This is a genomic window from Micromonospora sp. WMMD1155 (assembly GCF_029581275.1).
In the GTDB taxonomy this organism is placed as follows: Bacteria; Actinomycetota; Actinomycetes; order Mycobacteriales; family Micromonosporaceae; genus Micromonospora.
The window spans coordinates 7,247,385-7,305,055 of record NZ_CP120742.1 but is presented as its reverse complement, the minus strand read 5'-3'; the positions used below and the strand labels follow the sequence as shown (position 1 = coordinate 7,305,055).

Annotated in this window: 35 protein-coding genes, 1 pseudogene and 1 riboswitch (2 of these 37 cut by a window edge); of the genes and pseudogenes, 21 read left to right on the top strand and 15 right to left on the bottom strand. The window is 68.8% G+C overall.

The annotated features are described in order from the left end of the window. A protein-coding gene (locus tag O7617_RS33220; RefSeq protein WP_282260607.1) for a hypothetical protein crosses the window boundary here: on the bottom strand, positions 1-127 show its start. The gene continues 536 nt to the left of window position 1, outside the view; the window shows 127 of its 663 coding nt (coding positions 1-127); it begins with the start codon at positions 125-127; its stop codon lies off the left edge, out of view. Positions 128-604: 477 nt separating this feature from the next. Here O7617_RS33220 and O7617_RS33215 point away from each other — a divergent pair, with 477 nt between their 5' ends. After that, positions 605-1,402 (top strand): hypothetical protein, encoded by a 798-nt coding sequence (locus O7617_RS33215; RefSeq protein ID WP_282260606.1) that lies wholly within the window; start codon positions 605-607, stop codon positions 1,400-1,402. A gap of 296 nt (positions 1,403-1,698) precedes the next feature. Here the strand turns inward: O7617_RS33215 and O7617_RS33210 are convergent. Both O7617_RS33210 and O7617_RS33205 read right to left on the bottom strand, forming a co-directional pair. Beyond that, positions 1,699-2,412 (bottom strand): annotated as a pseudogene (locus O7617_RS33210) (acetamidase/formamidase family protein); the annotation flags it as partial. Then, entirely contained in the window at positions 2,409-3,815 is a 1,407-nt protein-coding gene (locus tag O7617_RS33205) for an APC family permease (protein WP_282260605.1), read from the bottom strand. The gene O7617_RS33205 and the pseudogene O7617_RS33210, both read right to left, overlap by 4 nt. Before the next feature lie 309 nt (positions 3,816-4,124). Between O7617_RS33205 and O7617_RS33200 the strand changes: the two genes are divergently transcribed. Both O7617_RS33200 and O7617_RS33195 read left to right on the top strand, forming a co-directional pair. Further along, positions 4,125-5,609 carry a prolyl oligopeptidase family serine peptidase gene (locus O7617_RS33200; protein WP_282260602.1) on the top strand — a complete coding sequence of 495 codons (1,485 nt, stop codon included), beginning with the start codon at positions 4,125-4,127 and terminating at the stop codon, positions 5,607-5,609. After that, the gene (locus tag O7617_RS33195) at positions 5,551-5,949 is read left to right on the top strand and encodes a prolyl oligopeptidase family serine peptidase (RefSeq protein WP_282260600.1); all 399 of its coding nucleotides are present in this window, start codon (positions 5,551-5,553) and stop codon (positions 5,947-5,949) included. Before O7617_RS33200 ends, O7617_RS33195 begins: the two co-directional genes overlap by 59 nt. Here the strand turns inward: O7617_RS33195 and O7617_RS33190 are convergent. Then, the gene (locus tag O7617_RS33190) at positions 5,883-7,313 is read right to left on the bottom strand and encodes a helix-turn-helix transcriptional regulator (RefSeq protein WP_282260598.1); all 1,431 of its coding nucleotides are present in this window, start codon (positions 7,311-7,313) and stop codon (positions 5,883-5,885) included. The two genes, O7617_RS33195 and O7617_RS33190, sit on opposite strands and share 67 nt — an antisense overlap. A 367-nt stretch (positions 7,314-7,680) precedes the next feature. Here O7617_RS33190 and O7617_RS33185 point away from each other — a divergent pair, with 367 nt between their 5' ends. The 6 genes from O7617_RS33185 to O7617_RS33160 all read left to right on the top strand — a co-directional run bounded on the left by O7617_RS33185 (position 7,681) and on the right by O7617_RS33160 (position 16,100). Then, on the top strand, positions 7,681-9,363 hold the full coding sequence (locus O7617_RS33185) for a glycoside hydrolase family 3 N-terminal domain-containing protein (protein ID WP_348774162.1): 1,683 nt from the start codon (positions 7,681-7,683) through the stop codon (positions 9,361-9,363). Further along, on the top strand, positions 9,357-10,406 hold the full coding sequence (locus O7617_RS33180) for an Ldh family oxidoreductase (protein WP_282260594.1): 1,050 nt from the start codon (positions 9,357-9,359) through the stop codon (positions 10,404-10,406). The genes O7617_RS33185 and O7617_RS33180 overlap by 7 nt, the downstream gene beginning before the upstream one ends. A gap of 170 nt (positions 10,407-10,576) precedes the next feature. Next, positions 10,577-11,983 carry a hypothetical protein gene (locus tag O7617_RS33175; RefSeq protein ID WP_282260592.1) on the top strand — a complete coding sequence of 469 codons (1,407 nt, stop codon included), beginning with the start codon at positions 10,577-10,579 and terminating at the stop codon, positions 11,981-11,983. Next, the gene (locus O7617_RS33170) at positions 11,980-14,109 is read left to right on the top strand and encodes a hypothetical protein (RefSeq protein WP_282260591.1); all 2,130 of its coding nucleotides are present in this window, start codon (positions 11,980-11,982) and stop codon (positions 14,107-14,109) included. The genes O7617_RS33175 and O7617_RS33170 overlap by 4 nt, the downstream gene beginning before the upstream one ends. A gap of 167 nt (positions 14,110-14,276) precedes the next feature. Next, entirely contained in the window at positions 14,277-15,131 is an 855-nt protein-coding gene (locus tag O7617_RS33165; protein WP_282260589.1) for a sugar phosphate nucleotidyltransferase, read from the top strand. A gap of 222 nt (positions 15,132-15,353) precedes the next feature. Further along, positions 15,354-16,100, top strand: a complete 747-nt coding sequence (locus O7617_RS33160; RefSeq protein ID WP_282260588.1) for a GIY-YIG nuclease family protein — start codon at positions 15,354-15,356, stop codon at positions 16,098-16,100. Between the two features lies 1 nt (position 16,101). Here the strand turns inward: O7617_RS33160 and O7617_RS33155 are convergent, their stop codons facing one another. The 7 genes from O7617_RS33155 to O7617_RS33125 form a co-directional block, all read right to left on the bottom strand. Then, positions 16,102-17,037 (bottom strand): hypothetical protein, encoded by a 936-nt coding sequence (locus tag O7617_RS33155; protein WP_282260587.1) that lies wholly within the window; start codon positions 17,035-17,037, stop codon positions 16,102-16,104. 175 nt (positions 17,038-17,212) lie between these two features. After that, complete coding sequence (locus tag O7617_RS33150) at positions 17,213-17,839, bottom strand: hypothetical protein (protein WP_282260586.1); 627 nt, start codon at positions 17,837-17,839, stop codon at positions 17,213-17,215. Between the two features lie 4 nt (positions 17,840-17,843). Then, positions 17,844-17,964, bottom strand: a riboswitch (SAM riboswitch). A 75-nt stretch (positions 17,965-18,039) separates the two neighbouring features. Next, positions 18,040-19,611 (bottom strand): serine/threonine-protein kinase, encoded by a 1,572-nt coding sequence (locus tag O7617_RS33145; RefSeq protein ID WP_282260585.1) that lies wholly within the window; start codon positions 19,609-19,611, stop codon positions 18,040-18,042. Positions 19,612-19,727: 116 nt separating this feature from the next. Next, a complete protein-coding gene (locus O7617_RS33140) occupies positions 19,728-22,907 on the bottom strand; it encodes a type I restriction endonuclease (RefSeq protein ID WP_282260584.1) in 3,180 nt (1,059 codons plus the stop codon). Positions 22,908-22,913: 6 nt separating this feature from the next. Then, positions 22,914-23,801: a restriction endonuclease subunit S gene (locus O7617_RS33135; protein WP_282260583.1), complete on the bottom strand. Its 888-nt coding sequence runs from the start codon at positions 23,799-23,801 to the stop codon at positions 22,914-22,916. A gap of 362 nt (positions 23,802-24,163) precedes the next feature. Then, entirely contained in the window at positions 24,164-26,212 is a 2,049-nt protein-coding gene (locus O7617_RS33130) for a class I SAM-dependent DNA methyltransferase (RefSeq protein ID WP_282260582.1), read from the bottom strand. A 54-nt stretch (positions 26,213-26,266) separates the two neighbouring features. Next, positions 26,267-28,396, bottom strand: coding sequence for an N-6 DNA methylase (locus O7617_RS33125; protein WP_282260580.1), 2,130 nt, complete (start codon positions 28,394-28,396; stop codon positions 26,267-26,269). A gap of 297 nt (positions 28,397-28,693) precedes the next feature. Here O7617_RS33125 and O7617_RS33120 point away from each other — a divergent pair, with 297 nt between their 5' ends. The 11 genes from O7617_RS33120 (at position 28,694) to O7617_RS33070 (ending at position 50,707) form a co-directional block, all read left to right on the top strand. Next, the gene (locus tag O7617_RS33120) at positions 28,694-31,159 is read left to right on the top strand and encodes an AAA family ATPase (RefSeq protein ID WP_282260579.1); all 2,466 of its coding nucleotides are present in this window, start codon (positions 28,694-28,696) and stop codon (positions 31,157-31,159) included. A gap of 29 nt (positions 31,160-31,188) precedes the next feature. Next, on the top strand, positions 31,189-31,560 hold the full coding sequence (locus O7617_RS33115) for a hypothetical protein (protein ID WP_282260578.1): 372 nt from the start codon (positions 31,189-31,191) through the stop codon (positions 31,558-31,560). 257 nt (positions 31,561-31,817) lie between these two features. Further along, positions 31,818-35,129 carry a hypothetical protein gene (locus tag O7617_RS33110; protein WP_282260577.1) on the top strand — a complete coding sequence of 1,104 codons (3,312 nt, stop codon included), beginning with the start codon at positions 31,818-31,820 and terminating at the stop codon, positions 35,127-35,129. Beyond that, positions 35,126-40,054 carry a DEAD/DEAH box helicase gene (locus O7617_RS33105; RefSeq protein ID WP_282260576.1) on the top strand — a complete coding sequence of 1,643 codons (4,929 nt, stop codon included), beginning with the start codon at positions 35,126-35,128 and terminating at the stop codon, positions 40,052-40,054. Before O7617_RS33110 ends, O7617_RS33105 begins: the two co-directional genes overlap by 4 nt. Before the next feature lie 243 nt (positions 40,055-40,297). Then, the gene (locus O7617_RS33100) at positions 40,298-40,717 is read left to right on the top strand and encodes a hypothetical protein (RefSeq protein ID WP_282260575.1); all 420 of its coding nucleotides are present in this window, start codon (positions 40,298-40,300) and stop codon (positions 40,715-40,717) included. A 36-nt stretch (positions 40,718-40,753) separates the two neighbouring features. Then, positions 40,754-41,812, top strand: a complete 1,059-nt coding sequence (locus O7617_RS33095) for a sigma-70 family RNA polymerase sigma factor (RefSeq protein ID WP_282260574.1) — start codon at positions 40,754-40,756, stop codon at positions 41,810-41,812. A 25-nt stretch (positions 41,813-41,837) separates the two neighbouring features. Next, positions 41,838-43,724, top strand: a complete 1,887-nt coding sequence (locus O7617_RS33090) for a hypothetical protein (RefSeq protein ID WP_282260573.1) — start codon at positions 41,838-41,840, stop codon at positions 43,722-43,724. Further along, the gene (locus tag O7617_RS33085) at positions 43,721-44,536 is read left to right on the top strand and encodes a hypothetical protein (protein ID WP_282260572.1); all 816 of its coding nucleotides are present in this window, start codon (positions 43,721-43,723) and stop codon (positions 44,534-44,536) included. The genes O7617_RS33090 and O7617_RS33085 overlap by 4 nt, the downstream gene beginning before the upstream one ends. Then, positions 44,529-48,986: a hypothetical protein gene (locus O7617_RS33080; protein WP_282260570.1), complete on the top strand. Its 4,458-nt coding sequence runs from the start codon at positions 44,529-44,531 to the stop codon at positions 48,984-48,986. The genes O7617_RS33085 and O7617_RS33080 overlap by 8 nt, the downstream gene beginning before the upstream one ends. After that, positions 48,970-50,100 carry a Wadjet anti-phage system protein JetD domain-containing protein gene (locus tag O7617_RS33075; protein WP_282260568.1) on the top strand — a complete coding sequence of 377 codons (1,131 nt, stop codon included), beginning with the start codon at positions 48,970-48,972 and terminating at the stop codon, positions 50,098-50,100. Before O7617_RS33080 ends, O7617_RS33075 begins: the two co-directional genes overlap by 17 nt. Positions 50,101-50,311: 211 nt before the next feature. Further along, positions 50,312-50,707: a CHAT domain-containing protein gene (locus tag O7617_RS33070; protein WP_282260566.1), complete on the top strand. Its 396-nt coding sequence runs from the start codon at positions 50,312-50,314 to the stop codon at positions 50,705-50,707. Between the two features lie 17 nt (positions 50,708-50,724). On the opposite strand, the gene O7617_RS33065 is transcribed toward O7617_RS33070, so the two are convergent. Next, entirely contained in the window at positions 50,725-51,861 is a 1,137-nt protein-coding gene (locus O7617_RS33065; protein WP_282264935.1) for a CHAT domain-containing protein, read from the bottom strand. A 593-nt stretch (positions 51,862-52,454) separates the two neighbouring features. Further along, the gene (locus tag O7617_RS33060; RefSeq protein ID WP_282260564.1) at positions 52,455-53,816 is read right to left on the bottom strand and encodes a tetratricopeptide repeat protein; all 1,362 of its coding nucleotides are present in this window, start codon (positions 53,814-53,816) and stop codon (positions 52,455-52,457) included. A gap of 39 nt (positions 53,817-53,855) precedes the next feature. Between O7617_RS33060 and O7617_RS33055 the strand changes: the two genes are divergently transcribed. Further along, positions 53,856-56,843, top strand: coding sequence for a CHAT domain-containing protein (locus tag O7617_RS33055; RefSeq protein WP_282260563.1), 2,988 nt, complete (start codon positions 53,856-53,858; stop codon positions 56,841-56,843). Here the strand turns inward: O7617_RS33055 and O7617_RS33050 are convergent. Together O7617_RS33050 and O7617_RS33045 are read right to left on the bottom strand one after the other, a co-directional pair. Further along, positions 56,824-57,381, bottom strand: a complete 558-nt coding sequence (locus O7617_RS33050; RefSeq protein WP_282260562.1) for a Pycsar system effector family protein — start codon at positions 57,379-57,381, stop codon at positions 56,824-56,826. The two genes, O7617_RS33055 and O7617_RS33050, sit on opposite strands and share 20 nt — an antisense overlap. A gap of 61 nt (positions 57,382-57,442) precedes the next feature. Then, positions 57,443-57,671 carry the 3' end of a CATRA conflict system CASPASE/TPR repeat-associated protein gene (locus O7617_RS33045; RefSeq protein WP_282260561.1) on the bottom strand. It continues 1,439 nt past the right edge of the window, so the window shows 229 of its 1,668 coding nt (coding positions 1,440-1,668); its start codon lies off the right edge, out of view — the gene reads right to left on this strand; its stop codon occupies positions 57,443-57,445.

The following is a 57,671-nucleotide window of genomic DNA, read 5'->3' as shown; positions in this document are numbered from 1 at the left end:
CCGCGGCTCGCAGCTCACGTCCCGTCTCGCGCAGCGCACGATCGGCCTGCTCGCGCAGGACGGAATCGTCGCCCAGGAAATCCAGGCTTGCCAGTTCGGGGCGTTCACGCCTGCTGCCGTGCTGCATTCGCCCCCGGCCTCCTGCTCGTCAACGCTTTCCGTAATTCGCCCGCCACGGCGAGGTAGGACCACGGTACGTGAATGACCAAGATCCGTGGGACCCCGGGCGCTGGGCTGGACGTCTCGCCACGGCGAGGACATTTGTCGCGGCAGAGAGGCTCCCGGGGAACCGCGCCGATCTCCGCAGCGGAAAGCCGGACGCACCCCATTGGCAAAATTTTTACCCAACGCCAGCCAACAGCACTCTTGAGCTGCCGAAAGAGACCCTGTCGGCGATCTCCGTGCGGGGTCCCGCGAAGAGTGGCGTCCTGGAGGCCAACAGGCGGTCCAGCGTTCTGGCCTGCGGACAACAAACGTGCGCGTGCCGATCTCTGAGGTCGTGGAGCATCGGTGAACGCCGGGGTCGCGTTGGGTGCGCGTGTGTGGATGTGCCTCGAGAGCTACCGCCGCCGGCGGCAGCCCGCCGCACACCGGGAGTATCGCGATGCCTTCCTTCTCCGAATGGCCCGAGTCTCCATTGGACTCCGCCCAGCGCGCTTTCGACCTGCTCGTCCACCCGCCCACGACTCTTCAGTTCGACGGCTGCCAGCTCGACGGCTGCCCGGACCGCCTGATGTCTCTGAACGAGTTGAAGCGGTTCCTCCTCGACCGGGATACCTCGCGAGGGGTCCGCGACCTGGTTTGGCGGGAACTCGTCGTCCGGTCGCGCCAAGACGGCCCCGGTTGGGGGTTGGGGGCGGTCGGCCTCGCGATGCCCGGCCTGCGGGCCTTGGCCGGTGGGCTGGCGCGGGGTTACCGGGGCGACAGCGACGATATCGACGCGGAGATTCTGGGGACCTTCTGGGACCGCCTGATGCGCCGGGTGGACGTCGACCAACCGCGGATCCTCCCGCGCATGCTCGACGCTGCCGGGCGGGCGGGCCTGAAGGTGCGATACGCCGACGTCACCACCGAACCCTTCGACAGCGAGCCGCCCGGGCCGCGTACCCCGCTGCAGCCGTGGGATCACCCGGAGTTCGTACTGGCCCGCGCGGTGGCGATCGGGGTGATCGACGCCGACGACGCCAACATCATCGCCGAGACGCGGCTGGAAGGCGCATCGGTGCAGGCGGCGGCGGCCCGGTGGGGCATCGCGGGACAGTTGGCCTCGCACTGGCGCGACCGGGCTGAGTCGAGGCTGGTGGACGCCATCCGCGCCGGGGAACTGGCCCACGTCAGGCTGCGTACCCGTCCGGCCAAGCCGGTTCGCCGCACGTCCCTGCGGGCGTGGCCCGGCCAGTGACCAGGCGACCCGTTGGGTGACGGTTGGCCAGCGTTGCCGGTCAGCCCCGGGGAACCGGGCCCAACACGGGCTCTTGGCGGTCACGAGACCGATCACCCCTCCGACATGCCAGCCGGGGTGCGCGAGCGGTCTCGGGCGCCGCCCGGTACGGGTGGTGACTCGGTCCGGCTTTAGGTCCGTGCTCACCACGAAACCGAACCCGGTGTGGAAGGAGCAGTGCTTCCACGGTCCCCGCTCGTGCGGGCGGCGCCTCCCAACCGCTTTCGAGCACGCCCCACCGAGAGGTGGGGCGGGAGTGTGGTGACGCCTTTGATGACGTCGATGGCGAGGGTGGTGGTCGTGGCGATCTCCACGCCTACGCCGCAGGCCTCGCCCTCGCCCTGGCGGGCGTGCCCGTCGCCGAGGGCCAGCATCGCCCCGTGAACGTTCACACCGAGGTAGAGGGTGGTGCCGGCGCGCAGGTGCGGGGTGTCGAGGTTCCCGCCGTGGGTGTCGGGCACGAGTGTGGAGCGGGCCTCGAACGCACCGGGGGCGACACCGATCGTGCCGATCATCGGGTCCAGTGGCAGGTCCACGATGTGGTCGCTGCGCGTGGCCTGAAACCGGACGGTCCCGGCCTGCCGGTCGATGCCGTACACCCACACCCGCTCCTGAAGCGGCGGCTGGAGGGTGGCGGTGTGGGAGGTGGACGTCAGTGCCCCGAAATGTGGGAACGTCGAGGACACACCCCAGTCCCGCGCGGGGACGATAGCGGCGAGGTGGACGGCAAGGGTGTCGCCAGGCTCGGCGTCCTCGACGAAGAATGGCCCGGACACCGGATTGAGGTACGGCATGCGGCACACCTGCGACGGTAGGTCCGCCGGCCCTCTCACGAGACCACCGAAGCAGTCCTCCGTCACGACGGTGAACACGTCCCCGCCGCGCACGTGCGCCACCGGCATCCGACCGCCGAAGGTGTACGCCAACTCGTCCCGGGCGGGCCGGTAGGTGAACGTGTCCATGCCGGTCACACCCGCTCCACGTGACGTGCCTGCGGCTGCGCGGGCGCCAACCCCGAGAGGGCAGGCCGGCGGCCGGACAGGTACAGGCCGGCCAGAACGACCATCCCGAGGGTGAGCCAGGCCAGGCCGAGGCGCTGGGCGGCGATGTTGGCGTTGACGACCACCCACACCAAGATGGTGAAGCCGACGGCGGGCATGACCAGGTGCGCCCACCAGTTACCGCTGCGCTCCCGGATGAGGTGGTGCACCACGACGGAGACGTGCAGGACGAGGAACGCGACCATCGCCCCGAAGTTGATCAGCGACGACAGCAGGGTGATCCCATCCGCACGGGTAGCCATGTACAGGCCCAGCGCCAGGGACACCGCGCCGGTGAGCAGCGTGGCGTTGATCGGCACGTTACGCCGGATCGACACCTTCGCCAGAAATGCCGGCAGCTGCCGGTCCCGGGCCATCGCGTACAGCAGCCGAGACGTGGCGACCTGCGCGACCATTGAGTTCGGCAGCCCCCACGCGATCGCCGTCGCGACCGCGCACACCGTCGCCAGCCACCCCCCGCCAGCCATGGAGGCGGCGTCGTAGAAGGCGGTCCCGTTCGGATCACCCTCGACGAGAAGCCTGCCCGGTTGGGGGACGAGCATCGCGGCCAGCCACGTCTGCGCGACGAACAGCACACCCGCCAGTACGAGGACCGCGGCCATCGCGCGCCCGATCTGCCGGGAGCCGCCCTTGGTTTCCTCGGCCAGCATCGAGATGCCGTCGAAACCGAGGAAGGACAGCACGGCGATCGACACCGCTCCCGCCACCAGAGACCAGGTGAACGTGTCGGAGTTGTAGAACGCGTCCCAGCTGAACCGGCCCTTCCCGGTCGCGAGGGCCCAGCCGGCGACGGCTAGGAAGACCGCCAAGACGATCAGCTCGCCGACGAGCATCACCCGGGTGACGGCCGCCGTCATGCGGATGCCAACCGAGTTGACGATCGTGTTGACCGCGACGAAGCCGAGCAGCCACAACCAGACCGGCACCGACGGAACCGTGGCGTGCATCGCCACTGACGCCACCAGGTACAACAGCCCCGGTACGAGGACGTAGTCCAGGAGGATCACCCAGCCGGCGAGGAACCCGACCGGCGGGCTGATGCCGCGCCCGGCGTAGTTGTAGACGCTGCCCGACATCGGGAACGCCTTCACCATCTGCGCGTACGAGAGCGCCGTGAACACCAACGCCACGACACCGACCGCGTATGCGAGTGCCACCATCCCGCCGGAGCCGGCGTACACGCTGCCGAAGATCGCCATCGGCGCGATCGGCACCATGTACACCAGGCCGTAGGCAAGCAGGTCCCGGAAACGCAAACGGCGGCTCAATTCCTGGCGGTAGCCGTAACGCATCAATTCCTCTTGCAGTTGCATCGAAGCCATTCCGATCATCTCGTATTTGTTCGGGCGGGACAGTCGCTGCCGGTCAGACCTGCGGGGCCTTTCCACCTCGAGAGGGTCGCTCGGAATGGTTGGCCGGGTCGATACCGGAAATGCGGACAGAGGAGTTGTCCGCATGGAGAGGGCTCTGCGCGCGAACCGGCCAGCGGGCAGCTCGGCAGGAGATGTCCGGCCGGGGCAGGTAAGCCCGGCGTAGAGTCGCCGATGTCCGAGGGACACTCGCCCCGGCCGGTCCGGCGACGGGCGGGGACATGCCAGAGTTGTTCGAGGAGGGCCGTGCAAGTGGCGGATCCTGACGCCGCCGTCTCGTTGGCAGACGCTGTCAGCGCGTCTGTCAGCTACGACCAGCTTCGTGTCTCTGACGGCATGCTCTATTGGTTGGAAACCCGTCCGGACGCTGGTGGGGTCACGACGTTGACGCGCTGGCGGGCCGGCGAGGGCAAGCTCGATGCCAGCCCGGGGGGATTCAACGTCATCAACACCGTTCACGCGTACGGTGGTGGGTCTTTCGCCGTCGCCGGGGAGTCGTTGTGGTGTGTCGGCGAAGGTGGCCTGTACGAGGGTCGTCATGGCGGTGAGTTCGACCTGGTCAGCCGGGTGTCCTTGGGAGATCTGACGCTCGGCGACGGCGAGTTGCTGGCGGTGCGAGAGTCGGACCACGGCGACGAGTTGATCGCGTTCTCACTTACGGGTGCACGACAGCTGAGAACCCTCGTCGCGAGCAGAGGCTTCCTGAGCGCACCAAGGCCAGGTCCGAGTTCCCTGGCCTGGTGTGCATGGAGCGAGCGCGACATGCCTTGGGATGCCTGCGAGGTATGGGTGGCGCCCTATTCATCACATGGGCGCATTGAGGCACCGGTCAAGGTCGCCGGCGGTGCCGACGAGTCAGCGATCGAGCCTCGGTGGGGACCCGATGGCGCGTTGTACTTCATGTCAGACCGCAGCGGCTGGTGGAATCTGTTCCGCTGGAATGGAGACAAGGTCGAGGCGGTGGCATCCATCGCCGGCGAGTGCGCCGCAGAGCCGTGGGAGCTGGGTTACGCGTCATACGACTTCCTCGACGACGGGCGAATCGTCGTGGCAGTGCAGGAGGGGCCGCGACACCGACTCGTTGTCATCGACACTTGCGGCGCCGTCCGACAGGTGGATCTGCCGTACACGTCGATCAAGCCCTATCTGGCCGCGCTGGGTAGGGCGGTGGCGTTGATCGGTTCGTCACCAACGGCGGCGCCCCAGATTGCGCTCGTTGACCTAGCCGATGACGACCCGCAGGTGGAGGTGCTTGCCCGATCGGAGCATGCCGGGCTTGCCCGGGTGCAGGTGTCGACGCCGACAGAGCTGCGGGTCCGCGTCAAAGATGGTCGTGAGATCTTGGCGCTGGTGTATCCACCGACGGGCGCACCGGCGTCGTGGCGGGCTCCCGTGATCGTTCGGGCACACCCTGGGCCAACCGCATCCTGCCTGCTGCGCCTGGACTGGCAGGCGCAGTTCTTCACCAGTCGTGGATTCGCTATCGTAGACGTGGACTATCTCGGCAGCACGGGGTACGGCCGAGCCTTCCGGGAATCCCTGTATGGCCGGTGGGGCCTGGACGACGTCGACGACTGCGCAGCAGTGGCGAACCAGATCCTGACGGCAGGACAAGCCCTTTCCCGGACAGGTCTTCATCCGCGGTGCCAGCGCCGGCGGATACACCGCGCTGCACGCGGTGGCGCAGGATGGTCCATTCGCTGCTGCCACCGCCGTTTCAGCGATCGTGGATCCTGACCGGTGGACCAAGACTGTGCCCCGATTCCAGCGTGCGCACGCTATGCGGCTTCGCGGCGGCGCCGGGCGAGTCGATGCCGCTGCCGTTCAGCGACCTGTGCTGTTCATTCACGGCACTGCCGATGAAGTGGCCGTGGCCGAGGACGTACGGGAGCTTGCCGATCAACTGGAGGCTCGCGGTATCCCTCACGAGCTTCTACTCCTCTCCGACATCGGCCACTACGTGGCAACATCCAAGCGGGCGGGTGCGGCACTGGAGGCGGAACTGGCCCACTACCGGGAAGCGATAGCAGCTGCCGCGGCCAGTCGAGGCGGTCGCACTGCCGCGAGCGGCAGCTGATGGCGAACGTATTCGCCGAACTCACGAACCTCTAGCTCGCACCGGTAGGGCTCAAGGTCCGCTTGGACCTCGACGACGCGCTGCAAGCAACGGTGCGAGGCGGTCTTCGCTGCATGATCTACCGCCTCTCGGCCAGCAACGCACGCTTCATCAATGCGGCCGGCGGCTGCCAACGACGAGGCCAGTAGCGCGGTGTCGATGGCAAGACGACGGACGTGCGTGGGACTCAACGCGGCAAGCGCGACAGCCAGGTGCTGCTGAGTCTGCTGCGGTCTGCCCAGGTCATGGAAGCAATGGGCCATCTCGTCCGCCAGATAGGCCGTCGTGAAGTACCGAATCCACGTCGGCTCGTCCTCAGGCCGGCTGCGGGCCAGATGTCCCTCCGCGATGTCGAGGTGCCTGAGGCACTCGCCCTCACGTCCGAGTCGGGCGTGCGAGCGTGCCACCACGGCGTGTAGCCCTGCCTTGACGGCTGGCGTCGCCAGACCCTCACCGCCTCGCACCGCCGTAAGCGCCATCCGCAGGGCCGGCTCGGGGTGACCGCAATGCAGCGCGAGATGGCCGATGTTTACAGCCAGCAGGTAGCTGCCGTAGAGGCGGTCGTCGGCGGCCTGCGTCAGCCGCAACGCGCGTAGGTAGCGGCGCTGCGCGAGACCATGGGCACCGGTATCGACCGCCTGGTAGCCACACAGCTCGAAGAAGCCAGCCGCCAACGTGTACAAGCGCCGACCGATTGCTTCCGAGGCGGGAGGGTTCGCCAGCAACCGGTTCAGCTCATCCTCGATGTATCGCTGCACCTGAGCGTGGACTCGTCCAGCACCGTGCGTGTGGTCCAACTGCCGGAACATTTCAAGGGCCGTCTCAGCGGAGAAGATGTCCTCTTCGCGGACCTGATCAGGCGAGCCAGGCCGCCGGGTCACGGAGAGGAGGGGACCGGCTGAGGCATTCAGCCAGTCCAGGGCGGCACGATCAAGGACCCCTGGTTGAAACGGAACCCGGATGACCATCTCAGACGTCCCCGACGGTCGCGCCGAGTAGGTACGCAGCAGGTTGGCGACGCCTGCATCGCCGGCCGGTGAGGACACCGATGGCTCGCCCTCGCTATTCGGCCTCTTCCCTAGCAGCGGCAGCAGCCGAATCAAGGCGCCGTCGGCCGCCAGCGCTCTGTCGCATGCCTCGACGAACTCCCGGGAGGGAAATCGGTCCGCTGTCTCGACCCGTTGAACCAGATCAGCGCTGAAGCGGATCATGGCGCCCAGCCGCGCCTGGGAGAGGTCGGCCCGCTCCCGCATCCGGCGTAATTCGGCACCGAAGAAGTGGCGCTCGGATAAGGACGGCTGCAGCGCCCGCGGGGTCTGACCCATGACACCGCCTCCTCAGGCCACTCCCGTATCAAATGGAATCGAGCGGCATGGACATCGCGCACATAGGGTCACTCACGGTCCGGCAAGACGCAACCAAGCACGCCAAACATCGTCGGTGAGTGATCCGCATTGTCAGCGCGGGCCATGCGGACATCTGCTTCGTCCGCATGCCGGGGATTCACTCTTACGACTCCAAGGGGGAGCGTTGAGAACGGGGCGCTGACCTCCCGTCAGCTCCACCCTGTTCGTACGCCCCATGAACATGCGGTGGAGCGCGGAGCCGGCGTACCCCTGGTCGTTGGAGGGCTGCGCCAGTTGGCATCGGCCGCGACGGGGACGGGCGCCAGCATCGCCTCAGCTTCTGTGAATGGATACCGCCGGACCTTGGGTCGCCGTGCCGGTCGTCTGGGCCACGCCCGCTTGCCGACCCCAGCCGCAAGGGAGAGCCGCTATGCCACCCAGCGCACCCGGGCGATCGGGCGGAACCGATTCCGCCCTCGCCGCTCAGATCGACCTGCTGGTCCGTCCTGGGCGGAGGTCGCTAGGTCTCGACGGTCCCGTCCAATTGCCGCACCAGGAGGCCGCTTCTGAGCCGGGCCGGATCAGTAAGGGCATTGTCACCAGCCCAGCTCAGTTGCGCCAGGTCACTCAGTCGGCGAGCAGCAGCTCGGCACGCTCCCTTCCGCTGCTGCTGAGCGTCAATCAGGAGGGTGGTCGGTTGAACGCGTTGGACTGGCAGGGCGTCGCTCAGTTGCCCGGGAACCTGGCGCTCGGTGCGGCGAGGGACGAGGGCTTAGCCGAGTCGGCGGGCCTGGCGATCGGTGAGCAGTTGCGGGCGGTCGGGCTGACGTGGAATTTGGCTCCGGTCTGTGACACCGCGTCGTGGCCAGCGCTTACTGCGGTCGGTACCCGCGCTTTCGGGTCGGATCCTGAGCAGGTAGGGCTGCTGGCGGCGGCCTTCGTACGCGGACTGCAGGCGGCTGGCGTGGCGGCGACCGCCAAGCATTTCCCGGGTCTGGGCGGAGTCGGCGCAGATCCCCATCACGTCGCGCCGGTCGTTGACCGGCTCGGCCCAGGTGCGTTGCAGCCGTTCCGTGCGGCGATTGACGCGCAAGTGGCATGCGTGATGGTTGGCAGTCATACCGTCCTTGCCCTTGACAATCGGCCCGCGTTGGCATCGCCGCGCGTGCTCGGCGTGCTACGCGACGAGCTGGGTTTCGACGGTGTAACGGTGAGCGAGAACCTGTCGATCCGAGCGGTGCACCAGCCGCTCGGTGGCCTGACCCGGGCGGCGGTCGCGGCGGTGGCGGCCGGCGTCGACATCGTGATGCTGGACTCGGAGGTCTCCCGCCGGAGCAAGCAGCCGGCCGAGCGGGCCGCCGCAGTTCGGCGTCGGGCGGAGGTCGTGCAGGCGCTCATAGACGCTGTCGAGCACGGCGTGATCGACCGTCAACGGGTCGGCGCGGCTGTGGCCCGTGTGCAGGCTCTGCACCGCCGGTACGGCTTGACGCCCGGCTCCGCCCGGCCGACCTGGCAGCAGGCGAACGCATCAGCCTGGAGGGCGGCTGACCGGGTCGCCGACCGGTCGGTAACGGTGGTGCGCGGCACCCGTCTCCTTCCGTTGGACGTGCCGCCCGGCAAGGTGCTGGCACTGGTGAGGGTGCCCGACGCCGGACAGCGTCGGGCTGACAGTGCCCGCCACGCGCCGGACTATCTGCCGGCGCTGCTCGCCCCGCACCACCGTATTTTGCAGGTGCCTGTCGGTGCCCCGGTGCCGACAGCTGGTCCGGTAGTCGTCTACGGCTACGACACCCGCACCACCACCGCGGGTCTGAGTGGGGCTGCCCGGGAGGCCACCCGGCTGACCGAACTCGGACGGACAGTTGTCCAGGCTGCGCTCGGCGACGTGGACGACCTGCTCGGTTCACCCGCGCCCGTGCTGGTGGCCGCGTTCAGCCCGCACCGGCCCTCTGCCGCGGCGTTGGCCCGAATTTTGTGCAGCAGCGGCCGCGCCCACGGCGCCTTACCGGTCTGCGGTGCGTCATGGTGACTCGGGTGCCACCGGGCCAGCTCGCCGGTTTCCTGCAGTGCCTGTACGAGGCAGCGGGAATGAACCGACCGGGGGCGAGGGTGATGGCCGACGCCCATGTGGAGGCTGACCTTCGCGGCATCCCCGGCCACGGCAGTCGATTGGCCCCTAACTACCTGGACAAGCTCCGCACCGGGCGCCTGAATCCGCGTCCCTTGATCCGGACCGTACCCGGCGGGGAGGCGATCCTGGTGGTGGATGCAGACCTGGCCCCGGGACCGGTAGCGGCCCGCTTAGCGGTCACCGCGGTAATGCTGCGCGCTCGGCGTTGCGGCGTCGCCGCCGTGACCGTTCGCCGGACCGGTCATGTCGGCGCGCTCGGCATCCCTGCAGCGCAGTTGGCCCGGCGCGGGCTGGTGGGTGTGGCCGCCGCTCAGGCGTCGGCGCAAAGCGTGGCCCTGCACGGCGGCACCAGCAGGCCGGTACTCGGCAGTAGCGCAATCGCGGTTGCCGTCCCAGGCGCGGACCCGCAACGTCCCGTACTGGTGGACCTGGCCGCAGCCGCGACTTCCTGGGGCCGAGTCCAGCAGCTGGCTCGCGATCGACAGATGTTGCCGGACGGGTGTGCCCTCGGCGCAGATGGACTCGCGGCCCACGACCCGAAACTCGCTGCGGTCTTGCTGCCACCGGGTGAGCGCGGCCAGGCCCTAGCGATCGTCTTAGAGCTGCTGGTTGGCGCGTTGACGGGCAGCGCCCCGTTGCCGGCCGGGGATGACGGTCGCGGCCTATTGGTCGTAGCTGTCGACCCTCGCCGCCTCGGCATCGGCGATTCGCTCGCCGCCGGAGTTGCCACCGTTGCCCGCGAGGTGCGCGATCAGGGCGCCCGGATGCCCGGGGACCGCGCTTGGTCTTACCGCGACCGGACCCGCCAAAGCGGCATTCCCATCGACCCCGACGATCTCGCCGCGCTCATCGACGCCGGCCGGCGCGCGCATGTCCGTGCTCCCCACGGATGGATCCAGCCCGACCCTTCCCGCTCCATCATCGGATCAGCAGAGGAGTAGCTGTGAGCAGCTTATCCAGCGCACTCACCGTCACCGACCCTCCATCGTTACTTCGCAGCGAGGCCCGCTCAGAGGTCGCCCGCGCCCTGCAAGCGATACTCGACATCGCCGACCCCTATCCGGTTGTCGACGCGGCGCGGCAGCTCGCCGACGGGCCGCTGCAGCGCGCCGTGACCGAGGTCCTCACCGGGCGGTTGCTGCATGAGCCGACCGGCCGCCGGGTCCCACTGCAGGAACTACCCACCCGCACGGTGACGCCCCTCACCCGTACCCACGGTCTCGACGCCGACCAAAGCGACGTCTTGGGTTTCGCGCTGCGCTGCACCTTCGCGTGGCCCGGCGTCGTCGGCACCCCGGACGCTCCACATGCGTTCAAGTCGGTGCTGCCGGCCGGGTTCGCGCCGATCGCCACTGTGGAGGAGATCGCGGCGAGCCAGGCAGCAGCCGGTCCCGACGGGTTGAACACCAGCTACATGATCTCGCAAATGAAGGGCGGCATGTCGGCTGACTTCGGCATCGGCTGCCCCCTGATGTGCGCGTACTGCTACCGGCGCGAAGGCGACACCGTCGACGGCTACCTCGGCTCCTGGGAGCCGACCGGTTTCCTCGAACCGGAGGACGTCGTCGCGCGGCTGCTCTCCCACCCGTGGTTCACGCCGCACCACACGCCCATCGGGCTGCACATGTCCACGTCCGAGGCGTTCCTGCCGAAGCTCTGGCCCCGGACCTGGCACGCACTGCAGCTACTCGACGAGCTCGGGCTGACCAACCGGGTCTCGTGCATCACCAAGTACGCCCTGTCCGATGAGCAGATCGAATGTCTCGAGTCCCTCGTGCACGTCGATCTCGACGTCAACGTCTGCTACGCCGCCATGCCCGAGTCGATCGAGCCGCCCAACCGCGAACGCCGGCTGCGTTTCCTGCGCCGCATCCTGCAATCCGACAAGATCAACGTGCTGGCGTACTACCGACCGATCGCCGAAGGACTCAACACCACTGACGCGCACCTGCGTCACGTCTGGCAGACCTTCAAAGACGCCGGTGCCCGCACCGTGGTCCTCGGTGGGCTCAAGTTCGCCGACGACCACGTCCACAGCTTCATGAGCTACGGCCTGCCCCTGCCCACGGGCACGTTCAAGCCAGGCAAAAAGCTGCTCACTGCCGACACTGAGGCGCGGATCATGGCCGCTTTCGCTGAGGTGTACGCCGATGTGCCCGCGGACTGCCGTCCCGCCGTACTGAAGAGGTCCTCGTGTGGTCGTGCGGTGGAACGCGGCAGTTACATCCCCGACTACAACGGCCACTACGACCTGCCGACCACCAACTGCCGCCTGCGCTGTCCCACTGCGCAGCACCAGATTTGCGCCGCAGCGCAGCCGCCGGAGGAGGAGACGGTACGACAATTGCTCGCTCGCATCGGCCGCCCCGATGCCCGCGTGGATATCACCTCTACTACCACCGTCATCCACGCCCCACTGAGCCAGTTCGAGCGGACATTCCTGCGCCAGAACCTGCTCTTCCCGGTCCACACCGCCCGGCAAGCCGCCGAACTCGTCGCCGCAAGGCTCACGCGATGACCGCCGCCCGGCCCACCCCAGTCCGGGTTTTCGCGCCCCTGGCCAAGTCCCCGTTGCTGAACCGCCTCGACGCCGAGCACGCCGACCTCGCCGTGCTCCTGGCCACGACCGCCGACCCGGAGCCAGCCACCGTACGCGCGCTGCTGTCGATCACCGCAATGCCAGTCGCGGACCGGGTCGCCCGAGCACTCGACGACCGCGCAGACCTGCCACTCACCTCGCTCGCGTTGCTGGCCGCGCACCGGCCCGACGCCAAACGGGCAACGGGCACCCTACGAGGCAGGCTCTTCCCCGACGCCGCCGCGCCCGGCACGTGTCACACCTTCGCTCGTACTGTCGCCGCCCTGGCCCACCAGCCCGCATCGGTCGACGACACCTATCTGAGCGGCGAACGCTTCCGCGAGTCCGCCGCAGCTGCGGATCCAGCCGTCCTTGGCGAGCTTCTGGCCCCGTTGCTGGACGCAGACACGCTCAGCGATCCGGCCGAGACGGGGCTGATCGCGTTGCTCGATGCCCGCGCCAGCCACGCTCCGACAGCCCAGGTCGACCTGGCTGCCACCGCCGCTCTTACCCGTGCCCGCCGCCACCGGGTACGCGCCGGGCTGATCGCGCGGCGCGAGCAGACGGTCCGCGACCTGGCCCACCACACCGCCGGACTGACGCTGGCCGCCGAGCTTTGGTTCGACGCGATGACAACGGCTGCCGACACCCCCGCCCAGGCTAGTCAGGCCCTCGCCATGACCGAGGATGCTGCCGATACTCTCGCCTCCGGCGGAGACCTCCCCTGCGCTTGGCCCGCCGTACGGAGCCGCTGGCAGCAGGTCACTGCCGCCCGCACCACCCGCACCCACCAGAGCGGCTGGGAAGAGGCGTGGCAGGCAGCCGAAGCCACCGACGACGGTGCCCGCTGGGACGACACCCAGCGTGCCCTGGTGACCGGCTACGACCTGCTCGCCGAACACGTCCGTACTACCTGGCCGAGAGCTGACGTCCCACCCACCCCTGACGAATGCTGGGCCGCCGACCCGACCGGTCGCATGCTGCTGCACATTGTCGCGAACCACCTCACCGGCCACCAGACACACAGCCCTCTCCCGCACTACGACGACCGACTCCTCATCGCCTTCGTGCACGGCCTTGCCAAGAACCGCCGCGACAGCATCCCTGCGGACCTGCACGTCACAGGCCTGATCGCCGCCATCAAGGCCGCCCGGTCCAAGGCCGCACTCCTGGCCCGGGCCGTTCCTGCCGACCTCGGCATCGTCGTGCCGATGCGCGCCGAGACGCAACGCCTAACGCGCGTCCTCAACGGAGACAACGCGCTTGCTGCCAAGGTCGCCCAACTGGGCTGGCTCCTGGCAGCGCACCCCGACGCCCGCGCCGATCTCTTGCTGGTCGACGAGAGCACCGACTGCGCATCCGCCCGCGCAGCCGCCCACACGATCCAGACCAATCACCCGCAGATCCGCGTGACCATCACGGCTCGCCCCGACGACGGCAGCGCCAAGGGTGGCGCCGTGCTGTGGGGTCTTGCCGAACTCGCCGGTGCCGGTCGCACCATTTTGGCCTACACCGACCTTGACCTGACCTACCCGCTCGACCAACTCGGTCTCCACATCGCTGCCCTCGACCAGCCCACCGTTGGCGTCGTCGTCGGCTCCCGCCGCCGACCCGACTCCCACGGCTACTACCCGCCCGCTGGCCCGGTCCCGACCGCTCTGCTCTACCAGCGAGCCGTCCGGGACCTCCTGCAACTCGACACCACCGACCCGCAGGCCGGCTTCAAAGCCTTCCCTGTCGCCGCCCTACGCGCCGCACTGCCTCTCGTCACGGACCAGAGCCTGGCGTTCGACAGCGATCTGCTCGCCGCCATTCGGCGAAGCAATTACACGGTGGCCGAGGTCGGGATCGCCGCTCTCCACCAGTACGTCGAGGGCCCGCGGGGAACCCCGCGGGACTACGACGCCATGCTGAACGCCGTCTACCGGCAGGCACTGCACCATGGTCTCGATCCCGACCTTCGCCGTACGCCGACGTGGGACCGGATCCGTCACGCTGGCTCCCTGGCCGCAGCCGCCGCCGAGCGTCCTCCCACCACCCTGCTCATGCCGTCCACCCCGCGTTAATGCGATGCCGCGGACCGCCGGCACTGAACCGCCGGCGGTCCCCGCTCGTTGCGCGTGCTCCATGTGCCATGAATCTGGACCGACAGACCGTAAACTGGGCATACGCGTCCCGGCTCACCGTCGCAACACCCTGACGGCCGGTGCACCTCCGACCGAAAGGCGAGTCAGTGAAGGCCGTCATCGCTGTTGCCGGCATGGGCAGCAGGTTCTTTCCGATCGGCAAGACGATCAACAAGTCCATGCTGCCGATCCTCAACCATCCGGTCCTGGCCTACGCGGTCGCCGACTGCATCGCAGCCGGTGCCCGCGAGATCGCGATCGTGACCGCCCCCGGCGAAGCCGGCCGCCAGGTGCGCCATTACCTCAGCGAGGACCACGACCTCAAGGCATACTTCAGCGCACGAGGCTGGCAGGACAAGTACGCGCCTCTCGCCGATCTACACCACCAGGCCGACTTCACGTTCCTCGAGCAGCCCCGCGACGACCGGTACGGCACCGCGCTGCCTGCCATCATCGCCGCCGAGTTCATCGGCAACGAGGATTTCCTCCTTGTCGCCGGGGACGATCTTCTCCTCCGCGCCGACGGTGGATCCGACCTCGCCGACCTCGCGGCTGCCCGGGCCGCCGCTGGTACACCGGCCGCGCTCGCCGCCGCTACGGTGCCGGGCGCCGAGGCCCACCGATACGGCATCCTCCACCCACGCACCGCCGCAGCCGGCCACCACCTGCTCGACGAGCTCTTGGAGAAGCCCGACAGCTACGGCGAACCGACCGCGTACATCAACATCAGCCGCACCCTGCTACCCGCCGACGCGGTGGCCTACTTCCAGAAGCTGACCCCGGCCTCTAACGGCGAGTATCAGGCCACCGACGCCGTCGCTGCCTTCGCACGCGATCACGACGTACTGATCCAACCCATTACCGGCCAGTACCACGACTGTGGCAACCCCGCCGGCTGGCTCGCGGCCAATAACGCTGCAGCCGCAATCCAAGCTCTCACGGTCACTGGCCCGCGCGACTGATCTGAGGGGCACGGCGACATCGTCGCCAAGCTTCCCGATGCCCTTGACCCCATCGGTTGGTAGCCCGACATCCGGCCCTGTGGGCTCCTGGGCCCCCGCCGCGCACGGACGGCCGGTCTTCCGCACGGGCTCCGGCTCGGCGGCCAGTGAGCCATGTTGGATACTCTTCCCGCTCATTCCGGCCGCTGCTGAGGTGGCCGGGATCGCCGCATCCGGCGGCGCATGAAGCTACGGGAGGAGGAGGCGGTCGTGGCATCTCCAGTTCGAGACCATCGCGTGCAGGTCGTGCAGAAGTGGGGCTTCGGGATGGCCCCCGTCAAGCCCGAGGTCCAGCAGAAACGACGTCAGTCGGTAGCGGCCGTGCTGAGCTACCTCCAGAACGGGCCGATTGAGTCCAGCCCGCCACTGCTGGAGGCCCTGTCGGAAGTCAAGGGGTTCTACTCGCGCTGTCACAAGCAGGACCAGTGGGACTGGTTCACCGTGTGGCAACAGCTGGGCCGCCCCGGACGTAAGCGCTGCCTACAAGTTGGTGATGCGCTCAGTCGCCTACGGACCGCCATCAATGACGGCGACGATGCCACCGCTGCGAATCAGCTCACGCTCCTGACTGACGCGAACGTGCAGGTCCATCTCGCTGGACTCGTCGAAGAACAACCACGTGAACCGCGAGGAGCCGGCTACATCTACGTGCTGTCGACTCGCGAGCAGCCTCGGATGCTGAAGATTGGCTACACCGAGCGGACCGTCGAGGAGCGGGTGAAGGAGATCAACCGGGCGACAGGCGTCGTTATCCCGTATGGCGTGCGCGCTTTGTGGGTGGTCGCGGATGCTCCGTCAGTAGAGGCTGAGCTGCACGATCGACTGGCACCCTACCGCGTGCGTAAGGACCGCGAGTTCTTCGACCTCGACTTTCGCGACGCGTCCGCCCTCATCCAGGGCTGCATAGATGGTCTCCGACGCGAGGACTAACCTAACCGCCCGTGGTGAGCAGCTGACGGAAGGCCACACGTTCCTCCCATAGATCAACGGGCCGGCCCGCCAACTCAGCCAGGAGTTCCGGTAGGCGCCACGTCGTCAGATGTGCGTAGCGGGCGTTGTAGACGCCGACGGCCTCGATGGCGAACTCGTCAGGGAAGTCCAGCAGTACGTAGCCGAGCAGCTGCATGATGGTCGGCGCTTCCAGCGATGGCCGCCGTGTCCCGTCGCGGCGCTTGCTGCCGAGGCTCGTCTTGAGTTCGAGCAGCAGGCCTGCGGCGATCAGGTCGGCGTCGGCGTTCATCAGCGATGATCCGGTGAAGGTCGGCCCGACGGCCCAAGCGCCGTGCCGTGTCGACAGGGACGGCAGGAGGCTCTGTTTGGCGAAGGCACGCAGGGTCTGGAGCTCATCGAGGGCGGCGGGTGGGGCGAGCTCAAGGAGCTTTTCGGCGGTGATGGACCTTGGGGCCAGGGCCATCAACGGGGATCCGGGCGTGGGACCGACCCGGTGCAGGTCGGTGAGGAGCGCCAGCGCCCAGCAGGCCCGGGCAACGAGTTGATGGTCGGCCTCGCTGCCCGTGGCCGGCCCGGTGAACCGGGAGGTCCCCAGGCTGTCGCCGCTTCCGGAGTAATTCAGCGTGCGCGCCAGTTCGTGGACCGCGTGCCGGAGTGGGGGAGTGCGCGCGCCGAGCATTGCCAAGCGCAGATCCGGTCTGGGATGCACCATGAAGCGCACCATCCAGTCGAAGGCCGAGCCGACGGTGCCCGGGTTCGCCTGGCTCCCAGGCACGACAAGGGAGCCCACGGATTCCCGATACCGGGCCTGCAGGTCCTGCCAGCGGCCGAACCGCCCCTGAATGAACAACCTCGCTGGAGAGGCTCTGTCGCTCAATGCCACGGTCAGCGCCGGCCAACCACTAACGATGGTCATGCTTCGACCACCAGGCGCCGGCATCGCTGCCCGCCACTGTCCATCATGGCCGGATGCTATCGAACGCCGCGGCATTCGAGCTGCCCGTCATCACCGGACCGTCGATGGAAGATGACCAGCGCGGCCGCTGTTGGCGATGTCGGGTACCGCCAACAGCAGCCGCCTGGACTGGCGGTCAACGAGCAGTGGACAGGAATTCGTTCTGGGCCTGTCGGAGGCTGCTGAGGTCGTTGGGTACGGGCATGACCCCGTAGCGGTCGAAGGCGTCAACGCTCGCTCCAAGCGACGGCGGCGAGTGCCGCTGCCACTCGGCCAGCGGCACGCTCGAAGCAGTCAGGCGTAGTGGCTCGGCGAGCCGGGCGAACTCCACCTGCTGCCACTCGCGCAGCTTGTTACCACGCCGCGCGGAGGCCATCAGCGTGGCGGCGACCTTGGTGGTCGTGGCCGTCTGCGGCTGGATCACGCCGCCGTTCATGATCGAGTGTCGGCCCAGCGGCAGTGCGGCGCGGTGGCCGTACCGCTCGCCGACCACCTGCGAGACGTGTCGGCAGGTCTCGCAGGCCAGCCACGACCACCGGGTTCGGGTGGTCACCGTGTCCCGCACGCACAACACACACAGGTCGAGGTCACCGGGGATGTCCTGCCCCTCCCACTGCTGCTCCCACTCCGGCGTACGCGGCTGGCAGCGGCACCGCTGCTCGCGTGGGGCGCCGTCGCGGAGGTGCCCGCAGGTCAGGCAGACCGCGAAAGCAGTCAGGTCCAGCTCTTCGAACGGCACGGTGAACTCGCTCTCCGGTGCCACGAGGCACCCGCTCTTGCCGTACCGCAGCTTGCGGTCGACCTGGTCTTCCCCCGGAGGCACCGTGCGCGGGTGGCGCGGTTGCCGGGTCAGCAAGCCGGGAGGCTTGACGCTGACCACTCTTGACGCCCAGGAAGCATAGAGATCATCGAGGCCGGGAGCAACTCCGCGGGTGGAGACTTGAGCCAACGGCGGTGGCGGAACTATCCGTCGGCGGCGAGTCTGAGCCGGGCAAGCAGGTCGGCGACTTCCCGGGTCAGCTCATGGTCTGGGCCGTAGACGACGCAGAGGTCGTCGTGCAGCGGTTGCAGCTCGTCTGCGGCCTCGGCGGCCTTGTCTTCGGAGACCAGCAGTATGCCGATGTTGAAACGTAGGTCGAGAGCCGTGGGGGAAACGTCGCCGGAGGCGGCGCGTACGTGCGTCAGCACCTGCCGGAACTGGCGCAGGGCTGTTGTGGCCTGGCCGAGTTCCGCCCGGCAGTGGGCTGCCTGCCGGAGGCATTCCAACGCGTCCTCGCTGGTGGGGCCAGCGGTACGGGTGTACGCCGCGGCGAGGGCGTCGAACTCCGGCAGTGCGCGCCGGAAGTCCCCGCCGATGATAAGGATGGCGGCTCGCCGTGATCGCAGGCCCAGTACGCGGGGACTCTCAGCACCGAGCGCCTCGCTGGCGGGGCCGATGACGCTCTCGAGCACATCCGCGGCTTGGGCGAACCGCTCGTCGTCCAGCAGCTCATCGGATTGGGTAACGGCGGCCTTGATCGCGTCTCGAACCTCGGTCCGCAGGATCGCCGCCGGATCGGCAGCCGACATGCGCGGCGCCGGGACCACGGGAGCGGGTGCGGGTCGGCGGCGGGGCGCATTGGGTCGGCGGTACACCAGCGTCGGGTCGGGCATCGTGCTGCTCGCGCGCTCGGAGGCGGGCAGTGCCGATCCAGGTAGGGGCAGGAAAGGCAGCAGCCGCTCGTAGACGTCGTAGGCGTCCGCCGGCCGGTCCTCTGGGGCCTTGGCCAGCAAATCGAGGACCAGTTCCTCGATCGCTGCGGGCACGTCGTGGCGGAGCGTCCGTAGCGGTGGTGGCGGCTCGGTGATGTGCTGGTGCCACAGTTCGAAGTCGCTGCCGCCAGCGAAGACGCGTCGCCCGGCGAGGAGTTCGTGCAGGACACAGCCCAGGGCGTACAGGTCGCTCTGCGGCGTGACCTGTGCGTTCTGGATCTGCTCGGGCGGCATGTAGTGGTGGGTGCCGAGGGCGCTGCCGGTTGCGGTGAGGCGGGTGACGTCGGTGCGCAGGATGGCGGCGATGCCGAAGTCGAGGAGCTTGATCGCCCCATCCGAGGTGACCAGAACGTTGTCGGGTTTGAGGTCGCGGTGCACGACGGGGATGGCGTGGGCGTGGGAGAGGACGGTGCAGATCTGCGCGGCGATAGCGGCTGCCCAGGTAACCGGCAGCGGCCGCTGTGGGTCGATGAAGGCCCGCAGGGCGGTGCCGCGAACGAACTCCATCACCAGGTAGAGCCGGTCGTATGAGCGATCGAGGACCGCGTCGTACACCTGGGGCACGCCATGGTGTTGGATGCGTGCGGTGACGCGGGCCTCGCGGCGGAATCGCTTGGCGAACTCTTCCGCCTGCTGCGAGGTTTGCACGGCCTCGACGCGGATCAGTTTGATGGCGACCTCACGGTCGAGGACGCTGTCGTAGCCGCGCCAGACATGCCCCATGCCGCCCGAGCCGACTTCCTCGACCCGTTCGTATCGACCGGCGATCGGCTCTGCCCGCACGTTGCCCCCACCCCTGCGACTGTCCCAGCCAGATGGTCAGTGTTGCGGTCGAACCGATCACCGTCCAGGGTTGCCGCCGCGGCGTGTCACGCTGGCGCCGCGACGGCACCGGCCGGTCAGGCCACCGCGTCGTCGACGACCCCCTCCTGTCGGCGGATCAGCCGCCAGGCGGCGCTGCGGGCGCTGCGGTTGAGCGAGCTGCGGAAGTTCTGCTGCGGGTCGAAGTACTTGCGCCCCAGGTCGGCGGTGCTGTCGAAGTGGTCCATCATCTTGTCCTCGAAGACCGGGTCGAAGACGTGGCCGAAGTTCTCCTCGTCGTTGGCGACGGCGGCCAGCCGCACCTTCGGGTCGGCTAGCGCCTCGTTGAAGGGCTTGATGACGTCCTGCTCGGTGAACTCCGTGCCGTACTTCTGGTTGAACCTGTCGATGAGTTCCGACAGCAGCGACTTCTCCGACTCCTTGGCACCGCCGGATCCATCGCCGAAGCCCTTCATGTCGGCCGGCCCCTCGGGGACGAGACTCACGTCGTGCTCACCGGTCTTCTCCACCCGAAGATGGCTGAGGTCGACCTCGCCGATGTCCACGCCGCCGTCCTCACCGCGCGGCAGCCGATTGAGCAGGTGCCGCCCGTAGAGGTAGAGACGCTCCAGTTCGGCGTCGATGTAGGTGACGATGCCGGAGAGGAAGCTGTACTTGCGGACGTAGTCGTTCAGGTCGGCCCGGAAGGTCTCGGCCGTCTCCTGGTCGTCCTCGTCGTCGCCGTTGAGCAGGTCGGCGAAGCGGGTCACCGCAGGATCGAGATGCCGGTACAGCTCCGCGTGGAGCTTCTCCCACTTCGCCGTGTTGCCGGCGGCCTGCCGCTGAGCAGCCAGGTAAGCAGCCGCGAACGCCTGCATCTCCTCATCGACGAGGACCGGCACAGACATCACCCTGCTCTGCGCGGTGTAGAGCAGGTTGGGGTCCGAGGGCAGGGTGGCAGCTTCCTCGAAGTACGGGCGGAAGGACTCCTTGATGTCCTCGGCGTCGTTGACGAAGTCCAGCACCGCCAGGTCGGACTGGCTCTTGCGGTCGGCGGTGCGGTTGAGCCGGGACAGAGTCTGCACGGCGGCGATGCCAGTCAGCGTCTTGTTGACGTACATCGTGGTGAGCAGCGGCTGGTCGAAACCGGTCTGGTACTTCTCCGCCACGACCAGGATCCGGTACTCGGGCTGCCCGGCTCCGCCGGCCTGGGCGGACTTGTCGTCAGCGCGCGTGTAAGCGAAAGCCTTCGGCAGGGCGCTCTCGGCGAGCCCGCCGTTCTCCTTCGCCTCGGTGGTCTCCTCACCGTCGTAGGTGAGTGTGCCCGAGAAAGCCACCAGGACGCCCGGGTCGGGATAGCCGAGATCGCCGATGTACTTCTTGATCGACCGGGCCATCTGAACGGCCTGCGGCCGGCCCGCGGTGACCACCATCGCCTTCGCCCGCCCGCCAAGCCTCCCGGCGGTGTGCGTGCGGAAGTGCTCGACGATCACCTGCGCGTGCTGGGCGACGGTCGAGTCGTGGGTCAGCGCGTAACGGGCCAGCAGCGGATTCGCCTTGGCCGGGTCGACCTTCCGCTCGTCGCGGTTGCCGTTGACGAGCTTCCAGTAGGTGTTGTAGGTGACGTAGTTGCGCAGCGGGTCGAGAATGAACTTCTCCTCGATGGCCTGCCGCATCGAATAGGTGTGGAACGGGTGGTACTTTCCGTCCTCACCGAGCGTGCCGAAACCTTCTAGGGTCTTGTGCTTCGGGGTGGCGGTGAACGCAAAGTAGGAGAGGTTCGCGGCCCGCTGCCGCTTGCGCGCGTTGGCCTTGAGCTGAGCCTCGACGTCAGGTGCGGCCGGCGCGCTGGTCGCACCCGGATCGTCGGAGTCGGCGTCCAGGCCCAGGTCGCGCAGCACCGCGCGGACCGAGGCGGCAGCATCACCGGACTGGGACGAGTGCGCCTCGTCGATGACGATCGCGAACCGCCGGCCCTGGATCTCGGTCGGGTTCTGCTTGAGGTACTCCTCGAGCGCCGGGAAGGTGTGCAGCGTGACGGTAACGATCTTGCCCGTCTCACGGGAGAGCGCCCTGGCGAGCTGCTCGGACTTCGACCCGTGATTCTCGTCGATCTTCACCACCAGGCCGGCGGTTTGCTCAAAGCTGCCAACCGTCGCGCGGAGCTGGGCGTCGAGGTTCCGCCGGTCGGTGATAATGATGACCTTGTCGAAGACGGGCGAGCCAGGCTGCAGGCGGGCCCGCCCCGCGTCCGGGTCCAGCTTGGCCACGTCGCCGTTCGCGTGCAGGGACGACAGGCGGTGGCTGAGCCAGGCGATCGTGTTCGACTTCCCCGACCCCGCCGAGGCCATGATCAGGTAGTTGTGACCCGCCCCGTGCCGAGCGGCGTGCGCCGTCAGCTTCTTCACGGCATGCCACTGGTGGTAGCGGGGGAAGATCAAGGACTTTCGGGTACGCCCGTCCGCACTCTTTTCTTTGTGCAGGTGAATGAACCGCTCCAGCAGGTCGAGCCAGTTGTCCCGCTGCCAGATCTCCTCCCACAGGTAGGAGGTGGCGTACTTCCCGTACTCCGTGGCCGGCGGGTTACCCTCGCCACCCGGCCGACCTGGGCCCTCCGAACCGGTGTTGAACGGCAGGAACCGGGTCGGCTTGCCGCGCAGCTGGGTGGAGACGAAGACCAGGTCCGGGTCAACGGCGAAGTTGGCGATGACGCGGCGGGAGAAGATCAGCTCGGTGGGGTCGCGCTCGGTCCGGTACTGCTCCTTGGCTTGCTCGACCCCTGAGCCGGTCAGAGGGTTCTTCAGCTCTGCGGTGGCCACCGGGATGCCGTTGAGGAACAGGGCCAGGTCCAGCCGGTTGCCCCGGTCGGCCTGCTTCGTGGCGTAGGCCAACTCCCGGACGACGGTGAGCCGGTTGCGTCGGTAGTCGGCGAGGATCTCGTCCGACTCCACGAAGGACGGCTTGAAGTAGGCGACTCGGATGCGTACCCCGTGGTCTTTCACACCCTTGCGCAGCACGTCGAGCAGCCCGTCAGTGGCAATCGCCTGGTCAAGGCGCTTGACGAACCCGCGTTGCGCCGCGTCCCGGTCGCCGCCGTATGAGATGACGAGGTCCTCCCATTGGGCGGCCTGGGTGGTGCCGATAAAGGTGAAGAGCTGGTGGGTGTCCAGACCGAGGTTGGGGCGGTAGTCGGCGGTGTCGCCACGCTCCCACCCACCGGAGAGGAGGGAAGCGACGATCGCGTCACCGAAGGCAGACTCATGGTGTATGGGGCCCATCGCAGCTCAGTCCTCGATCCCTCGTCCGCTCGCCGTCGACACATCAATCTGCCCGGTCACCGCCGCCGTAATCAGCGCCTGCCGCCGCTCGGCCAATACGCTAAGCTGCTGCTTCCGCAAGTCGCGCTGCTTGTCCAGGCTGTTTAGGAGTCCGTCCACTTCTGCCGCTAGCTCCTGCTGCGCCTCGAGTGGAAGTACGGGAATGCGGATATCGCGAATATCCGGCAGAGATAGCTGGGTCTTCGTGCCGCCATACTGGCTCCCCATCAGTCGAGTCTGCACGATTGGCGATGCGATCAGGTAGGCAAGCCACCGTCCGTCAATCTCATTCCGGACGGGACGCACGAGGCAGACGTGTTGGCTGACATTGCCGCCATCGATCGAATGATCGGCAAGGGTGACCCATCCTGCGTTGGCTCCGGTAATGCCAATCAGCACGTCGCCTTCGCGAATCTGTGACCGCAATGCTTCTGTCTCCACAGAGGCAGGAAGCTGGACATAAGCTAAAGATGCCAGATTTGGTTGAAGGCTGTCCCGGCGAAGGTTCGCGCTGCGAAAGAAGCGTGATCCGGAATCCCCTGCAAAGTCCGCCCATCCGCGAGAACCGCTTGTGACCAACTGAGCACCGTACCCAAGCCGCTTCGTAGGCATATCGAGGGCGGGCCAAGCACGGTCCAGCGCTCGCAGTCGCCGCTGGGCGAGCGTCTCCACCTGCCGACGCATTGCCTCACCCAATCGGTCGATCCGCGCAATTTCGACATCGAGGAAATCGGCGATACGGCGCTGCTCTTGTAATTTCGGAAGAGGGACCTCGATCGCTCGAAATACTTCCCAGGCGATATCAAACTGGTTGGGCGGCTGATTCTTCCCGAGCCGCTCATACTCTGAGATCATGTGGCGTGACCGTAGGAGGTGGTGAAGATACCGCGGATAGCCATATTTGACGTTAACCGTCAAAACCCAGTATGCAGGACTTGTGATGCCGCGCCACGGCGACATGCCGATGGACCCGTGAGGTTTACCAAGTCGATTCATGACAATGTCGCCGGGGGAGACGAGTTTGTAAGCGCTCAAGTCCTCGCTTGGCGCGGGCCGCCCATCGTCCGAGCTTCGCATCGTCACACCGCTGTGGAGGTTGACCCCAAGCAATGGAAGGTCTGGGCTGCCGGTGGTCTTGCTCTGACATAGGAATGCGCGCAGGGCAAGAGGTTGCCACCTCTTCTCATTTCCAAGAGATGCCACTGCTCCCGATAGTGTCATTGAGTCACCTCGCCAAGTAGGGCCTGGATCTCAGCCTCCAGCGCCTTCAGTTCGGCGTCGATCTCGGCGAGCGGCCTGGGCGGCTTATAGACGTAGAAGTGGCGGGTGAAGGGGATCTCGAACCCGATCTTTGTCTTCTCGTGGTCGATCCAGGCATCGGGGACGTGCGGGAGCACCTCGCGCCGCAGGTACTCGTCGACGTCCTCGTCCAGTGGCACGTTCTCGTAGTCGCGCAGCTCCGGGTCGGGCTCGGGGCTGCCCTTGACGAGCTGCACCTCACCCTGAGGGTCGCGGACCCCGATGATGTCCCGCATCGCTTTCTGGAAGGCGGTGCCGGTGGGCCAGAGCACCCCGGCCTCGGCCATCGCCTTCCGTAGCGCGTCCCACGCCGTCCGCTTCGTCGTCCACACCTGCCCGACCAGCGGCTTAAGCGCGGTGGTGAGCGCGTCGGCGTCCGACACCTTCTGAATCGGCTTCGAGACGGCCAGCGCGGTCAGCGTCTCCTCGGTGACCTCGAAGTAAAGCTTCAGCGGACGCTCGACGGTGATCCGGCGGTAACCGAAGTCTTCGTTGGCGAAGACCTTCACCTTGCTGTGCTGCGGGTGCTCGGGATCCTTGGCGGCGTCGAGCGCCTCCGCGTACAGCCGGGTGATCTGCTTGATCTGGTCGGGTGTGACGAGCTTGCGCTTGTCGCCCAGGGACTTGCGCATCTTTGCGAACTGGTCACGGGCGTCGAGCAGGACGACCTTGCCCTGGCGGCCTCTGGCCTTGCGGTTGGTCAGGATCCAGAAGTACGTGGAGATGCCGGTGTTGTAGTAGAGCTGATCCGGCAGGGCGACGATGCCCTCCAGCCAGTCGTTCTCCAGGATCCACTGCCGGATCCGGGACTCGCCGGACTCGGCCGCTCCGGTGAACAGCGGGGAGCCGTTGAAGACGATGGCGACGCGGCTGCCACCCTTGCCGTCGGCGGTGACCGGTTTCATTTTTGAAATCATGTGCTGGAGGAAGAGCAGCGAGCCGTCGTTGATCCGGGGCAGCCCAGCACCGAACCGGCCGCTCTCGCCGAGCGTCTCGTACTCGTGCTCGATCTCGTCCTTGACCTTCTTCCAGTCCACGCCAAAGGGTGGATTGACCAGCAGGTAGTCGAAGTGGGCGCCACGGTGGCCGTCGTCGCTGAACGAGTTGCCGAACTTGATGTTCTCAGGGTCCTGGCCCTTGATCATCATGTCGGATCGGCAGATCGCCCAGGACTCCGGGTTGAGCTCCTGGCCGAAGACGGTGACCGTCGCGGACGGGTTGTGCTTGGTGATGTGCTCCTCGGCTGCCGAGAGCATGCCGCCGGTGCCGCAGGCCGGGTCCATCACCGTACGAGAGGTGCCCGGGATGCTCAGTGCGTCGTCGTCGGGAGCGATGAGCAGGTTGACCATCAGCTCGACGACCTCGCGCGGTGTGAAGTGGTCACCGGCAGGACCGTTGGACTGCTCGGCGAAACGCCGGATCAGCTCCTCGAAGACGTACCCCATCTGATGGTTGGAAACGTTGACCAAGGGCTGGCCGTCCTCGTCGGTGAGGATCTCGCCGGTCTTCTTGTCGCGCTGGTAAGGGTGCAGGTCGAGGTCGGCGAAGCGTCCTACCACTCGGTAGAGCAGGCCCGCGTTGTCCAGTCGCCGAACTTGCTGGGGGAACTCGTAGCGCTCCATCACCTCCTGGGCGTTCTCGGAGAAGGCACCCACGTACGCGATCAGGTGCTTCGCGGCCTGGGCGGAGTCGTTGGCGATCGACTTCAATGTGTAGCCGCTCACGTTGTAGAAGCTGCGCCCTGAGGCGCGGCGCAGAAACCGGGCGATGTCGACGTTCTGATCCTTGAGCCGTTCGTACTCGATCCGGACCTTGTCGCGGTTGGAATCGAGGACGCACTCCAGGCGGCGCAGCACGATGAACGGCAGGATGACTTTGCCGTAGTCGGACGGCTTGTAGTCGCCGCGGAGGAGGTCGGCGACCGACCAGGCGTGGTTTGCCAGTTCGGTGTGCTTGCTGCTGTTCAACGGGGTCCTTCCGAAGAGCCGGTGCTGTGGTGGCTGGGGGAGTCGGGGGCGGGTTCAGGATGGCGTCTGATCGGCGCCGGGTGGTTGCAGCGCGCCGCCGGCGAGCCCTGCCGCAAGGGTGCGGGCCGTCTCGTCCGCGAGGCGGCTGGCGATGTCGGCCGCGGTGCGCAGGGCGTTCAGTTGGCGGAATGCCCTGCCGTAGTGCCGCTGCTCGGCGAGGGGCAGCAGCGGCACCCGCAAGCGGCGCGGGTCGAGGCGGATCACGGTGGAGCCGGACGAGGCGGCGTTGAGATTCTCCTGGGCAGCCAGGAAGCCGGCCAGGAACCACGGATCGAGGCGGGCGGGATCGGGTCGCAGCAGATGCAGGTGACGGCCGAGACGGAGGCCGGCGTCGCGGGCGTCGGCGACCCGGGCGGTGCCGGTGCCGTTCTGTAGCAGTTCCGGAAGGATGACGTCACCCTCCTGGATCTCGATCTCGGTGCCTGAGGGCTCCTCGGCAGCGCCGGAGGCGGGGCGATGTGACATCACGTCCCGGGCGGTCAGGGTGGGCGGCGCGGACGGGTCTGTTGCGACGGGGGTTGAACTGCGGATCGCCGCCGGCACCCGCAGGAGCTCCAGCGCGTTGCCGCGTAGGAGGTCGGCGATGCTGGCGGTGCGCCAGGACAGGGGGGCGGCGCCGACGGGCGGCCAGGCCTCGCCGCCGCTCAAAGTGATCAACCCCGTGGCTGCCCGCCGTAGCTTGGCCCGCAGTTCGTGGCCGATCGCGGCGAGCTCGTCGGGCATCGCCGGCACCGGGGTGGCTCGGACGTGGCGGGCGGGCGTGAGGTCTACCGTCTCGTCGAGCAGGTCAATGATGGGGACGGCTTGAGCGACGCCCGGAACGGGATCGAAGTTGTCTGGATGCCGGTCGTAGTCGTTCCATGCCTTGAGCACGTCGTCGCGCAGCGCGGACCAGTCCAACGATTGGCGCCGGCTTGGTGGCTGGTCAGGCCGAGAGACGTCGGGCGTGGCGGTGTCCACCATGAGGATGTTCAGCGGCAACGTGGCCTGCGGGTGTGGGCGTTCGATCACCCACAGGTGCAGGCCGATGTGTAGGGGTTGCGCGACCCCTGGTGGTAGGGCGATGAGGGCCCGAAGCACGCCGGTGCGAAGGATCTCGGCCCTGATCCGGCGGCCCGATCCTCGCTCGGCGGTGGCTGGCGGCATGAGGAGAACGGCGCGTCCACCCTCTGCCAGGTGTGCGAAGCAGTGCTGGAGCCAGGCGAGCTCGGACTCGCTCTTCGCCGGTAGGCCGAACTCCCACCGTGCGTCATACGCCAACTCCTCGTGACCCCACTCGCGGTCACCGTAGGGCGGGGCGCAGAGCACGGCCTCGGCGGTCAGGGCAGGGAAGGCGTCGGCACGGATGCTGTCGCCGGCACGCACGCTCACCTGAGCGCTGCTCTCCGCAGGTTGAAGGGGGAGGCGTACGGCGGCCTGCGCGGCCTGCGCGGGGACGATGTCCTGGCCGTACAGCTTCCCTGCCCCGCAGGCTGCGGCCGCGAGAAGAAGGCCGCCGGCACCGCAGGCGGGGTCGAAGACAGCCTCCGGGTACGGCTCGCCCGGCTCCGCGAGCAGGTCGGCCATCAACGCGGCCACCGGAGCGGGGGTGTCGTACATGCCGCCAGCGTTGGTGGCGTCCAGGTCGCCTTCCGCGAGCACGTCCGCGGCCCGCAATGCTCCCTCGTCCGCGACGCACCGCAGCAGCGCCCGCAGCAGCGCCACGTCCTCCGCGTCGTAGGTCAGGTCGGCAATCCCGGGGATATCGGCGACGTGTGGCTGGACCGCCTGCAACGCCCGCTCGGGCAGTTGGCCGTCCGGGAGGTCGACGAGTTGCTTCAGGTCGCTGTCGGACATCTGGCCCGCGGCCAGGACCAGCGGTAGCAGTCTGATCGGCGTGCCGGCACCCGACTGGGTGGACCGGATGGCGGTGCGTAGGTCGTCGGCGGGCGAGGTGGCTGGGAGTTGACCCCGCGCGGCAAGCCACCCCTGGACCGCCTCCAGGTCGTAGGCCGGGCTGGTGTCCGTGCCGCCGGTCGGGGCCGGGAAGTCTGGGTGACGCCGACGCCAGTTGCTGACGGTGGCGCGCGTGACCCCGGCCAGCCGGGAGATCTCGGCGGCGGTCACCTGGGCATGTCTGGGCATCGGTGTCCTGTCGTTTCATCCATTGTCCTGCTCGCGGATCACTCTACACGACCCCTGGGGCGTGTAAACGGTTTGACATCGCTTTCAGTTTCTAGTGTGCTAGTGTCGTTTTCAGTGAGCGGGCCGAGGTTTGCCTCGGCTGCCGCCGATGCTTCCTGTCCGGGTGTCGACGCCCGGGCGCACCACCTCATGTCCGGCCTAGCCCTTCTGGCCGGTCAGATTCCTCATGCCGACGCAGCGAGTTGCCCCGCCTTCCGGCGCGGCCACTCGCCCCTCTCCCATGAGAGGAGGCACCACATGAGCATCGACCCTCAAGCCGACACCGTTGACCAGCTCATCCTCGACCACCTCGACCACTCCGACCTGACCGAGACCGCCAAGGACCTCGTCATCGCCGCCCTGCTCGGCGGCGACGAGCTCGCCTCGGTGCTCGGCGGTGCGGCGCCGCGCCGACCGGCACCCCCGTCGCCCGACACCGAAACCCCGGAACCGATCGGGACCTACCTCGCCAGCATCGAGGTGACCGGGTTCCGCGGCATCGGACCCACTGCCACGCTCAACCTCGTGCCCGGACCGGGGCTGACCATCGTGACCGGTCGCAACGGCTCGGGTAAGTCCAGCTTCGCCGAAGCCGCCGAGTTCGCTCTGACCGGCGAGAACAAGCGGTGGGCTGGCCGGAGCTCGGTTTGGCAGGAGGGCTGGCGCAACCTGCACGCCACCGAAAGCCCTCGCATCCACGTACGACTCGGGGTCGAAGGCCACCGCAACGGCGCAACCGTCGAATGTGACTGGGAGCCCGAGGCAGGGCTCAACGATGGCAAGACGTTCCTGCAGATCGCCGGTAAGTCCCGGCAGTCGGTTGCCGACCTCGGATGGACGCAGCCGTTGGAGCTGTACCGCCCGTTCCTCTCCTACGCCGAACTCGGTGGGCTGCTCAGCGGCCGCCCCAGCGAGATGCACGACTCGCTGCACCGCATCCTCGGCCTCGGTCGCCTCGTCGAGATCGAGACCATGCTCAAGACCGCGCGTAAGGAGATGGACGACCGGCGCAAGCTGGCCGGCATCCAGCTGCCGCAGCTGCGGACCGCGCTCGCCGCCCACCCCGACCCGCGCGCCCGCCGCGCCGAGCAGGCGCTCACCGGCAAGGCCGCCGACCTCGACGCCCTTGCGGCGTTGGCCACCGCTGATGAGCCGACCAGTGACACGACCCTCGTGCCGCTGCGCCAGCTCGACGTACTCGACCTGCCCGAACGAGACGCCCTGGTACGCGAGCTGGAGCGACTCCGCGGGGCGCTGCAACAGATCGACGACCTGGCCGGCACCCCCGTGGAGGAAGCCCGGGCGCTTGCCAAGCTGCTGAGCGATGCCCTGCGCCATCACCACAGCCACCCGGGCCAGCCCTGTCCAGTGTGCGGGGGTCGCACCCTGGACGAGGCGTGGGCCGAGCAGGCTCAGGCGCAGCTGCGACGACTCACCGAGCGGGCCGAGCGCCTCGACGAAGCCCACGACATCGAGCGGGGTTCGCGTCGCACGCTGCGGAGCTGGCTGCCCCAGCTACCGCCCGTACTCGCCGTCGACCTCATCGCCGAGGGGGTGGACACCGACGACGCCCGGGCCGCATGGCAGCACTGGGACGAGCTGATCGGGTCGGCCGACTCGCACAAGATCGCCGAAGCGGCGCTCGTCGCCTTCGACGCGCTCACCACCGTCCTGCAGCCGGTCAAGGCGGCAGCACGGCAGGCGCTCGAACGCCGGCAGGCCGCCTGGCAGCGGCTCGCTGACCAGATCCGCGCCTGGATCGACACCGAGCAGGCCAGCCGTCAGTCCGTCCAGATGTTCACGGCGCTGAAGGCCGCGGTCACCTGGCTGCAGACGGTCGGTGGGAGCATCCGCAACGACAAGCTCGCACCGGTGGCCGCGGAGGCGACCGGGATCTGGAACACGCTGCGGCAGGAGAGCAACGTCGATCTCGGCGCGATCCAACTCGCGGGCACCGGCACGAGCCGGCGGGTGGACCTGAAGGTCAACGTCGACGGCGTGCCCGGGGCGGCACTGGGGGTGATGAGCCAGGGCGAACTGCACTCGCTCGCCCTGGCGCTCTTCCTGCCCCGCGCCACGATGCCCGAGAGCCCGTTCCGGTTTCTCGTCATCGATGACCCGGTGCAGTCCATGGACCCGGCCAAGGTCTACGGGCTGGCCAGGGTCCTGGACCAGGTGGCGAAGCACCGGCAGGTCATTGTGTTTACCCACGACGACCGCCTTCCGGCCGCGGTGCGGCACCTGCAGCTCGACGCCCGGATTCGGATCGTCAGCAGGCTGGCGCAGTCCCAGGTCACCGTCACCGGTGACGCGCACGGCGACCCCGCCCGGCGCTACCTCGACGACGCGACGGCCATCGTCCGCGACGACGACATGGCCGACGAGGTCCGGCGCCCGGTCGTCTGCAACCTGATCCGCGACGCCCTCGAATACACCTGCCAAGAGCGGATCCGTACCCGTGACTTCCGGGCCGGGGTGCCGATCGCGGAGACGGAGGCGGCGATCAGCGAGGCGCACGGTCTGCGACCGACCCTCGCGCTGACGCTCCTGTCGGATCACCGGCGGGCCGGCAAAGAGTTGAACCAGCCGCTGGATCGGCTGCACCCCGCAGCTCGCCGGGTGGTCGCCTTCGCCAACCGTGGCGCGCACGGCGAGGGCTCCGGCGCCCTGGCCGGGCTCGTGTCCGACGCGCGTGCGGTGGTGGGGAGGCTGAGCCAGCCGTGAGCCCACACACGTATCTGAACGCTGCCAGCATGCTGCTGCTGCACCCGCCGTCCAGCATGCGCCGCTGCTGGCAACGCGGATCCGCCTGCCTGACCCGCCTCGCCCTCGAACAAGGGCTGCGGCACTACTGGGACCGGGTCGCCCCGTCCGTCGTCGACCGACCCATGCGCAACCAACTGCTCGTCCTGCCCACCTTCGCCGGTGCCGAGGCAGCCTCGACGGCGCGTACCGCCTGGCACGGCCTGTCGCGCGCGATGCACCACCACACCTACGAACTCGCACCCACGGTCGCGGAGCTCCGCGGCTGGCACCAGGACGTCACCGCACTGTTACCCCAACTCGAACTGGCCGCCCCCGCCAGCCCGGAGGGGCCACGGCCTGACGCGCCCGTCCTCCAGTGATCCGAGTGCCGGGCCGGTCACCTGCCCGCCAGGTGACCGGCCCGCCAGGGCGGGCGAAGTCAACGCCGCCAGTTCTCACTCCCCTGAGTGGGGCGGCGTCTTGTCTGACCTGTCCACCGCTGCAGCCGACCGGTTTCACCTCAGTGACCGATCGGGCACGGCGGACGCCGAGGCGATGGTTTGGTCTTGATCAAGCCTTGGCTTGCTTGCATAGTCGCCCTACCGCGCTGACCACCCCAATCCACAAGAGGGAGACCGTGTCACACGCATCCGAGGTACTTCGGCTCCGGGAAGCCGAGTGGGCGCCAGCCCTGCGCGCGGTGTCGCTGGTCGCCGAGATTGACGCACCGGAGGATCACGCCAAAGAGGTCGTCCGCGCCCTGGGACGAGTCTTTTGGCTCAGTTCGCCCCTCGACCGGCAGCGGCTGCTCACCCGTCACTACCCTGCGTGCCTGGTCGTCGGCCTGGCCGGGATCGGTGCCGTGGGGTACGAGCACGGCGACTACTGGAGCGCCGTCCACAACGAGGCACCGGGCCAGATCGACCAGTCGTTCTGGGGGAGGGCCTTCCGCCTCAACCTCGACCACTTCCGGCTGGCCCGGTTCCCTGGTCTGCCGCAGGTCTACGTCGGTGAGATCCTCATGCATGCCGGGGTTCCCGCGTACTGCCTCGGCGACCTGTTGAATCTTCTGCTGCAGCGCCAGGCCCGCGAGCCCGGAATCACCGGCGAGAACTTCCTCGCCTGGGCGCTCGCGCCCGGCCGCGAGTCGCGCCTGAAGGGGACGGACAAGCCGGTGCAGCGGTTCATCCAGCGCGGCGAGGACTACGCCGCGGACTTTGTCGACCGCTGCCTTGACCTGTTGGAGCGGCTACGGCAGCCGGGGTTTACCGCCGACGGACTGGGACTCTCCCCACACCTGATCGAAAGAGCTCAGGCGCTCGCGGAGGCGAAGCAGCTCGACTGGACGGGCAGTTCAGAGCGCGGCGGGTCGGCCGCCCAGGCGGCGCCGCAGCGCCCTCACCTGGAGTTGGAGCCGTTCGGCCGGGGCCTGATGGTGTGGTTGCCACCGGTGCACGACGCACCGGACGGTCGCGTCATGTGGCAGTTGCGCTTCGACGGCGAGGCCCAGTCGGTCGTCAGCCAATCGCGCTGGCCTGGCACCAGGGAGACGGCACCCGCATCGGTCGTAGCCATCGCCCGCCCTGCCCGCCAGGTGACTGTCGAGTTGGGCGGCTACGACCAGGAGTACGAGCTGGATGTTGTCGACCCGCGGGATCCTCTGTTGGTCTTCACCGAGGACGGCCGACGGGTGCCGGCAACCACCGGCCTTCCGCCCGAGCCGGTGTGGCTGCTGTACCCGCACGAGAGCGACGGCGGTGGGCTGCTCGAGCTGCAGGTGGACGGCGACCTGGTCGACACGTACGACGTGCCGGCCCCGTACGGCTGGCTCGGCTGGACGCTGCGCCGCGCCGACCTTCGCCAGGTGTCGCAGCTACGGCTTGGTGCGGGAACACCGCGCCGGGTCAAGGGTGCCCGCCGCGCCCAACTGCAACTCGCCCAGCCATTGCCAGGAGTGGGCAGCCTTGCTGGCGCACCGGTGCTCGCGACGGCCCCACGACTGACCCTGCCGACCGAGCCCGGCGTGAGCACCGACTGGTCGATCCGGATCCGCCGACCCGGCGCCGGCCAGCTCCTGTACACGGAGAGTGTGTCCTCCAACCACGACACGACGGTTGACCCGTGGCGGGACCTTGCCCGCCCCTTGGTCGGCGCCTACGAGATCACCGTTCGGGGTCCGCTCGGCCGCGGCCTGGCCCGTACGCTGGAGTTCGCCGAGGGGTTGTCTGTCATCTCCCACCCCGCTTGGCGAGAGATCACTGCGGACGGGTTGGAACCGGCCACCGTAGGAGCCGACGCCACCCTGCCCGACCTGTCGGTCACGCCCTCAATGACCCACCTGGGCCCCGCCGACACCGCTGTCGAACTGCAGCTCGACAGCCAGGGCGGCGCGACCACCGTACGGGTCACGCCCGCCCACATGGCGCTCCAACGGCTCGGCGGCGGCAGCCGCGGCGAGTGGTCCCTGCAGCCACTGCGTCTGGACACCGAGACGATCGGCGAGGGTGAACTGCTGGTGCGGCTGCCGCGGGCGGTGGACGCACGGCTGATCGTCCGCTCCGGGGGCCGCGAGCTGCAAACCGTTCCGTCCGGAGAGACCTACGGGCAGCCGATGGCCCGGTTTGGGCTCGCGGCCATCGCCGACACGGTCGGCGCCCACGGGCTCGCCCAGCTCGACGTCCGCTTTGACGGGCAGGACTTCCCGGCAGCGCGCTGCGTGCCTCGACGCCTCGCCAGCGCGGTGCACATCGAGGACGACCGGCTGGTGCTGGTCGACGGCGTGCGGGCCGAGGGGCTGACGGCCGCGCTGTACCAGGTGTACGCGCCGTGGGAACCGCCGTACCTTGCGCGCCTTGGCGAGGACCTGGTCAGCGACCCGCTCCCCACGCGGGTCACCACGGCGGGGCCCCTCGTGGCGCTGTTGCGCATCGAGGATCCGTGGTTGCCGTCGGATTGGCCGGAGTGGCCTGGCCGCGACAACGCCTTCGACCTCGCCGAGCTGATGTGGCAGCCGACCGGCCAGGACCCGGCGGGTGAGGCAGTTTCGGCGTACCTGGCCGGAGCAGCTGCCCTGCCCGACCTACCGGACATCGCGCCGCTGCTGTTCGACATTTACCCGCGCGCGGACGACCTTCGTATCCGAGGTGTCACGGCCAACATCCGGGGCGCCGCGGCGCTCCTGCGCCCGCATCCCGCCGCCGCGCTGGCCGCGCTCACCAAGCACCGTGCCTCGGCTGACCAGGTGGTCGCGCCCCTGGTGCACTCCGGTCTGATCGCCCTGCCTCCCGACAGGTACGTCAGTGCGACCGACGAGGCGCGGCTCTGGACGGCGAGCCCGCTGGCCGCAATGCTCGCCTCAGCCCACCGGCTGCCTGACATCGCCTCGCACGCCGACCTGGGCGAACAGATCGCCGCCGTGTGCGGTGAGGTGGCAACGCACCTGCTCGCCGGCGGTCCCGACCCGTACGAGACGGTCGGCAGGTTCGACCAGTCGGCCGAGGTGTTCGCGTTGCTGCCGGCTGCGGAACGCGACCGGGTGTGGCGGGCGATGCGCGTCGTTCCCGGCGGCCTGCTCGACGCCGACGAACGGATGGTTGCGGCCCGCCACCTGTTCGAGGTACGGGTGCGGCCCGGCCTGGGACGGCTCTCCAGCAACGCGGAGAGTCTGCTGCGCGCCCTGCAAACACCCTTGGCCGATTGCGGTGGGCCGCGGGCGGCAGCCGCGCTGCAGGCCCGCAACCCGACTCGAGGGTGGCTCGCTCTCCCCGCGCTGTCGCTGGCGTTCGCCTTTGTGGCGCGGTTGGCCGCCCGAGGGCACGCGGCCCCGGCCGAGCTACTGCCACGAATCCTTCCCCTGCACGCGACGCTCGCCCGCAGCGCGCCGCGTCTCGTCGCCATCGACCTTCTCCTCGCGGAGTTCCTCCTGACCGGAGCCGGAGCAGCCGAATGATCCTCGACCCCCTCGCCACCAGCGACGCGATCGTCTCCACCTACCGGCGCTACCTTCGTTCCCTCGTGGAGCCGAAGGATCCCCGGCTCGCGAGCGCGCTCGAAGCCGCGATCGGCGACGCGATCAACCAGGAGATCACCAAGGGACCCCTGCTCGAGGCGACCCCGCCCTACGTCACCAGCGCCACACCCCGGCAGCTCATCGACGCGGGCGTGCTCGATCCCGGCATCGCCAGCCTGGGCGCCGGGCTGGCCATGGACCGTCCGCTCTACCAACACCAGGAGCGGGCGATCCGGAAGGCCACCGCAGGGCGCAACATCGTCGTCGCCACCGGCACCGGATCCGGCAAGACCGAGAGCTTCCTCATCCCCATCCTGAACCGGCTGATGGCCGAACGCGCGGCGGGCACCCTCGGGCCCGGCGTGCGGGCGCTGCTGCTGTACCCGATGAACGCACTGGCCAACGATCAGATGAAGCGGCTGCGGGGCCTGCTGGCCGAGGCACCGGACATCACCTTTGGCCGCTACACAGGTGAGACCCGCCGCAGTCGCCGGGAGGCCGTGGAGGTCTTCGAGCAGCAGAACCCTGGCGAGCAGCCGCTGCCCAACGAACTGCTCAGCCGGGAGGAGATGCAGCAGCGACCGCCGCACCTCCTGCTGACCAACTACGCCATGCTCGAATACCTGCTGCTGCGGCCCTTGGACATGGACCTCTTCGAGGGGGAACACGCCGGGCACTGGCAGTTCATCGTCGTCGACGAGGCGCACGTCTACGACGGGGCTCGCGGGGCCGAGCTCGCGATGCTGCTGCGCCGACTCGCCGACCGAGTGGATTCGGGCCGACCGGTGCAGTGCATCGCGACGAGCGCGACCGTCGGCAGCGACATGTCCGCCGTGGTCGACTTCGCTGCCTCCCTCTTCCCCGTCCCCTTCGAGTACGACCCCGCCGATGAGGCGAGGCAGGACGTCATCACCGCCGACCGGGTCCAGCTGCCACCCGGGCCCGAGTGGGGACCCCTGCCCGCCACGGCGTACGAAAAGCTGCTCAACACGCCGGACCCCGCCGGCGCCGTCGTGGCCCTCGCCCGCGAGCACGGGTACGCCGGGGACGACCCCGCCGAGGCGCTGGCGTACGAGCAGCGCGTTCGCCGGCTCAAGGCGCTGCTCGCCCACGGGCCGATACCGCTGCACGAGGTCGCCCAGGCCCTGTTCCCCGGTAGCGGCGCGTCCGAGACCGCGTCGATGGTCGCTCTCGCCAACAGCATCCACGATGAGGCCGGCACCCCGGTGCTCTCCGCCCGCTACCACCTCTTCGCCCGCGCGACGGAAGGGGCTTTCGCCTGCCTCGGAGCCAACGGGCCGCACGTCAGTCTGACCCGGCACGAGCGCTGCGGACGGTGCGGCGACGCCGCCTTCGAGTTCGGCACCTGCCGCCGCTGCGGCACCGTTTACCTGATGGGCACGCTGGAGCGGGTCGGCACCTTCACCGTGTTCCGGTCCCGCCGCTCCCGCGACGAGCAGCAGGTGTGGATGGCCCTGGTCGACGACGTGGCGACCGACGACGACGAGGAGATGTTCAGCGGTGCTGCCCAGGCGGCCGGCGAGCTGGGCGCACTGTGCACCCGGTGCGGGGTGTTCCAGATCGGTAAGGCGGCCACCTGCCCGCGCTGCCCGGACGGCGCCATGCGCGCCGTACGTTTCCTACGGCAGCGCAGCGACGAGCTCACGGCATGCCTCTCGTGCGGGGGACGCGGAGCCGGCCTGGTCCGGCTCTTCGCCAGCGGCAACGAAGCCTCCGCCTCGGTCCTCGCGACCGCCCTCTACCAGAAGCTTCCCGTCGCCTCCGACCCCATCCAGCGGGGCCTACGAGGCGGCGGGCGCAAGCTGCTGCTGTTCAGCGACAGCCGACAGTCTGCGGCCTACTTCGCGCCGTACCTCGAAGACTCCTATGAACGGGTGCAGCGCCGGCGGCTGCTCCACGAGGGTGCCGTCGCCGCTGCGGCGGCCGGCGACGAGGTCCGCCTCACCGACGTCGTCTACCACACCTCCCGAGTAGCCGACCGGTACGGCATCTTCGAACGGCGGCAGAGCCGACAGGCCCGGGAAAGGCAGGTCGCCCTCTGGGCACAGATCGAGGCCGTCGGCGTCGACGAACGCAACTCCCTGGAGGGCAGGGGACTCGTCGCCTGGGACATGTCCCGCGACCCCGCCTGGCAAACACCCCAGCCGCTCCTCGCCCTCGGCCTCAGCGGCGCAGAGGCCTGGGCGTTGCTCTCCGAGTTGATCCGATCGATCCGGCTCCAGGGCGCCGTCGGTGCCCTCGACGGAGTGGACCCCCGCGACGAGGCGTTCCAGCCGCGGCTCGGCCCGATCTACGTACGCGGCACCGGCTCCGACGCGCGCCGCAAGGTCCTCAGCTGGCTGCCGACCAAGGGGACCAACCGGCGGGCCGACTTCGTGACCCGCGTGCTTGCTCGGCTCGACCGGCAGGCGGACCCGATCCAACTGCTGGAGGGCGTGTGGCGCCTGCTGACCAAGGGGCCACAGGCAGAGTGGCTGATCGCCGGCACCGAGCCCGGCATCGGCCAGGTCCACCAACTCGACTCCGCCCTGATCACCTGCACAGCGACGGCCGGCGGCCTGACCATGTGGCAGTGCAGCAGGTGCCGAAAGCTCACCCCCTTCAACGTGCGCGCCACCTGCCCCACCATCGCCTGCACCGGTGACCTCGAACCATGGACGCCCCCTGCTGCGGACACCGACCCGGACCACTACCGCAACGTCTACCGGGACATGAACCCAGTGCCGCTGCGCGTTCTCGAACACACCGCCCAGTGGACCAGCGAGCGAGCCGCTGAAATCCAGCAGCAGTTCGTCCGCGGCGAAGTCAACGCCCTCTCCTGCTCCACCACCTTCGAACTCGGCGTCGACGTCGGCGAGCTACAAGCCGTCATGCTGCGCAACATGCCTCCGACCACCGCGAACTACGTCCAGCGAGCGGGTCGGGCCGGCCGCCGAGCCGATTCAGCCGCGCTCGTGCTCACCTATGCCCAGCGCCGCTCGCATGACCTGTCCCGTTTCGCCGAGCCCGACCGGATGATCGCCGGGGAGGTCCGGGCGCCGTACGTGCCCCTGACCAACGTGCGCATCGATCGGCGGCACGCCCACTCCGTCGCGCTCGCTGCATTCTTTCGGGAGCAGTTTCGGCTCCACGGCACCATCTGGCGTACGGCAGGGGAGTTCTTCCTGCCAGGTGACAACGGGATCGCCCCGGTCACGTTGGTCCGCGACTTTCTCAACCCAGTTCCTGGGCGGGTCAGCGAATCGCTGCGGCAGGTGCTGCCGGCCGAGGTGCTCGACATCATCGGCGTCGACTCCGAAGAGTGGGTCGAGCACCTGGTTGACCTGCTGGAGTCGGTCCGGGCCGAGCTGCAGCAGGATGTCGACACGTACGAGCAAAAGCGGCAGGAGGCCTTCACCGCCCGCCAGGACGACAAGGCCACGCGGTACGGCCGGGTGATGAACACGATCACTCGCCGCGAACTGCTCGGGTTGCTCGCCAACCGAAACGTCCTGCCAAAGTACGGATTTCCCGTCGACACCGTCGAGCTGCGACTGGCGTTCGCGGACGCCCCCGTCGCCAAGCAACTGGAGCTTTCCCGAGACCTCTCGTCGGCCATCTACGAGTACGCACCCGGTGCGGAGGTCGTCGCCGGGGGACTGGTCTGGCAGTCGGCCGGCCTGTACCGACTGCCCGGACGCGACCTTGAGCGACGCTACTACGCGGTGTGCGACGGATGCGGCCACTACCGCGACTCGATCGACCGCCTCGACCAGGAGTGCCCGGCCTGCGGCGCCGCCCTCGTCGGCGTACCCCGTCAGTACGCCATTCCCGTCTTCGGATTTATCGCAGCACGCGGTACCGGCCGGCGACCCACCAGTGCGCCGCGACGGGCCTGGCACGGTGCAACCCATGTCGTTTCGCCCGGTGCCGAGCTCTACGCGGACAAGTTGGACCTCGCCGGAGGCGCGATCACCGTCCGGGCCGGTGCACGGGGCGAGCTGGTGGCAATCAGCGACGGCGCGATGGGACGCGGCTTCCTGGTCTGCGCGACCTGTGGCTTCGCCGGCCGGGCCACCGACGGTCGGGTCGACCACCAGAGTCCACTCAGCGGCCGAGAGTGCCGTGGCCGCATGGAGAACCTGTCGCTGGCCCACAAATATCAGACGGACGTCCTGGACCTGAGCTTCGATGGTGCGGTCGTGGTCGGAGTGGAGGACAACGCCTGGCGATCGGTCGCGTACGCGCTGGTCGAGGGTGCGGTACGCGCGCTTGAGATCTCCCGCGACGACATCGATGCGACGGTCTACCGAACCGAAGCCGGCCGCAGCGTGATCATGCTCTACGACACCGTGCCCGGAGGAGCTGGCCACGTCCGGCGCATCGCTGAGCGACTGCGGGACGTACTCGACCAGGCGCTACAGCGGGTCCGCGACTGTGAATGCGGCCCAGAGACCAGCTGCTACCGCTGCCTGCGGGTGTTCCGCAACGAGCGCTACCACGAGCAGCTACGTCGCGGCGTGGCGGCGGACGTGCTCAGCCGCCTCCTCGGCAAGCACGACCAGGCGCCCGTCGGGGCGCTGCGGGTCTCGCTCTCGGACGTCGGGCCCGCACTTACCGCGACCCGCCGATTCCTGGTGACGGAGGCGCCCGGCGAGGTCTTCGAGCCCGTCACCTCCGGGCAACTCGACCTCTACGAAGGTCGTGTCGTCCTCGCCCGTCGTGACGGCGACGCCGCGGTGGGGCGGCTATGGCTCCGACGCGATGCCGACGGTGTGGTCGGGGCGGGCCTGCAGCCGATAGCCGGAGCGCGGCTGGATGACGGTGCAGACGATCTCATGTTGATCGGCGTTGCTGTGTGGTGATGCATGACCGGCTGTTGTTCTGCTCGCCGCTTCCCGATCGCCGCCGCGGGCCGAGTCCCGCGCGTGGTGACTTTGTGGGACTTGACTTGTGTGGAGAGGTGGTCGGGTCCTGTGGAGCGATCGGCTAGCGGCGAGGTAGCCGGCGTTGCTGCGCCGCCACCGAAGGTACTTCGCATCGCTTCGGAGGCCGAGGCCAGCGAGCTTGCGCACCATTTGTTGATGCTTGGGCGGCGGTGGCCGGTCGTGGTGCTGACCATTCCCGCGGGGTATGACGAGCCGTTCGGTGATCCGGACGAGATCGAGGAGGCGGTCGGCGACCTGGCTGAGGTGGTGTTGATGCCCACGAGCGACGCCTCGTGGGCGTTCTCGCGGGTGATGCCGTGCATGACCCAGGTGTACGGCGGCGCGGGTCGTGTGTACCCGGTTGATCATGCCTGGGTTTCTGACCCTGGGCGTAGCAGGCTGCGGTTCGCCTGCTCGCTACACGACCGCAAACGCATCACTGACCAGTTGATCAGCGATGCGCTGCAAGCGCCGATGGCAGCCGGACTGGTCGAGCCCCGCACGCGTCCAGGAACGCAGCAGCGATATGGGCGGGCGCAGGGCATCATCGGGTCGCGGGCGCTGGTCGTGTTCGACGACATGTCGGTGGCGACGGTGTAGGAGGAACTGACCGTCCCCGGCCTGGCGCTGAACCAGGTGCTCGTCGAGGGGCAGTCGATTGCGGGCAGCTACGACCGGTGCTCGCGACGCCTGGACCTGCGTGCCGCGCCGCGGTTCACCGATCTCGCCAGCGCTCTCTTGCGGGTGCCAACGAGGCGTACCAGATCGGTGACGTGGTTTGTGGCTGAGGTGGCCGCCGTAACCGATGACGCGGTCACCGTGCGGCTGTTGCCCGGCCCTGCGGTCGAGGTCGGCTGGGAGGCGGTCACCACCAACCCCAACGACACGCTGAGCGGCCTGTTCAGTATCGGGGAGATCGTCACCGGCCGTCTCGTTGCGCTCGAGCCGCTGCGGTTGTGCTCAACGACTGACCGAGCCGCGACCGACGGACTGGCTGTGCGTCTCGCCCGTCCAATCGTCAGGGAACGTGACCACCGTGGCGGACGTCTAGTCACCCGATCGGGTGATTGGAGAGTGGATTGCGGCATCCCGTGCAGCGAATCGCGGCTCCAGAGCACATCTACTCCCGACAGCGGATCGCGGAGGAGGAAGACGGTGCCGACAACGAGTGAGGATGGTGCGGATGACGTCGTCCCTGACGAAACCGCGCCACGACTCGACTACGAGGACTTCTTCCGCCAGCACCGTAACCGCCTGTTCGACCACGCTCGCCGAATCGCGGACAACCGCCAGCAGGGCGAGGACGCTGCCCAAGAAGCCTTGATCGAGGCATACATGCGGTGGTCTGCGGTCTCGGCCATGGATCAGCCGGTGGGTTGGGTCATCCGGGTCATCGCGCACACGCTGTACCGGCTGCGCAGGGAAGGACGGCGACTTCCCACGGCACCGCTGACGAACGATCGACAGGCCGTGTCGGATCCCTCCGAGGCTGTGGCCCAGTACCTCGACTTCGAGGACGCCGTGGCTCGCCTTCCGCCGCGTCAGCGTCAGATCATCGAACTCTGGTGGAAGTCGGACATGGGAACCAAGGAAATCGCCGCAGCGCTCAATATCAGGGAATCCAGCGTCCGCACGAACCTCGCCCGTGCCCGTGGCCGGCTTCAGGTAGTGCGGGGGGATGACACCAGTGATTGACGACGACCTCAGCGTGCGACGCTGGATGAAGCTGCTGGAAACCCAGCATCGACACCGCCCGCCGCGTGCGGAGATGGAGCTGTTCGACCAGGCAGAGCAGGCACTGGCGGAAGGGAGGCACGCGGAACAACGCGGAGATCTTGACGAGGCCGTAAGACATCTCACGGTTGCGGCTCGGGAGGGCGTCGGAGACTCGTTGCTCCTGCTTGCCGGCGTGCTGGTTCGCGCTAAGCGATACGCCGAGGCGCTGGATTGGTGCCGGCTTGCCGAGGAGGAAGGATTCGACGAGGCCATGGACCTGGCGGCCCGCTGTCGGGCCGCGCTGGGCATTCCGTTTCCCGTCCGGGCGGACAAGCCGGCTTCCCCCGGGTTGCCGCCTGTGCCGGCCACGCCCGCACCGGAGCCAAAAGGGGTTCCGGGACGCGGCATCGGTCCCACGTCCAGCGCGGACCTGGGGCTGACCCGCCGGCTCAAGGCCCTCGCCTGCACCGTCCCGCTCCACGAGCTGGATCACCACAAGGCCAAGTTGGAGCGCATCGACGCCTCGGTGTACCAGATGGCCGAAATCGCGATGCACATCATCGACCAGGTCACCATCGCCATGGACTTCGACACCGGGGCGGCTCACGAGACGGTCGAGGAACGCGTTACGCCGTTCGTGGCTTCTCAGGCATCTCATCGAGGGTCCGACGAGCACCGGCGCGTGGCCCGATGGGTTCTCGAAAAGCTGATCAACGTCGGCACGGTTGACCGCGTGTTCCGACATGTCTACGGCGAGATCAACGCCGACGGCGACTACCAGCGGCACACCTTCGACTTCAAGCTGGTACGCGAGGTACCGGGGATCCACGGCGAGATCTATCTGCGCGCGACCGACGAGGCGATCAACGTGCTCGTCGGCGCACTCGACACCGACGTCGAGTCCGCGCAGGTGGCGACTGAGGTGAAGCTGAACAATCTGATCAACCGCGGCCGACTGGCGGACGCGAGGGTGGCCGCCGAACAGGCCCGCTACCGCACCGTCCAGTACGGGGAGATGCTCCGCCAGAAGCTCGAGGCCACCCGCCGCAACGTGCGCGTGGTGGACTGGGAGCACGAGCTGCCCGACATGCTCGACCGGGCGTTGGACCACATCGAGGAACGATTCAAGGTCGAGCACGCCATCCTGCGCAACATCACGGAGGCGCGCGACGAGTCGGACGACCCGGATCACAAACGCCGGGCCGCGGAACTCGTCGATATCGTCACGGAATGCATACGACGGCACACCCAGCTACAGAGCCGTCTTCAGTCCGCACGGGGGGTGTTCCGCGAGGAGCAGGACCGTCAGCAGTTCTCCGGTCCGCCGCAGCGGGCGGCGCTTGATCTGCACGGCCAGCTCCTCAGGCCCGTGCTCGGCCTCTCCGTCTCCGATGCGGTGACTCCGCTGGAGCGGTTCTTCCGGGCCGCCTCTGGCGTGCACAGCCCGGACACACCTTCGCTGTCGTCCCTGGTGTCCATGTTGCTGCGTCCTATTGCCGACCGCGATCCGAGGGCCGGCCCCGTGGTAGTCCCCAGGGTCGACCAAGTGCCGGACGACCGGAGGTTTACCGACGAGCATCGGAACAGGGCGGAGGCCTTGCTGGACCTGAGCGACGAGGTTCGTTACCTCAGCTCGCTGTTGCGCGAGGCTGCGGACTTCGACGACGACCTGCCGGTGCTAGTCGCGCTGCGCGCCGCCCACGCGTACAGCCCGGGGATCGGCGCGGCGGCCCTGGGCGGCAATCGCCGGATGCTGCTCGCTCTTCCGGCTGGCTGTCCCATCGACTCGTCGCTTGCTGGGGTAGCCGGCGACGACCTGCTGCTCACCACCGCCGACGTGGTGGAGGCACCGACCGACGATCCCGTCGCCCTAGCGAAGGAGCCCGCGTGAACCGACCCGACGTCACCGACACCGAGCAGGCGGCTCGGCTGGTCGGCATGGGACTGCGGGGCAAGCAGGTGCCCGACCGTGATATGACCTACCGCGAGCTGGTGCACCGCTACCAGCAGGACGAGGTCTTCGCGGCCTCGGTCGACGCGATAGCGGACGGGCTCGGGCTGACCGTGCTCGATGTCACGAAGCGCAGCGGCATCGTGCTGGCGGCCCAGCCCGGCTCGGCGTTCGAGATTAGGATGGACGAGTATGCGCGCCAGGCGAAGCTCCGCGAGAGACGTGACACCGAGAAGGTGCTGCACGGCATCGCGCACCTCGCCGTCGCGGCGCTGAGCTTCCCACGGGCAGACGACCTGGCAAACGACCAGTACGTGGGGCGTGTCTCGGTCGAGTCGGTGGACCTGGTGGTGCGGGAGACCTGCCGCCTGCTGGACGAGCGGGCCAACCGCGACTTTTCCAACACCGACCCCTCGGCCGACGAACCGGAGTTGGAACGCGCGTGGCGCGCCTACCTACGGCGCCCCGAGGTGGCGTCCACCAAGGACAGTCGGCGCAACAGCGACAGCACGCGCGGCATGGTGAGCCGCGCGCTCCGGTGGCTCGCCGACCGCGGGTTGCTGCAAGCCGTGGGCGAGGAGGCCGACGAGGTCTTCCGCACCACCAGCCGCTACCAGATCCACGTCCGCCAGCTTGCGTCGCAGGCCGCGTTCCGCGAGCTGCTCGACCTGGGTGTGGTGCCTCCAACGAGCGGCAGCGGTCTGAACGTCGCAGCGGCCGGAGAAGATTTGAAGCGAGGAATCGATGTATGAGCTTTCCAAAGTGCGGCTGTACTCCGTCGGCCCTCCCGGCGCACGCTACGAGGACGTCACCATCGACCTGTCTGGCGCGGGCGAGCCCGTACCCGAGCAGCAGTTGATGCTCGGCCAGCCGGAGCTGCGACGGCCGTCGCCCGCCTCGATCCTGTTCCTGGAGAACGGTGGCGGGAAGTCGGTGCTGATCAAGCTGATCTTCTCGGTGATGCTGCCCGGACGACGACAGGTGGTTGGTACGTCGAACACGAAGGTGCTAGAGAATTTCGTGGGCCGCCACGACGTCGCGCACGTCGTACTGGAATGGATGCATACCCGGACCGGCCGCCTGCTGCTCACCGGCAAGGTCTCGGACTGGCGCGGACGCAGTCCGCAGTCTGGCGAGGACAGCCTCGTCGACCTGTGGTATAGCCTGCGCCCCAACGATACCGTGGGTATCGCGACACTCCCGATCGCCGACGGCGGCCATAATCTCGTCGCCACCGAGTTCCGTTCCCGGCTCGACGACCTCGCCGACGACGATCCTGCCCTCGAACTGGAGTGGGCAGACAAGCACGGGAAGTGGTCCGCGTGGCTCGGCAAGCTCGGCCTGGATTCCGAGCTGTTCCGCTACCAGCGCGCCATGAACGCCGGAGAGGGCGAGGCGGCCGACGCGTTCACGTTCACCACCGACGAGGCGTTCGTCGACTTCCTGCTCAAGGCGGTGCTCCCGGCCGGGGAACTTGCCGATCTCGCCGACTCGATCGCCGGACACGCCCGCAAGCTGGCCACCCGGGTCGACCTAGAGTTGGAGCGTTCGTTCGTCGAGGAGGCCATCGAGCGCCTCGGACCGCTGGAGGGGCAGCGGTCCCTCACCGAGCGGGCCGTCGCTGAGGCCAGCATGGCGTCGTCCGACCTCGACCGGTTCGTCGCCCGGCTGGTCGCCCGGGTGGTCCATGAGACCGGGCTGATCGAGCAGCGCGAGAAGCACATCGGGGAGCTTGGCGACGCCGTCTCGGACGCCGAACGTGCGCTCCGCGGCGCGGAGAACTCCCACGCCGTCCTCATGCACCACACCGCGACCCTACGGCTGGACGCCGCCCGCGTGATGGAGCAAGCGTCGACCGAGGCGAAGGCACACGCCGAGCGCGTCGTCCACGGATGGGCGGCGACGCGCACCCTCATGGACATGGAGAAGGCAGCCGGGCACGCCGCCGCGCTCCGGGAGGTAGTGGGACAGCGGCAGGACGCCGCTCGGGCGGCGTTGTCCGCACGCAACGCGAGGTCGCGCGAACTGGGGCGCGCCCTCCTGGTCACCGTGGACGAGGCTCTTGACGAAATGGGGCGGGAGGACGCCGAACTCATAACATTGCGGAGCGCGGCGGGGGCCACCGACCGGATGTGGCGTGCCGCGATCGAGGAGACCGCCCAGGCCAATGCTCGGGCGGCGCAGCTCGAAGTCCGTATCGCCGGCGTGGACGCCGAGATCACGCAGGCCGTCCGAGCGAAAGTGATCACGTCGGCGGCCACGCTCGCCCAGGACGCGGTGTCGCTGGCCGAGACCGTCCGGGCCGACGCGGCCGCTCTCGTCGAGAACGAGCAGTTTCTGGAGGTACGCCAAGGCGAGGTGGAGGAGGCCCAGACGGAGCTGGCCCGGGCGCGCGAGGCCCGGATCGCCGCCCAGGGCCACGACAACGCCGTACGGGCCGCGCTGAAGCGTGCTGAGGCCGCTGCGGCGGCACTTGCCCGGGAGCCACGTCTGGCCGAACTGGTTGACACCGACGACGTCCTGCTGGAGTACGACGCCGAGACGCTGCTCGACCAGCTCGCGCAGTCTCAGGCCGACATCGATGGGCAGCGCACCGCCCTGCGGGTGGCGAACGTGGGCGACGAACCCGCCTTGCTGGTGTGGGAGGACGATCCTGAAGCGTTGCTGCCGCCCCACCACGAGGTCACCCGCATCCGGGATCTGCTGGAGTCGGAGGGAATCGCCTGCGGGACCGGATGGGACTACCTGGCCGACCGCACCGACGAGTCGATACGCGCCGAGCTCGTCGGGCGGCTGCCGCACCTGGCCGGTGGTGTCCTGGTCAACAAGCCCGAGCACTTGGCCCGCGCTCAAGAGGTGATCGCTGCGCACGGCTACCACCCGACCGGTACCGTCGTCGTCGCCACTTCACAGTCGTTCGACGTCGTGGTGGACTCGCGGTTCGACCTCTCGATTCCCTCGTCGGCCGGGTTCGTCGCCCCGCCCAGCGCGGGGCTGTTCGACCGTACGGCTGCACAGGCGGAGTACACGCGGATGGCCGAGGAGCACGCGATTCGGAAGGCTCGGCTGTGCGAACTGGATGCCGCGTACGGCGCGGACCGGGCGCTCGCGGCCAGGCTGGCGGAATGGCGCCGAGAGTACCCGCCCGGCGCCATGGCCGGCCTCGCGGAGGCGGCCGCCTCGGCCGAGGCCGCTCTGCGGGAGGCAGCCACCCATGTTAAGGACCGGGATCGGTTGCTCGGCGACGCGGTCAAGGCGCGCGACAGCTTGAAGAATGCGCTCGTAGGCATGCGCGGAGCGCTCGACGCGATCAAGGAGCGATCCCGCGGCCTCACCGAACTCGCTTCCCGCGGACGCGAGGCAGAAATCTGGAAGCGCGACGCGGGACAGGCCCGGGTCGAAGCCGGAGCCGGGGAGGAACGGGCGGCACGGCTTGCCGGTGACCTCGACCGGCTACGCGATAACATCGAATACCGTCAACGCAGAGCCGACGACCATCGCGCACTGGCGGCGAGAACCCGCGAGGAGATCGACAACCTCCCGGAGGGAACCACGGTCGACCGTAGTGATCCGCTCCCCACACAGCCCGTCGCCATGCTCCGGGACGTGCTGCGCGCAGCACAGCGCGTCTACGACAAGGCAGAGGTCGGCGACGACCAGCTCAAGGAGCTGAAACAGGCCGAGAGCACGGCCCACGAGACGCTCCTGCGCTGGAAGGAGGTAACTGTCGAGGTCCGCGACACTGCCCGGCTGCTGCTGGAGTCCACGGACGGGGCCGATGCCGCGTCGCGAGCCGCCGCGGCCGCCCATGCCGACAGCCGTCTCCAGGCCGCCAACCAGGAGCACCGGCGGGCCCTCGGCGAGACGGCAATGCTCGAAGAGCGTCTGCGGCAGCTCCCGAAACCGTCGGTAATCCTCGACCAGTCGGCCCGGCCACGCGACGTCGCGCACGGGGAATGGCTGACTGCCGAAGCCGCCGCGACCCTTGCAGTGGCGAAGAACACCCACAAGATCCGGGCCGGCGAACTCGACAGAGTTCGCACCGAAGTGCAGCGGGCCAGGATCGTCATCGAATCGTTCGAGACCATTGCCGACACGCACCGTACGGCGCACGACGATCAGTCCCCGTCAAGTGCCTCCGGAGCCGAGCCTTTCCACGGAGACGCCGCTTCCGCCAGCAATCGCTACCGGGAACTACAGCGTATCGCCGTCAAGAATCAGAAGGCTGCCTCGGAGGCTCAGCGTGCGCTGCACGAGCATGCGGAGGGACTCCACCAGTTCGCCGCAGAGGCGAGATTCGCGAGCCTCGCCATTCCGATCCGCACCCTGATCGCCGAGGTGACCATCTCGGCGTTGGCAGGTTACGCCGCTGAATGGGCTCGGCAACTGGGGCCGCGCCTGCGGTCGCTCTCTGACGACCTGGCACAGGTCGACCGGCACCGCACCATCATCCTCGAACGGCTCAAGGCCATCGTGGACGGCGCACTGCGTAGGCTGCGCACGGCGCAACGGCTGTCGAAGCTCCCCGAAGGGCTCGGTGACTGGACCGGACTCGAGTTCTTGCGCATCGGCTGCTCAGCCGTCGATGGAGACCTGCTCGCCCACCAACTGGGCATGGTCCTCGACGACGCCGTGGAGCGCTACACGGCGACCGAGAAGCGCGACGGACTCGGCGTCGTGCTGCGGGCGGTCCGAGCCGCCGTACCCAAAGGCTTCAAGGTTACGATGCTTAAGCCGGACGCGGTGCTGCGTGCCGAACGGGTCCGGATCTCCGACGTGCGTGACGTGTTCTCCGGCGGACAGCACCTCACCGCCGCGATCATCCTCTACTGCACGCTGGCCGCGCTACGCGCGAACGATCTGGGGAAGACCCGACACCACCACTCCGGCGTGCTGTTCCTGGACAATCCCATCGGCCGCGCATCCGCCACCTACCTGCTCGACCTCCAACGCGGGGTGGCGGCTGCCCTTGGCGTCCAGCTCGTCTACACCACCGGTCTCTACGAGGAGGAAGCCTTGGGCGGCTTTCCGATGATCGTCCGGCTGCGCAACGACGCGGACCTGCGCGCCGGGCGCAAGTATCTCTCCGTGGACGAACGGATAGCGCCGCATCTGGAGGCGCTCGCGTCGCCCAACGGCACCGGCGTCGTTACCACCACGAGAATCGTCATCCCGGAGCGGCGCCGTGGCGAAGCGTACTGACCAGCTAGCGGAAGCCCTATACGACAAGCTCAGAGAATGGGCCACCGCGAAACGGTGGCGCGGCACCACGCTCAAGGAGGTGCCCATTGACGAGGTGCGTCGGTGCTTCCATGCGGTCTACCAGCGCAGAGAGGGCGATGATGCCGCCACGGCGATGCTCCGCGCGAGCCTGTCCGTCCTGGCCGAGCGAGCGCAGATCGTGCCGGTGCGGGCCACCGACTCCGAGAGAATCGCGCTGCCCCAGAAGGTTAAGCTCGTGCCCGTAGCGCCGAAGACGCGGAGGATTGTGCCGCCGATGCCGCGATGGCACCCGCAGATGTACGACCTGGAGGATGCCTGGCCGACGGCCACGGACAAGCAGCGCGTCCGGTACGAGGCGATCAACCGTTGGCTGCTGAGCAATCCCGACACCACCCTGGTCCCGCTGCGGGAACGGGCTCTGGAAATCTTCAGCGCCTCCGGTGATGAGGAAGGCTTCCCCTCGCCCGAGAAGGCGCTGGACGGCATGCGCGATGGGCCCCTCTTCGGTGACCAGGAGCGGCTTCTTCGACTGTTGCATGCCGTCGCGACCCCACCCCCGCTGCTGAGCAAACGCGTACTGACCAAGGTAGCGGCAAACCATTGGACCCACGTCGGCGACGGTGACCTGCTGCTCGTGGTGGAGAACAGCGCGACATGGTGGTCGATCGTGAAGGCCCTGCCCGCAAGCCACAACGTGGGACACGTCGCCTGGGGTCTGGGGGCGAGCTTCATGGCATCCGTCCGGTCGATCGCCGACAACCACGAAATCCGCCGGATCCGCTACTTCGGCGACGTGGACCTCTCCGGACTGCGCATCCCGGACTCCGCCCAGCGTACGGCGTGCGCCGCGGGCCTGCCGCAGGTGCGCCCCGCGGTGCGGCTCTACGCGGAACTCTTCGCGACGGGCCGAAGCTGGCGGGCCGGTGACAACGCCGTGGAAGAGGGCCGCGCCAGGTCGCTGGTCGGCTGGCTTCCCGAGGAACACCATGACGCAGCCGCCCGGCTTCTGGTCGAGGGACGCCGCATCGCCCAGGAATGGGTCGGATATCGGCACCTCGTCCGCACCCGGACGTGGCACACCGACCTCCTCTGACCCCCGGGCGTGGCCTCCGATCCGCCCATCGGAGACCCCTTCTTCGCCTGTGGCTTCGCCGAACGGGTTGAGCCATGCCTAAATCGGCTGATCGATATGACGAGCACAAACATGCGCATGGTGGAGACGTTCACCGCCGGACCGGCCGAGCCGCCCGAGGAACTGCTCGGTTCCAACCGTCGGCTACAAGCTGGAGACGGAGTCGGCCGACGTGCTGACCGTCGCCGCACGCGCCACGATCCGCGGTGGTGTGCCCATCCTGGACCCACCGGACCGGCCCCTGGTCCTGCCCGAACTGCTGGAGTGGCCGCTGCCGCCAGTGGTCAACCTCGGTGCCTGCCGGACCGCGGAGGGCAGCGCGCCGGCCGTGCCGCTGGAATGGGTGACCGTCGCGCTGCGGCGCGGCGCCCGATCGGTGATCGCGGCCCGCTGGCCGGTGCCGGACCGTAGTGCCCCGCGGATCGGCTCGCGTTTTCACCGCAACCTGGCGGAACGGCGAGTCGCGCACGTGGCAGTCGCGTTCTCCGACGCGGTACGTGCGGAACGGGCCCGCCGGGACGACCCGTGGTTCTGGGCGGGGCTGGGCCTGTTCGGCGACATCTTGTAGAGCGATCGCGGCCCGCCTCACCGCCCGATGTGTACGAACGACGCCCAGACGCTGGGGTTGCGCGGTAACCGACGTCGCTGCGACTGCACCGCCTCGTGAAGGGCCTGCGCCGAGGTGCTGGCGTCGAGCTGGCCGTCGACGATGATGTGGCGGTAGACGGTGGCGCTGACCCTGGCGGCGCCGAGGTCCGGCACCGACCAGAGGGTGCCGATGACCCGCCGGTACCCGATATGGTGCAGGGCGGCGGCGAGGGTCAGGGCCTCGTCCAGCAGCCGTACGCCGCCGGCCGCAGTCCGGCACGCGGACAGGAACGCGAAGTCGCCGCGCAGCGCGGGCGCCCCGGCACGCAGGTCGGCGATGGTGAGCAAGCCGTCGTGCAGCGCCAGCCCGCTGCGGCTGGGGTCTCGAACGTTCTGTACGCCGTGGCAGCTGAAGTGCGCGACCTGGTGCTCGGCGACCCGGGCGGCGACGGACGTCCGGGTGGCCCGGTCGCCGGCGAGTACGGTGAGCCGCCCGCCGGTCAGTTCCCGCAGGATGTCCAGCTCCCGTTCGGCGCTCGGCAGCGGGTCCATGCCGGGAGTGTCCGGCTGGATCACGGCGAGGACGCCGGTGGCCGGGGTGGGGGTGTCCGGCCGGTCCGCTTCGGTGAGGGCCCGCACGGTCGGCGTGTACGACGAGACCACCCGGTCCATCGCCGATTCACTGTCGTCCGGGCTGATCGCGGCGTGCAGTGGGAGCAGGGTTAGCGGGCCGGTGGGGCACCACCAGACGCGATGGCTGGGCCCGTGCGGGCGGATCTCGGCGAGCACCGGCGCGACCACGGCCATCCAGAGCCAGGTCAGGACCTCGGTGATCGCGGTGTCGTAGGCGGGCCAGGATTCGGGGCCGTCGGCACTCCGATGGGCGCGTACAAGATCGTTGGCCCGATCGTACGCGTCGTCGAAGGTCAGGTCCGGGAGCCGGACGGGCCGCACCCCGTCGACTGTGACCAGTAGGGCGTCGCAGCGGTGCCGGCTGACCGTAATGATCACCGTTGTGCCGTCCGGAAGCCGGTCCCGCAGCTGCTCGAACTGCGGCGGCCGAAGGAACCCGGACAGCCCCGGCAGGCGGCGCGCCTCGGACACCGCCGACTCCCACAGCTGTGCCGCAGCCATCCGCCGGTCATTCGGCGCATGTTCGCTGGCGAGCGCAGTCGGTACAGCGTCGAGGACCTCGCGCGACTCTCGCAGACACGATCCGATCTCGGGTGAGGCGGCGGTCACCGCGGACAGATCGCTGCGGGCGGCGAGCCACTGCCCCCACAGCACGGCCCGGCCGGCTTCCGCGAGTTCCACGGCCTCAGCGGGCCGGCCGGCCTCGATCGCGGCGGCGGCCGCGTCGTCGACCAGACCGGCGTAGGCGACCAGCAGGTTTTCCCGCTCCGCCGTCGGCAGGCCCCGCCATGCGACCAATGGCATCAGATCAATGGCGGCACGGTACGCGTCGACCGTACCGGGAGTGCCGAAGTGCCGTTTCGCTTCGAGGTCCGCCCACGCCCAGGCCGCATCTATGCGGATCCGAGCGGGCGCGACCACCGACGCGGCGGCCTCCCGGAACAGTGCGACGGCCTCGGTGGCGTCGGCCTCGGCGCTGGTCCTCTCGTAGCGGGTGCGCAATGCCTGGGCGAGGGCGATCGCGTCCTTCGCGCGGGCGGGTTCGTCTGGGCTCGACACGGTGTAGCCGGCCCGAATGGCCTGCACGGCGGCACTCAGATCGACAAGGTCACCGGTGTGCTCGAAAACCGCAAGCAGGCCGATGCCGAGGTTGACCGAGGCCGGCCCGTGGAACGGGTCGTCGGGGTCGAGGGACTCGACGGCTCGCCGGAACAGGGCGACCGCCTCGCGCAGATCGTCGGCGGATGTCGCATGGAGGTGGCGGTCGAGCAGCGCGCTGGCGAGGTGGACGGCGCACGGGACGTGAAACCCGTCGCCGAGCCCTTGACGACCCACGTCGATGGACGCTTCCAGGTCGGCGAGGTCACCGGCCAGCCGGAACGTTCCCGCAGGGAAGCGCTGTGGTTGGACCGCAGCGCGACGACCTTGGGGTGGTCGGGGGCGACGTTGAGGGCCTGGATGCCCACGGTGATCGCCTGGTCGAGGTCGTCACGGGACTGGTGGTGCTCGTACCGGGTTCGCAGCAGGTTTGCCAGATTGGCGAGGTGCCCGGCCCACCTCAACCGGTCCGGGTGGCGTGCTGTCACGGCCTCCCGGGCTGCCGTCACCGCGGCGGTAAAGGTCTCGGGCGTGCCGGTGGCATCGAAGAGGCGGCCCTGCAGCATCGCCTGCCTGTTCCGTGCTTCGGCGCGGGGCGCTCCGGCGGTGGGCAGCAGGTCGGCGTGCCGCCGGGCGACGTCCGCCGCCCGGACCAGGTCGCGGTCGTCGTGGGTGAGTGATACCCGATGGTCGAGAGCGATGGCCAGCTTCGATAACAGGTGGTGCGTGCCGCGCGTGTCCGCGCCGTCAAGTTCGGCGTCGATCATGGCGATGGCCTCGTCCAACTTGTTGAGGTCGGCAGGACTCTGGAGCAGCAGTGCGGCGGCGAGATTGGCGACCAGGACCGGTGTCTGCGAGTCCCCGGTCAAACGGGCGAGGGCCACCGCCTCGCGGCAGGCATGCACGGCCAACTCGGCGTCACCAGGTTCGGGCCGACGCTGGTGCCGGACGATGAGGGCGCCGCCGAGTTCGGTCAGTGCCGCGAGCCGCTCGTCGACATCGGCCGGATCGGTGAGGCTGCCGATCGGCGGCGCAGGCTGGATCAAGGACCGGAGCAGGGGTGGCACCCGCTCGGGCGAGTACGGGGCGACGTACTCGAAGAACTGCTTCGCGGCGAGGTAATCGAACTCCCGTCGGCCGGTGGGGAGCGCGAGGTAGCGCGACCAGTGCAGCACGGCCACGAGATACTGTGCCCGAACGGTGCTCTGTTGGTCGAGGCGACTGTCCTCGATAGCGCAGCGGACGGCATGCACGTCGGCCAGGGCCGCGTCCGAGGTGACCGAGTCGGCGTTTCGATCCGTCAGGAAGGCGCGGACGCGGTCGCTGAGTGCGGTCAACAGGTCAAGGTCGCCGGACATCAATCCATTGTCACCGACCAACGACGGCGGGAGAGCACGGTGCCGGACCAGGGGGCCACCGGAGGCGAATCTTGGGCCCGAGAGAGGGACGAGGTGGCTGAGGCGTGGGTACGTGCCGGTGACCTGGACCGTGCCATCACGATCCGGCGCGAGGCGCTGGTCGGGCTCGATGACGATGTACCGAAGTGGATGCGCCTCGACCTGTCCACGAATCTCGGCATCGATCTGATGGACCGCTACCGGCGCGACGGCGACCTGGCCGACCTGCGGGAGGCCTGCGCGATCGGCGAGCGGGTCTGGCGGGAGTCCCCGCCGGGCGCCCGCCTTGAGGTGACCGCCAACCTGGCCGGCCGGCTCTCCGTCAGGTCGCTCGCGCCCGGAGAGCCCGACCAGACCGAGCAGGCCCGTGAGATTCTTGAACAAGAGCTCGCAGTCGCGGCCACCGACGATCCGGAACGGCGAGTGGCCATGTCGGCGCTCGCCGGGATCCACCTGCAGCTGTGGCGGCGCGACGGCGACCGGAACCGTCTCGCCACCGCGCTGCGAACGCTCACCGAGAATCTGGACCCGGGGGCTGCCGGCCCTGAGGTGGTCAACATCGCCGGTCTGCTCGCCACGGCCGCCGAGGAGAGTTTTGACCAGGACCTGCTCGGCAGGGCCGAGACGCTTACCCGGGCCGGGATCGCTGCTGGACACCCGGCCACCGCGTCGGTCCGAATGACACTGCACCGTTTGCTCGCCTCGGTGCTGCACACCCGGTACGAGTGGACCGGCGACCAGGCATTCCTTACGCAGGCCACAAAAGCCGCCGAGGCCGCAGTGCGCGAGGCGAGCACCGGACCGGACCGGGCGCAGGCGTTGTCGGTCCGATCCACGGTGCGGTCCACTGCGGCGCGCCTGCGCAACGACCGCGCCAGGTTCACCGCCGCTATCCAGGATGCACGGGAGGCGCTCGACACCACCGCGGACCACTGGCGCGACGGCGAGTACGCCACCAACCTCGCCTCGCTGCTGGCCGAGCGGTACGGCCTGTTCGGCGACAGCACCGACCTGGACGACGCCATAGCCCTGCTCGACCGCCTACTGGACACCGGCCTGGACCCGGACATGGCACCCACGGTCGCCAACAACCAGGCCAACAACCTGCTGGGCCGGTACGAGCGCGACGCCGTCCCGGAGGACCTGGACCACGCGATCGACCTAGCCAAGCAGGCCGTCGCCCTGACCGCACCGGACAGCTCGGACCTTGCCGCCCGCCACGACACCGTCGGACGCCTACATGCAGCCCGCGCCCATCACCGCCACGACCCGGAAGACCTGGACACCGCGATACGGCACGCCGGTCTCGCGGTGGCCGCCACCCCCGATCCCTCCCCGGACCGAGCGCTATACCTCAACAATTGGGCGAACTGGGAGTCCGAGCGCTGGGAACGCGACGGTGGCGAAGATGTGCTTTCGCGGGCGATCGACCTGCTGGAACGGGCACTGGCCGCGGCCGGGCAGGCCGAGTATGACATCGAGGGTTCGATGGCGGCGACGATCGCGTTCAACCTCGGTGCCCGCCTGCAGGACCAGTTCGACCTGCTCCGCTCACGCGGCGAAACCGAAATGGCGAAGCTGCAGCGCGCCGCCGACCTGTTCGACGAGGTGCTCGGCGCCGGATACCCGCACCTGGCGGTGCTCGCCGGTCGGCGGCTCGGCGGCATCACCTGGCTGGCCGGTATGTGGCCGGAGGCGCAGCAGTCGTTCGCGGCTGCGCTGGAGGCCGCCGGTGAGCTGACCGGGATGCGTCCGCTGCACGTCGACAAAGAACGTGCCCGAGCCGGCGTGCAGGGCATCGGCGCCATGGCGGCTCTTGCCGCGGTGCGGGCCGATGACCCCGCGGCGGCTGCGGTCCATCTTGAGCAGGCCTCGGCGACATTGATCGCCGAGGCGATCGGCATCCGTGCCGAAACGGTTACCTTCGACAGCATCGTGTCGGCGGCGGCCCGAATGAACCGGCACGTCCTGCTGCTCGGCAGCACCCCGGCCGGCGGTGTCGCGGTGCTGGTCGCCCCGGACGGCGCACTCGATCACCAGGAGTTGCCGTCGGCCGAAGAGTCGGCGCTGGCGGCGGAGGCCACCCTGTTCCGGCAGGAGTTGGGCCGGGCCGAAACCGAGGACGGCGCCGACGCGGCAGGGATCCGGTTGGCGGCGGCGGACCGGCTCACCGCGTGGACCATGGAGTCGCTGGTCGCCCCGCTGGTGCCGCTGCTGGCCGGGGTGTCCAGGCTCGCGGTGCTGCCGCTGGGGCGCCTCGCTTGGCTGCCCATCACCACCTGCGGCGTTCCCGGAGAGGGCCCCCTGCTGGGCGACTACGATCCGCTCCTGCTGATCCGGGCCAGTGTCTCCGGCCATGCCCCCGCAAGCCGGGGCGCAGCGTCCCGGGTGGTGGTGTTGGCGGACACCGGGACGGTGGACCGGCCGATCCCGGGGGCGGCTCGGGAGGCCACGGAGGTCGCGCGCCGGTATCCCGGGGTGATTCCGCGGGTCGACGAGGAGACTGCTCTGGGTGGTGATGCCGTGCTGGACGACCTGCTCGACGCCGAGTTGGCGCACGTGGCCTGTCACTGCGACGTGGACGTGGAAAGTCCGCAAGAGACAGTGCTCAGGGTGCGGCCGCCGATCCGGGTCGGCTTGCGCCCGGCTGCCGGGCGTCGGCATGGCCACATCGTGCTGAGCGCCTGCGACGCTGCGCTGACCGGTGCGGCGCTACCCGATGAGGCGTTCAGCGCCGCGACGGCGTTCCTGCTAGCCGGCGCGGGGGTGGTCACCGCGCCGCTGTGGCCGGTGAACGACATCACGGCGCCGAGACTGATGGGCGACTACCACGCGCGGTTGACCGAGGGTTCCGCGCCGGCCACCGCGCTTGCTGCGGTGCAGCGGCGGTGGGCGCGGAAACGGCCGGCGTACGTGCACGGACCGTGGGTGGTCACGGCCTGGCCGGACGCGGCAGCCGATCAAGCGGTCATCTGTCGAGCAGAGTGATCGCGGCGGTGACGGCGAGCAGCGCGAATGCCTGCACCAGAGCGAGGACGGCGACGTTGAGGGCACGGTACTTGTGTGTGGCGACGTGGGAGTTGGCCCAGATCTGCCGGGTCAGCGCGGCCAGTAACGCGGGCCGATCGGCGAGCAGTCCGGTGTATGCCCTGGTGAATCCGGCGGCGTCGGTGCCGTATCGGTCGGTGATGCTGCGGTAGAAGATCAGATTGCCGGGCTCCCAGCGGTTGCCGCGGCGGGGCACCAGGGCCACGGAGGCGGCCATGGCAGCGACGGCGGTCGCGGCCGCGCAGACGGAGGCGATGACGGTGAGCGTGACGCCGCGCCGTCCCGTCGTGTTGATCAGGGCGTAGAGCAGTCCACCGGCCGCACCTGCCGAGGCGAGTGTCGCGGTGGCCTTGCTCTCGGCGTGCTTGATCCACTCGACGATCAGCAGCAGGGCACGCCAGGCGTCCTCAGTGTCGGGATCAGGTCGGGCGTCGAGTGATGGGACTTGAGCGTGGCGGTGGCGGAACACAGGTGCCATGGTCACCTCCTTCGATGTGACCCAATGTACTCAGCCGACTCCATCGAGCGTAGGGTGCTGATCAGGTCACGTTTCGAGGGATCCACAGCCAGGCCCGTTCCGTGTACTCCTTGAGGCCGACCTGGCACTGAGCCAGCGCGCCGGGCGGAAGCCGGGCCCACTCCGGCTTGATGACGAAGCGGTGCAGGATGTCCGATATCAACGCCACCACGTCGGCGTCCGGGTTCTCAAGGGCCGCTTGGCGCAACTGAGGGCTATTGAGCAGCCGGTCGGACTCGATGGCGACCTCC

Excerpts from the sequence above, each read along its gene's own strand:
- O7617_RS33115 (WP_282260578.1), top strand. The coding sequence starts at position 31,189 with ATGCTGCTGCTGCACCCGCCGTCCAGCATGCGCCGCTGCTGGCAACGC.
- O7617_RS33065 (WP_282264935.1), bottom strand. The coding sequence starts at position 51,861 with ATGGCTGCGGCACAGCTGTGGGAGTCGGCGGTGTCCGAGGCGCGCCGC.
- O7617_RS33120 (WP_282260579.1), top strand. The coding sequence starts at position 28,694 with ATGAGCATCGACCCTCAAGCCGACACCGTTGACCAGCTCATCCTCGAC.
- O7617_RS33215 (WP_282260606.1), top strand. The coding sequence starts at position 605 with ATGCCTTCCTTCTCCGAATGGCCCGAGTCTCCATTGGACTCCGCCCAG.
- O7617_RS33140 (WP_282260584.1), bottom strand. The coding sequence starts at position 22,907 with ATGGGCCCCATACACCATGAGTCTGCCTTCGGTGACGCGATCGTCGCT.
- O7617_RS33135 (WP_282260583.1), bottom strand. The coding sequence starts at position 23,801 with ATGATCTCAGAGTATGAGCGGCTCGGGAAGAATCAGCCGCCCAACCAG.
- O7617_RS33190 (WP_282260598.1), bottom strand. The coding sequence starts at position 7,313 with ATGGGTCAGACCCCGCGGGCGCTGCAGCCGTCCTTATCCGAGCGCCAC.
- O7617_RS33105 (WP_282260576.1), top strand. The coding sequence starts at position 35,126 with ATGATCCTCGACCCCCTCGCCACCAGCGACGCGATCGTCTCCACCTAC.
- O7617_RS33160 (WP_282260588.1), top strand. The coding sequence starts at position 15,354 with ATGAAGCTACGGGAGGAGGAGGCGGTCGTGGCATCTCCAGTTCGAGAC.
- O7617_RS33060 (WP_282260564.1), bottom strand. The coding sequence starts at position 53,816 with ATGTCCGGCGACCTTGACCTGTTGACCGCACTCAGCGACCGCGTCCGC.
- O7617_RS33155 (WP_282260587.1), bottom strand. The coding sequence starts at position 17,037 with ATGACCATCGTTAGTGGTTGGCCGGCGCTGACCGTGGCATTGAGCGAC.
- O7617_RS33050 (WP_282260562.1), bottom strand. The coding sequence starts at position 57,381 with ATGGCACCTGTGTTCCGCCACCGCCACGCTCAAGTCCCATCACTCGAC.
- O7617_RS33170 (WP_282260591.1), top strand. The coding sequence starts at position 11,980 with ATGACCGCCGCCCGGCCCACCCCAGTCCGGGTTTTCGCGCCCCTGGCC.
- O7617_RS33205 (WP_282260605.1), bottom strand. The coding sequence starts at position 3,815 with ATGCAACTGCAAGAGGAATTGATGCGTTACGGCTACCGCCAGGAATTG.
- O7617_RS33090 (WP_282260573.1), top strand. The coding sequence starts at position 41,838 with ATGAAGCTGCTGGAAACCCAGCATCGACACCGCCCGCCGCGTGCGGAG.
- O7617_RS33180 (WP_282260594.1), top strand. The coding sequence starts at position 9,357 with ATGGTGACTCGGGTGCCACCGGGCCAGCTCGCCGGTTTCCTGCAGTGC.
- O7617_RS33080 (WP_282260570.1), top strand. The coding sequence starts at position 44,529 with ATGTATGAGCTTTCCAAAGTGCGGCTGTACTCCGTCGGCCCTCCCGGC.
- O7617_RS33125 (WP_282260580.1), bottom strand. The coding sequence starts at position 28,396 with ATGCCCAGACATGCCCAGGTGACCGCCGCCGAGATCTCCCGGCTGGCC.
- O7617_RS33185 (WP_348774162.1), top strand. The coding sequence starts at position 7,681 with ATGGATACCGCCGGACCTTGGGTCGCCGTGCCGGTCGTCTGGGCCACG.